Source organism: uncultured Selenomonas sp. (assembly GCA_905372355.1).
Taxonomy (GTDB): domain Bacteria; phylum Bacillota; class Negativicutes; order Selenomonadales; family Selenomonadaceae; genus Selenomonas.
This window is the reverse complement of the sequence record CAJPOT010000008.1, coordinates 1-56,979: the sequence shown is the minus strand read 5'-3', so window position 1 is coordinate 56,979 and position 56,979 is coordinate 1. Positions and strand designations below refer to the sequence as shown.

Annotated in this window: 55 protein-coding genes, 1 CRISPR repeat array and 1 other annotated feature (1 of these 57 only partly in view); of the genes, 41 read left to right on the top strand and 14 right to left on the bottom strand. The window is 58.9% G+C overall.

Features of this window, described 5'->3' with window-relative positions; translation table 11 throughout:
• The 15 genes from QZ177_RS06795 to QZ177_RS06725 all read left to right on the top strand — a co-directional run.
• Positions 1-1,242, top strand: the 3' portion of a protein-coding gene (locus QZ177_RS06795) for a glycoside hydrolase family 32 protein (protein ID WP_294176244.1). Its footprint begins 228 nt before the window's first position; only the last 1,242 of its 1,470 coding nucleotides appear in the window; its start codon lies off the left edge, out of view; its stop codon occupies positions 1,240-1,242.
• Entirely contained in the window at positions 1,227-2,243 is a 1,017-nt protein-coding gene (locus QZ177_RS06790) for a LacI family DNA-binding transcriptional regulator (RefSeq protein ID WP_294176243.1), read from the top strand. Before QZ177_RS06795 ends, QZ177_RS06790 begins: the two co-directional genes overlap by 16 nt.
• A gap of 515 nt (positions 2,244-2,758) precedes the next feature.
• Entirely contained in the window at positions 2,759-3,388 is a 630-nt protein-coding gene (locus tag QZ177_RS06785; RefSeq protein ID WP_294176242.1) for a pyridoxamine 5'-phosphate oxidase family protein, read from the top strand.
• A 16-nt stretch (positions 3,389-3,404) separates the two neighbouring features.
• Entirely contained in the window at positions 3,405-4,955 is a 1,551-nt protein-coding gene (locus QZ177_RS06780) for a glycine betaine ABC transporter substrate-binding protein (protein WP_294176241.1), read from the top strand.
• Positions 4,952-5,680, top strand: coding sequence for an ABC transporter ATP-binding protein (locus QZ177_RS06775; protein ID WP_294176240.1), 729 nt, complete (start codon positions 4,952-4,954; stop codon positions 5,678-5,680). The genes QZ177_RS06780 and QZ177_RS06775 overlap by 4 nt, the downstream gene beginning before the upstream one ends.
• Before the next feature lie 117 nt (positions 5,681-5,797).
• The gene (locus QZ177_RS06770; protein WP_294176239.1) at positions 5,798-6,679 is read left to right on the top strand and encodes a Sir2 silent information regulator family NAD-dependent deacetylase; all 882 of its coding nucleotides are present in this window, start codon (positions 5,798-5,800) and stop codon (positions 6,677-6,679) included.
• Positions 6,669-7,577 carry a protein-ADP-ribose hydrolase gene (locus tag QZ177_RS06765; protein WP_294176238.1) on the top strand — a complete coding sequence of 303 codons (909 nt, stop codon included), beginning with the start codon at positions 6,669-6,671 and terminating at the stop codon, positions 7,575-7,577. The genes QZ177_RS06770 and QZ177_RS06765 overlap by 11 nt, the downstream gene beginning before the upstream one ends.
• A 135-nt stretch (positions 7,578-7,712) precedes the next feature.
• Positions 7,713-8,513 (top strand): ADP-ribosylglycohydrolase family protein, encoded by an 801-nt coding sequence (locus QZ177_RS06760; RefSeq protein ID WP_294176236.1) that lies wholly within the window; start codon positions 7,713-7,715, stop codon positions 8,511-8,513.
• A gap of 74 nt (positions 8,514-8,587) precedes the next feature.
• On the top strand, positions 8,588-9,058 hold the full coding sequence (locus QZ177_RS06755; RefSeq protein ID WP_294176235.1) for a hypothetical protein: 471 nt from the start codon (positions 8,588-8,590) through the stop codon (positions 9,056-9,058).
• A 334-nt stretch (positions 9,059-9,392) separates the two neighbouring features.
• Positions 9,393-10,259, top strand: a complete 867-nt coding sequence (locus QZ177_RS06750) for an ABC transporter ATP-binding protein (protein ID WP_009646152.1) — start codon at positions 9,393-9,395, stop codon at positions 10,257-10,259.
• Positions 10,260-10,997: an ABC transporter permease gene (locus QZ177_RS06745; RefSeq protein WP_294176234.1), complete on the top strand. Its 738-nt coding sequence runs from the start codon at positions 10,260-10,262 to the stop codon at positions 10,995-10,997.
• Positions 10,998-11,051: 54 nt separating this feature from the next.
• Positions 11,052-11,924, top strand: a complete 873-nt coding sequence (locus QZ177_RS06740) for a metal ABC transporter ATP-binding protein (protein ID WP_006194009.1) — start codon at positions 11,052-11,054, stop codon at positions 11,922-11,924.
• Positions 11,924-12,763, top strand: coding sequence for a metal ABC transporter permease (locus QZ177_RS06735; RefSeq protein WP_294176228.1), 840 nt, complete (start codon positions 11,924-11,926; stop codon positions 12,761-12,763). The genes QZ177_RS06740 and QZ177_RS06735 overlap by 1 nt, the downstream gene beginning before the upstream one ends.
• Positions 12,764-12,826: 63 nt before the next feature.
• Complete coding sequence (locus tag QZ177_RS06730; RefSeq protein ID WP_009646167.1) at positions 12,827-13,279, top strand: DUF3290 domain-containing protein; 453 nt, start codon at positions 12,827-12,829, stop codon at positions 13,277-13,279.
• A gap of 12 nt (positions 13,280-13,291) precedes the next feature.
• Positions 13,292-13,930, top strand: coding sequence for a DUF421 domain-containing protein (locus QZ177_RS06725; RefSeq protein WP_009646156.1), 639 nt, complete (start codon positions 13,292-13,294; stop codon positions 13,928-13,930).
• Between the two features lie 336 nt (positions 13,931-14,266).
• Here QZ177_RS06725 and QZ177_RS06720 read toward each other — a convergent pair whose 3' ends face one another.
• From QZ177_RS06720 to relB, 13 genes are all read right to left on the bottom strand, one after another.
• The gene (locus QZ177_RS06720) at positions 14,267-14,845 is read right to left on the bottom strand and encodes a hypothetical protein (protein WP_037370113.1); all 579 of its coding nucleotides are present in this window, start codon (positions 14,843-14,845) and stop codon (positions 14,267-14,269) included.
• A gap of 11 nt (positions 14,846-14,856) precedes the next feature.
• Positions 14,857-15,504: a CheB methylesterase domain-containing protein gene (locus tag QZ177_RS06715; protein ID WP_009646147.1), complete on the bottom strand. Its 648-nt coding sequence runs from the start codon at positions 15,502-15,504 to the stop codon at positions 14,857-14,859.
• Positions 15,505-15,553: 49 nt separating this feature from the next.
• Complete coding sequence (locus tag QZ177_RS06710; RefSeq protein ID WP_294176223.1) at positions 15,554-15,745, bottom strand: DUF951 domain-containing protein; 192 nt, start codon at positions 15,743-15,745, stop codon at positions 15,554-15,556.
• Positions 15,746-15,762: 17 nt separating this feature from the next.
• Positions 15,763-17,145, bottom strand: a complete 1,383-nt coding sequence (locus QZ177_RS06705; RefSeq protein ID WP_294176221.1) for an MFS transporter — start codon at positions 17,143-17,145, stop codon at positions 15,763-15,765.
• 80 nt (positions 17,146-17,225) lie between these two features.
• Positions 17,226-18,332, bottom strand: a complete 1,107-nt coding sequence (gene ychF / locus QZ177_RS06700; RefSeq protein WP_009646158.1) for a redox-regulated ATPase YchF — start codon at positions 18,330-18,332, stop codon at positions 17,226-17,228.
• On the bottom strand, positions 18,329-20,059 hold the full coding sequence (locus tag QZ177_RS06695; protein ID WP_294176220.1) for a hypothetical protein: 1,731 nt from the start codon (positions 20,057-20,059) through the stop codon (positions 18,329-18,331). The genes ychF and QZ177_RS06695 overlap by 4 nt, the downstream gene beginning before the upstream one ends.
• A gap of 159 nt (positions 20,060-20,218) precedes the next feature.
• Positions 20,219-21,205, bottom strand: coding sequence for an asparaginase (locus tag QZ177_RS06690; protein ID WP_294176218.1), 987 nt, complete (start codon positions 21,203-21,205; stop codon positions 20,219-20,221).
• A gap of 25 nt (positions 21,206-21,230) precedes the next feature.
• Positions 21,231-21,791, bottom strand: a complete 561-nt coding sequence (locus QZ177_RS06685; protein WP_294176216.1) for a hypothetical protein — start codon at positions 21,789-21,791, stop codon at positions 21,231-21,233.
• Between the two features lie 69 nt (positions 21,792-21,860).
• Positions 21,861-22,265 (bottom strand): metalloregulator ArsR/SmtB family transcription factor, encoded by a 405-nt coding sequence (locus QZ177_RS06680; RefSeq protein ID WP_294176215.1) that lies wholly within the window; start codon positions 22,263-22,265, stop codon positions 21,861-21,863.
• Positions 22,266-22,277: 12 nt separating this feature from the next.
• Positions 22,278-24,218, bottom strand: a complete 1,941-nt coding sequence (locus QZ177_RS06675; RefSeq protein ID WP_294176214.1) for a fructose-specific PTS transporter subunit EIIC — start codon at positions 24,216-24,218, stop codon at positions 22,278-22,280.
• A gap of 29 nt (positions 24,219-24,247) precedes the next feature.
• Positions 24,248-25,156, bottom strand: a complete 909-nt coding sequence (gene pfkB / locus QZ177_RS06670) for a 1-phosphofructokinase (protein WP_294176213.1) — start codon at positions 25,154-25,156, stop codon at positions 24,248-24,250.
• A 151-nt stretch (positions 25,157-25,307) separates the two neighbouring features.
• The gene (locus QZ177_RS06665) at positions 25,308-25,571 is read right to left on the bottom strand and encodes a type II toxin-antitoxin system RelE/ParE family toxin (RefSeq protein ID WP_294176288.1); all 264 of its coding nucleotides are present in this window, start codon (positions 25,569-25,571) and stop codon (positions 25,308-25,310) included.
• On the bottom strand, positions 25,516-25,794 hold the full coding sequence (gene relB / locus QZ177_RS06660; protein WP_294176212.1) for a type II toxin-antitoxin system RelB family antitoxin: 279 nt from the start codon (positions 25,792-25,794) through the stop codon (positions 25,516-25,518). The genes QZ177_RS06665 and relB overlap by 56 nt, the downstream gene beginning before the upstream one ends.
• A 293-nt stretch (positions 25,795-26,087) precedes the next feature.
• On the opposite strand from relB, the gene QZ177_RS06655 reads away from it, so the two are divergent.
• From QZ177_RS06655 to QZ177_RS06535, 25 genes are all read left to right on the top strand, one after another.
• On the top strand, positions 26,088-26,639 hold the full coding sequence (locus QZ177_RS06655) for a hypothetical protein (RefSeq protein WP_294176211.1): 552 nt from the start codon (positions 26,088-26,090) through the stop codon (positions 26,637-26,639).
• A gap of 74 nt (positions 26,640-26,713) precedes the next feature.
• Entirely contained in the window at positions 26,714-27,598 is an 885-nt protein-coding gene (gene hslO / locus QZ177_RS06650; protein ID WP_294176209.1) for an Hsp33 family molecular chaperone HslO, read from the top strand.
• Between the two features lie 60 nt (positions 27,599-27,658).
• Positions 27,659-27,903, top strand: a binding site (T-box leader).
• A 123-nt stretch (positions 27,904-28,026) separates the two neighbouring features.
• Positions 28,027-30,687, top strand: a complete 2,661-nt coding sequence (locus QZ177_RS06645) for a valine--tRNA ligase (protein ID WP_294176207.1) — start codon at positions 28,027-28,029, stop codon at positions 30,685-30,687.
• Positions 30,688-30,700: 13 nt separating this feature from the next.
• Positions 30,701-31,996: a folylpolyglutamate synthase/dihydrofolate synthase family protein gene (locus QZ177_RS06640; RefSeq protein ID WP_294176205.1), complete on the top strand. Its 1,296-nt coding sequence runs from the start codon at positions 30,701-30,703 to the stop codon at positions 31,994-31,996.
• Positions 31,986-33,332 carry an O-antigen ligase family protein gene (locus QZ177_RS06635; protein WP_294176202.1) on the top strand — a complete coding sequence of 449 codons (1,347 nt, stop codon included), beginning with the start codon at positions 31,986-31,988 and terminating at the stop codon, positions 33,330-33,332. The genes QZ177_RS06640 and QZ177_RS06635 overlap by 11 nt, the downstream gene beginning before the upstream one ends.
• A 251-nt stretch (positions 33,333-33,583) precedes the next feature.
• The gene (locus tag QZ177_RS06630) at positions 33,584-35,083 is read left to right on the top strand and encodes an acetyl-CoA hydrolase/transferase family protein (RefSeq protein WP_009646151.1); all 1,500 of its coding nucleotides are present in this window, start codon (positions 33,584-33,586) and stop codon (positions 35,081-35,083) included.
• A gap of 144 nt (positions 35,084-35,227) precedes the next feature.
• The gene (locus QZ177_RS06625) at positions 35,228-36,877 is read left to right on the top strand and encodes a methylmalonyl-CoA mutase family protein (RefSeq protein WP_009646138.1); all 1,650 of its coding nucleotides are present in this window, start codon (positions 35,228-35,230) and stop codon (positions 36,875-36,877) included.
• Between the two features lie 88 nt (positions 36,878-36,965).
• Positions 36,966-37,358, top strand: a complete 393-nt coding sequence (locus tag QZ177_RS06620; RefSeq protein WP_009646128.1) for a cobalamin B12-binding domain-containing protein — start codon at positions 36,966-36,968, stop codon at positions 37,356-37,358.
• Positions 37,359-37,497: 139 nt separating this feature from the next.
• Positions 37,498-38,436, top strand: a complete 939-nt coding sequence (gene meaB, locus QZ177_RS06615; RefSeq protein ID WP_264918227.1) for a methylmalonyl Co-A mutase-associated GTPase MeaB — start codon at positions 37,498-37,500, stop codon at positions 38,434-38,436.
• A gap of 34 nt (positions 38,437-38,470) precedes the next feature.
• Positions 38,471-38,893 carry a methylmalonyl-CoA epimerase gene (gene mce, locus QZ177_RS06610; RefSeq protein ID WP_009646173.1) on the top strand — a complete coding sequence of 141 codons (423 nt, stop codon included), beginning with the start codon at positions 38,471-38,473 and terminating at the stop codon, positions 38,891-38,893.
• Between the two features lie 124 nt (positions 38,894-39,017).
• Entirely contained in the window at positions 39,018-40,547 is a 1,530-nt protein-coding gene (locus tag QZ177_RS06605) for a carboxyl transferase domain-containing protein (protein ID WP_294176194.1), read from the top strand.
• A gap of 15 nt (positions 40,548-40,562) precedes the next feature.
• Positions 40,563-40,706: a hypothetical protein gene (locus QZ177_RS06600; protein WP_006193510.1), complete on the top strand. Its 144-nt coding sequence runs from the start codon at positions 40,563-40,565 to the stop codon at positions 40,704-40,706.
• A 45-nt stretch (positions 40,707-40,751) separates the two neighbouring features.
• Positions 40,752-41,138: a biotin/lipoyl-containing protein gene (locus tag QZ177_RS06595; RefSeq protein ID WP_294176188.1), complete on the top strand. Its 387-nt coding sequence runs from the start codon at positions 40,752-40,754 to the stop codon at positions 41,136-41,138.
• Between the two features lie 375 nt (positions 41,139-41,513).
• The gene (locus QZ177_RS06590) at positions 41,514-42,356 is read left to right on the top strand and encodes an ankyrin repeat domain-containing protein (protein WP_294176186.1); all 843 of its coding nucleotides are present in this window, start codon (positions 41,514-41,516) and stop codon (positions 42,354-42,356) included.
• A gap of 195 nt (positions 42,357-42,551) precedes the next feature.
• A CRISPR array of direct repeats spans positions 42,552-44,345; the repeat unit is 35 nt; unit sequence ATTTCAAAACACGAACCCCGAAAGGGGACGGAAAC.
• A gap of 102 nt (positions 44,346-44,447) precedes the next feature.
• Positions 44,448-44,714 carry a type II toxin-antitoxin system RelB/DinJ family antitoxin gene (locus tag QZ177_RS06585; protein ID WP_294176184.1) on the top strand — a complete coding sequence of 89 codons (267 nt, stop codon included), beginning with the start codon at positions 44,448-44,450 and terminating at the stop codon, positions 44,712-44,714.
• A 47-nt stretch (positions 44,715-44,761) separates the two neighbouring features.
• On the top strand, positions 44,762-44,968 hold the full coding sequence (locus tag QZ177_RS06580) for a Txe/YoeB family addiction module toxin (protein ID WP_294176182.1): 207 nt from the start codon (positions 44,762-44,764) through the stop codon (positions 44,966-44,968).
• A 218-nt stretch (positions 44,969-45,186) separates the two neighbouring features.
• Positions 45,187-46,182, top strand: a complete 996-nt coding sequence (gene cas1 / locus QZ177_RS06575) for a CRISPR-associated endonuclease Cas1 (RefSeq protein ID WP_294176180.1) — start codon at positions 45,187-45,189, stop codon at positions 46,180-46,182.
• A gap of 9 nt (positions 46,183-46,191) precedes the next feature.
• The gene (gene cas2, locus QZ177_RS06570) at positions 46,192-46,524 is read left to right on the top strand and encodes a CRISPR-associated endonuclease Cas2 (RefSeq protein WP_294176179.1); all 333 of its coding nucleotides are present in this window, start codon (positions 46,192-46,194) and stop codon (positions 46,522-46,524) included.
• 143 nt (positions 46,525-46,667) lie between these two features.
• Positions 46,668-49,181 (top strand): type III-A CRISPR-associated protein Cas10/Csm1, encoded by a 2,514-nt coding sequence (gene cas10 / locus QZ177_RS06565; protein WP_294176178.1) that lies wholly within the window; start codon positions 46,668-46,670, stop codon positions 49,179-49,181.
• Entirely contained in the window at positions 49,174-49,599 is a 426-nt protein-coding gene (csm2, locus tag QZ177_RS06560; protein ID WP_294176177.1) for a type III-A CRISPR-associated protein Csm2, read from the top strand. The genes cas10 and csm2 overlap by 8 nt, the downstream gene beginning before the upstream one ends.
• 2 nt (positions 49,600-49,601) lie before the next feature.
• Positions 49,602-50,333 (top strand): type III-A CRISPR-associated RAMP protein Csm3, encoded by a 732-nt coding sequence (gene csm3, locus QZ177_RS06555; protein ID WP_294176175.1) that lies wholly within the window; start codon positions 49,602-49,604, stop codon positions 50,331-50,333.
• Positions 50,330-51,334, top strand: a complete 1,005-nt coding sequence (locus QZ177_RS06550) for a CRISPR-associated protein Csm4 (protein WP_294176173.1) — start codon at positions 50,330-50,332, stop codon at positions 51,332-51,334. The genes csm3 and QZ177_RS06550 overlap by 4 nt, the downstream gene beginning before the upstream one ends.
• Positions 51,331-52,533, top strand: coding sequence for a type III-A CRISPR-associated RAMP protein Csm5 (gene csm5 / locus QZ177_RS06545; RefSeq protein ID WP_294176170.1), 1,203 nt, complete (start codon positions 51,331-51,333; stop codon positions 52,531-52,533). Before QZ177_RS06550 ends, csm5 begins: the two co-directional genes overlap by 4 nt.
• Positions 52,530-53,285: a CRISPR-associated endoribonuclease Cas6 gene (cas6, locus tag QZ177_RS06540; RefSeq protein WP_294176168.1), complete on the top strand. Its 756-nt coding sequence runs from the start codon at positions 52,530-52,532 to the stop codon at positions 53,283-53,285. Before csm5 ends, cas6 begins: the two co-directional genes overlap by 4 nt.
• A 95-nt stretch (positions 53,286-53,380) precedes the next feature.
• Complete coding sequence (locus tag QZ177_RS06535) at positions 53,381-54,748, top strand: FAD-dependent oxidoreductase (RefSeq protein WP_294176166.1); 1,368 nt, start codon at positions 53,381-53,383, stop codon at positions 54,746-54,748.
• Between the two features lie 60 nt (positions 54,749-54,808).
• Here QZ177_RS06535 and larA read toward each other — a convergent pair whose 3' ends face one another.
• Positions 54,809-56,080 carry a nickel-dependent lactate racemase gene (gene larA / locus QZ177_RS06530; RefSeq protein WP_294176164.1) on the bottom strand — a complete coding sequence of 424 codons (1,272 nt, stop codon included), beginning with the start codon at positions 56,078-56,080 and terminating at the stop codon, positions 54,809-54,811.
• 187 nt (positions 56,081-56,267) lie between these two features.
• On the opposite strand from larA, the gene QZ177_RS06525 reads away from it, so the two are divergent.
• The gene (locus QZ177_RS06525; RefSeq protein WP_294176162.1) at positions 56,268-56,819 is read left to right on the top strand and encodes a phosphoribosyltransferase family protein; all 552 of its coding nucleotides are present in this window, start codon (positions 56,268-56,270) and stop codon (positions 56,817-56,819) included.
• Positions 56,820-56,979: the final 160 nt, after the last annotated feature.

Here is a 56,979-nt window from a genome sequence, read left to right as displayed (position 1 = left end):
GAAACCGAGGATTTCGTGCATTATCGCCTGCCCGAGCTTGCGCTCTGGCCGAGCGATGTGCATGACAAGGACGGCTGCTACTCGGGCGCGGGCTTCGTCGAGGACGATGCCCTGCGCCTCGTCTACACGTGCAACCGCAAGGAGGACGGCGCGCGCACGCCTGCGCAGAGACTCGCCACGTGGCAGCCGGAAAAGGGGATCGCGCAGAAGGATGAAATCATCATCGAGCACGAGCCGAAAGGCTATACGGCGCATTTTCGCGATCCGAGCCGCTTCGTAAAGGACGGGCGCGAGTTCCTCGTGCTCGGCGCTCAGACGACAGAAGAGAAGGGACGCGCCGTGCTCTACGAAAAAAAGGAGGGCGCGTGGCAGCTTGCGGGCGAGATTGAGACGGAGCTATCGGACTTCGGCTACATGTGGGAGTGCCCGACGCTCCTGCAGCTCGCGGAAGGCGACGTGCTGCTCTTCTCGCCGCAGGGGCTTGGCGCCGAGGACTATCGCTGGCAGAACCTCTACCAGTCGGGCTACGTCGCAGGGAAGCTCGACGTCGATTCACTGAAGCTGCAGCACGGCGCTTTTCATGAGCTTGATCGGGGATTTGACTTCTATGCGCCGCAGGCATTCGTGCACGAGGGGCGTGCGATTCTCTTCGGCTGGATGGGAATGCCCGAGCGCGAGGAAGAGTACCCGACGCGCGAAGAGGGCTGGCTCTTCTCGCTGACGATGCCGCGCGAACTGCGCCTCGCGGACGGCAGGCTCTTCTACGCGCCGCTCGAAGAGATGAAGGCTCTTCGCAACGGTGCGGCGCAGAAGTTCGGCGCATCCCAAGTGGAGGAGCTTGGACAGGAACTCGCGCCAAAGTCGGAAATCGAGCTTGAGGTTGCTTTTGGTGAGGCGCAGGAGGTTCACATCGATTTCGCTTATATGGAAACGGGCGAATACATGCGCTTTTCCTACGCGCGGCGCACCGCCGTCATGACGCTCGACCGCACGGGAATGCGGCTCGGCGGGCGCGGCGTGCGCCGCTTCCGGCTCGCTGTGCGCGATTCGCTGAAACTGCACATCTATCAGGACAAGACCGCCGTCGAAGTCTTCTTCCAAGACGGCGAGGAAGCTGCTTCCTTCTTCGTCTTTCCGACGAAGAAGGAAAAGCCGAAGCTCGTGATCTCGGCGGATAGGAAGCTCGAACGCATAGAGGGAAGTTTGTGGGAATTGGAGGGATTTACATGGAACGCAAGGTGACGATCCAGGATATCGCAGCGATTGCCGAGGTGTCGAAAAGCACGGTTTCGCGCTATTTGAACCATGGCTATGTGAGCGAGGAGAAGGCGGAGCGCATCCAGAAGGCGATCGCGGCGACGGGATTTTCCTCGAACGCCTTCGCGCGTCGGCTGAAGGCGAAGAAGAGCGGCGTGATCGGCATCGTCATGCCGCGCGTCGATTCGCCGACGGGCGGCAAGCTGCTCACGGGAATTGCGAAGGCATTCGACGAGGTCGGCTGCCGGACATTGTTCGAGTCCTCGTTTCTGGAAATGCCGCGTGAAATCAAGAATATCGAGCATCTCGCGCAATTCGGCGTCGACGGCATCCTCGTATCTTCTCTTGGCATCACGGACGAGCATATCGCGCTTGTCAAGGAACTGAAAGAGCAGGAGATTCCCGTGCTCTTCATCGGGCAGCAGCATGAGAAGGTGCACTATATCAAGGCCGACGATTTCGGTGCGGGTCGTCTGCTCGGTGACTACATCCGCCGCATGGGGCATGAGCGCGTCGTCTTCGTGGGCGTCACGGAGAAGGACAAGGCCGTCGGCGTCGCACGCAAGGACGGCTTCGTCGAGGTCTTCTCGCGCGGCAACCGCAACGCGAGCGTGAACTTCGTGGAGACGGACTTTGGCTTTGAAGACTCCTACAAGAAGAGCGAGGAGATCCTAGCCTATCGCCCCAGCGCCGTCATCTGCGCGACGGACGGACTGGCTGTCGGCATCATGCGTGCGCTGCATGAGAACGGCGTCGCCGTGCCCGGAGAAGTCTCCGTCGTGGGCTTCGGCGGGTACGAACTGGGCGCTGTGACGTATCCGCCGCTGACGACCGTCGCTTTCGACTACGAAGCGCTCGGCCGCCGCGCGTCGAAGATGCTGTTGAAGATACTTGCAGGAGAAGTCGTCGAATCTGTCAGCGATTTCCCCGCCCAACTCATCGAGCGCGGCAGCGTCAGCAAGGTGCTTTGGGGCAGCGAGGGATAAGCAAGGCGCATGGATGTTATTTGACGAATGACGCATTGTGTCGTATAATGAGCATAGAAAAGGTGCTACCGGTAAACGGTCAGCCCCAATGATAAGTTTGGTTTAAGAAACCCCGCCTACGATTGGTTGCCGGAGGCGGGGTTTCTTATGCCTTCAGAACGACGAGGATAAAAAGCGTTACCAAGAGCAACGCGATTAAATCGTTAATCGTCATGGGCAACGCCCCTGCTGACCTATCCAAGAAGCAAGCCTAAAGGGCGCAGCTGATTGGATAATAGGTCGTATGCGAAAACGTCCCGCAAATCAAGCTCGAAGAGCGCAGATGCGCGGCTGACGTTGACCGCCAGGGGCTAAGAATCGACCGCCTACCGTTTAAGTAGCACCATGTATAAGTATAACACATGATGATTGTGGACTCAATTTTTAAAGTTGAATAAAGATTGCTGAATGAAACCATCGAGAATCTCACCCAGTTTTATGCTACAATGAATGTATGAATGAAAGGAAGCGATAGCATGATGGGTGTTCAAGAGTATCTGGAAATCCTGCGCAATATCCGCGACTGCGCCTTTGCGACCGTTGATTGCACGGGAGCGCCCACCGTGCGCATCATCGACGTGATGTTGGTGGAAGAGGGGCGGCTTTACTTCTGCACGGCGCGCGGCAAGGATTTCTATGCCGAACTTATGGCGAATCCCGCCGTCGCTGTTACGGGACTCAACAAGGAGTGGCAGACGGTACGTCTTATGGGACGCGCCGAAAGGCTTGCGGACGGCGAGCAGAAGGCGATGATCGACCGTATCTTTCAGGAGAATCCCTCGATGGAGGGCGTCTATCCGGGCGAGGCGCGTTACATCCTCGAAGCCTTCGTCATCGCGGAGGGTAGACTCGAATTTTTTGACCTCGGCAAGAGTCCAATCTGTCGTGAGAGCAGTTCCTTCGGCCGTGCAGAGCGCGAAGAAAAGGGCTTTCGCATCACCGAGGACTGCATTGGCTGCGGCACCTGCGCGGCGGTCTGTCCGCAGCAGTGCATCGCGGAAGGCGAGCCGTACAAGATTGCGGCCGCACACTGCCTGCACTGCGGACTTTGTTTTGAAAGCTGTCCTGTGGAAGCGATCGAAAGGCTGGACAGCGAGGCGCACTGACTGAGGAGGAATCCCCATGTTTGCAGAGATGATACGACTTTTCCAGGAGCGCAGCGATTTTTTCCTGCAGCTTACGTTGGAGCACATCGCCATATCGCTGGTGGCGATCGTCCTCGCCATCGTGATTGGCGGCGCGATGGGCATTTTGATCGCCGAGGTTGACCGCATGGCGCAGCCGACGCTTCTCGTCGTCAATTTTCTCTACACGATCCCGTCGATCGCGATGTTCGGCTTTCTTCTGCCTTTTTCAGGCATCGGCAATACGACGGCGATCATCGCCTTGACGCTCTACGCGCTCTTGCCGATGGTGAAGAATACGCATACGGGCTTGAAGAATGTCGATCCGCTCCTCATCGAAGCGGCGGTCGGCATGGGGTCGACGCGCTTCCAGGTGCTCAGGCGCATCGCCCTGCCGCTCGCCATGCCCGTCATTCTCGCAGGCATCCGCAACATGACGACGATGACGATCGCGCTCGCGGGCATCGCGTCCTTCATCGGTGCGGGCGGCCTCGGCATCGCCATCTACCGCGGCATCACGACGAATAATGCAGCGCTCGCCTTCGACGGCTCGCTCCTCATCGCCTGTCTGGCGCTCCTGGCTGATACCGTTCTCGCTCGCCTCGAAAAGCGTGTCGTTCTCCGCCGAAGCGATACGAGGGGGCGGAGGAGACGTTCGTGGCGGCGTCTTACGGCGATTTCTCTCGCGCTCGTCGCAGCAGGCGGCGCTTATGCGTTCTTTCAGAGCACGAAGGTGGCTGTCATCCGCATTGCGACGAAGCCGATGACGGAGCAGTTGATCCTCGGCGAGATGCTCAAACTCGTCATTGAGCAGGACGGGCGGCTCAAGGTCGCCCTGACGCCGGGCGTCGGCGGCGGCACGTCGAACATCATGCCGGCGATGGAGCATGGCGATTTCGACATCTATCCCGAGTATACGGGAACGGGCTGGCTGCAGGTTTTGAAACGCACGGACGCCTACGACGAATCGCGCTTCGCCGAATTGCAGGAAGAGTATCGCAATCGGTATCACATGGAGTGGCTCGGCATGACGGGCTTCAACGATACCTTCGGCATCGCCGTGCGGCGTGATCTCGCCGAGCGGTATCAGCTCAGGACGTATTCCGACCTCGCACGCGTCGCAGACAAGATGAATTTTGGCGCCGAGTACGATTTCTTCGAGCGCGAGGACGGCTTCCCTGCAATGTGCCGCGCTTACGGCATGAACTTCGCTTCGACCGTCGATATCGACATCGGTCTCAAGTATCAGGCGCTCGATGAAGGAAAGCTCGATTCGATGATCGTATTCACGACGGACGGGCGGCTTTCCAAGGTCAATGGAATCGTGCTTGAAGATGACAAGAAATTTTTTACGTCCTACGAATGCGGCATGGTCGTGCGCGAAGAGGCGCTCTCGGCACATCCCGAACTTCGCGCCTTGCTCGCGCATTTCGACGGACTGATTTCGGAAGCGGAGATGGCAGAGATGAACGACGCGGTCGAGTCGGGCGGCGAGGAGCCGCGTGCGGTTGCGCGTCGCTTCTTGGAAGAAAAGGGGGTGCTCCGATGAGTGCGGTCATCACGTTTCGCAATGTAAGCAAATCGTATGGAGGGGCGGAGGCCGTCCGTGACTTGAGCCTTTCCATCGAGGCGGGCGAATTCATCACGGTGCTCGGGGCATCGGGCGGCGGCAAGACGACGTTCCTCAAGATGATCAACGGACTCGTCGAGCCGACTTCGGGCGAGATCACGGTGCTCGGCGAAAGCCTCAAGACGGCGGATCTCGTGCAGCTGCGCCGCAAGATCGGCTATGCGATTCAGGGCAGCGTGCTCTTCCCGCATCTGACGGTCGAGGAAAACATCGCCTATGTGCCGAACCTTTGGAACAAGAGCGACAAGGAGCGCACGAAGAAGGCCGTGGCGAAGTGGATGGCGATCGTCGGCCTTGCCAGAGAGCTTGGCGAACGCTATCCCGCTGGGCTTTCTGGCGGGCAGCAGCAGCGCGTCGGCATCGCGCGCGCCTTGGCGGCGTCGCCCGAGCTTCTCTTGATGGACGAGCCTTTCGGCGCGATCGACGCTCTCTTGCGCCGCCAGCTGCAGGACGAGATCCGCGCCATTCACGCACGCGGCGGTCTCACGATCGTCTTCGTCACGCACGATGTCGAAGAAGCCCTGCGCCTCGGCACGCGCGTCCTCATATTGAAGGATGGCTGCATCGAGCAGTTCGCCGCGCCCGAGGAGATCGAGGAGAGTCCTGCGACGGACTTTGTGCGGCAGCTTGTGGAAAAAGTGTAGGGCGGTATAGGCAGGAAGCGCTGCCTGTGGTACGGCGGCGCTTTTGCGCCATGAGGATCTTATGACATCGCAATGAGGCGAGAAATGGTATCGGAACATCGAAATGAGGGAAAGTAAATGGCATCGAATCCTCCGATGGTTCAGCAGATCGAGCGCCTGCGGCAGGCGCTTTTTGAGGCGGAGGCGGTCGTCGTCGGTGCGGGCGCAGGGCTTTCAGCGGCTGCCGGTTATCTGTACGACGGCGCACGCTTTCAAAAGCATTTTGCCGACTTTATCGAGCGCTATCACTTCCGCAATATGTACGAGGGCGGCTTCTATCCGTTCCCGACGCTTGAAGAAAAGTGGGCGTATTGGAGCCGCCATATCTGGATCAACCGCTACGAGGAGCGACAGAATGCGCTCTATCAGCGTCTCCTTTCGTTGCTTTACAGCAAGGACTTTTTCGTCATCACGACGAATGTCGATCACTTTTTTCAAGACAACGGCTTTCCGAAGGAACGGCTCTTTTATACGCAGGGCGACTACGGCCTTTGGCAGTGTTCCGTGCCCTGTCACGATGCGACGTATGACAACTATGATACGGTGCGCCGCATGGTCGCTGAGCAGGAGGCGATGCGCGTGCCGCGAGAGCTTGTGCCGCATTGCCCTCGCTGCGGCGAGCCGATGGGGATGAATCTGCGTGCTGACAGCACCTTCGTCGAGGATGCGGGCTGGCATGAGGCGGCGAAACGGTATCAAGAATTTTTGCGTGCGCATCAGACGGGACGCGTGCTCTATTGGGAATTCGGCGTCGGTGCGAATACGCCGGGTATCATCAAGTATCCGTTCTGGGCGCTGACGAAGGAGAATCCCGCAGCCGTCTATTGCGTGATGAATCAGGGGGAAGCCGTCGCGCCGCAGGAAATCGCCGTGCAGAGCATCCTCGTCGACGGCGATATCGACATTTCGTTAAAGGTGCTGCAGGAGGCGATAGAAAGGAGTGCGGGGCATGGCGATTGAAGCGCAGGAAAGAGCGGAAGGCCGCAGAGAGAAGGTCGCGTTCCTCATCGAGCATCTTCTGACGGAGATGCCTGCCTATCGCGAAGAAGCCGCGCGTATTCCTCGCGATAGGCAGGCGCAGCGCGACTTCCTGCGTGCTTTGATGAACGTGCGTCCGCCGATTCCCTTGCAGGCGGATTTCTTGCGCGTGCAGGACGCTCTGCTCACCGAAGAGCGTGAGGTGCGAGGCGTCGTCGACGGTGCGGCTCTGCCGACGGTGGCGGAGGAGCGGTGCACGGCTATGGCACGCGGCGCGGCGAGCGGTGCACGCCTGAACACTGCGGATGAAAACTTCGTGCTCTGGCAGGGCGACATCACGCGCCTTGCCGTCGACGCCATCGTCAATGCGGCGAACTCCGCCCTGCGCGGCTGCTTCGTGCCGCTGCACCGCTGCATCGACAATGCGATCCACTCGGCGGCGGGACTCGCCCTTCGCGCCGCCTGCGATGAAATCATGCGGGAACAGGGGCATCCGGAGCCTGCCGGACGCGCGAAGATCACGCCGGGTTTCAATCTGCCTGCTCGCCATGTGCTTCATACGGTCGGCCCGATCATCGCGCCCGTGGGAAGTCATGTCCATGAGCCGGGTATATTCGCGGGCGTCACGCACGAGGCGCAGCAATGTCTCGCCTCCTGCTACCGCGCGTGCCTCGACCTCGCGGCGGGGCATGGGCTGACCTCCGTCGCCTTCTGCTGCATATCGACGGGCGAGTTTCACTACCCGCCGCAGGAAGCCGCCGAGACAGCTGTTGCGACCTGTCGCGCGTGGCTTCAGGCGCATGATGCGCCGATGCGCATCGTGTTCAATGTGTTCAAGGACGAGGATTTGGCGATTTATTGCAGGATCTTTCAGCTTTGATTTTTGATGCTTTTTGAGAAATTCTGCGCGTTGGTCAAATTGCACGCACGAACGCCCGTGGTCTGTGCAGAAATATTGGACATAAGACGATGAAAGTCGTTGGGATAAACGGGGAAGCGGAAAGGAGCGATTCGCATGTATGGAGCAATCTTAGGCGATATGATCGGTGCACCGTATGAATTCGACCGCGGCGGCAAGACGAAGGATTTTCCTCTGTTCAGTCAAGGCTCGCGCTTTACGGATGATACGGTGATGACGATCGCCGTGGCCGACGCCTTGTTGGAAGTGGGAGAAGAGGCGGACGAAGCGGCGGTTTGTGCGGCGATCGTTCGCTCGATGCAGCGCTGGGGCAGGAGGTATCCTCGCGCCGGCTACGGCGGACTCTTCCGCCGCTGGCTGGCAAGTGATGAGCCTGAGCCGTACGGCAGTTTCGGCAACGGCTCGGCGATGCGCGTCGCCGCTGCGGGCTGGCTCTATGATACACTCACGAGAACGCGCGAGGTCGCAAGGCAGACGGCGGTCGTTACGCACAACCATGCGGAGGGAATCAAGGGCGCGGAGGCGACGGCGAGCGCCATCTTCCTTTCGCGTGAGGGCAAGCCGAAGGAGGAGATCAAGGAATATATCGTGCGGGAGTTCAGCTACGATTTGTCACGCACGCTCGATGAGATTCGTCCGCATTACTCGATGGACGCTACATGCCAAGGATCTGTGCCCGAGGCGATTATTTCGTTCCTCGAAAGCACGGATTTCGAGGATGCCGTGCGAAATGCCGTGTCCCTCGGCGGTGATACGGACACGGTCGCCTGCATCGCGGGCAGCATTGCCGAAGCTTTCTACGGCGTGCCCGAAGCGCTGAAAGCGGAATGCCGCCGCCGTCTGTCGCAGGAGATGCTCGCGGTGCTCGATGCGTTTGACGAGGCGCGGCAGAGGTGAGCGCGTTGGATGGGGATGAAGAAGGTAGGGTTTCAGCAGACTGAAATCGATTTTTGAAAGGGAGAGTGAACCTCATGCGTAAGTTTTTTTCTGCAATCGCTGTGCTCGCATTGTTTTCGACGATGAGCGCGGCGTCCGCTTCCGTGCCCGATGAGGAAGTGTCGCTCGGCGGCATCCCTTATGGGGCGTCGGTGGATTATGTGCGCGGTATATACGGTGCACCGTCGAAGGTGTCGACGACGAGTCAGCATCCTCTTTGGCGGGGCTGGGTCGACACATATCATTATGGAACGAGCGTGGATGTCATTTTTTGCAATGACGCAATGGTGCACGCGGACTGCAAGGGAAATAACGGCTGGGCCACACCTGCGGGCATCGCGGTCGGCATGACGAAGGAAACGGTGCTGCGCATCTATGGCGAGCCGGACAGTCAAGGGAAAGGGAGCTTCTTTTATCAGAGCGAATCCAATGGCAATCTTGGCATCAAGTTTCTGTTCAATGGGGCAGGAAAGATCACGAGCATCCATGTAGGCGCTTTCGATTGAAAAAGTGCTGGAAGCACAATTGAAAAAGCCCTCGATGATTTTCGTCGAGGGCTTTTCTGTGCGAACTTTTCTGTTGGATGTTTCGTCGGTGTGTTTTCGTGCGGTACGAAAAAATATTTCTCGTGCTATCGTTCGCACGAAAATGGAACGATAGAAATTTTCGTATCATTTGCGTGCGGCAGGAAAAATTTTTCCGTGCGATACGATTTTTGGCAGCGGACGCGGCACGAAGTACGGCAGACGGTGATTTTTCTCCTCGCATGGTTGACGCGACGTGCTTCCTGTAGTAATCTACCAACGAAGAGAAAAAGTTGCAGGCTGAGGAGGTGCTGTCTTGGTTCGCGTGGAAAATCTTGTCAAGGAGTTTCGTCATACCGATGCTGCGGGAAAGGCAGCGGTGAAGCGTGCGGTAGACGGGCTTTCTTTTGCTGTCGCACGCGGGGAGATCTTCGGGCTTTTAGGGCCGAACGGCGCGGGCAAGACGACGACGATCCGCATGTTGACGATGCTCACGCAGCCGACTTCGGGTGCAATTTTCTACGAGGGCAGGCCGCTTGCTGGAAATGAAGCGGCGGTCAAGGAGCTGATCGGCGTCGTGCCGCAGCAGGTGAACTTCGACCAGGATTTGACGGCGGGCGAGAATCTTGAGCTGCACGCGCGCCTGCATCATATCGGGGCGGCAGAGCGCCGCGCACGCATAGAAGAGCTGCTCGCCTTCGTCGAGCTTGAGGGCGTGCGGCGCGATCCCGTGCGGCGTTTGTCGGGCGGCATGAAGCGCAGACTTCTCATCGCGCGCGCCCTCGTGCACCGCCCGCGCATCCTCTTCCTCGACGAGCCGACGGTCGCGCTCGACCCGCAGGTACGGCGGCGCATTTGGGAGCTGATCCGGCAAATGGCGCACGAAGGTGTGACGGTGCTGTTGACGACGCACTACATCGAGGAGGCGGAGAGCCTCTGCGCGCGCGTCGCCATCATGAATCGCGGCAAGCTCGCGGCGCTCGATGCGCCTGCCGCCCTGCGCGAACGGCTCGGCGATTTCGTCGTCGAGTGGGACGGCGAGGCGGGGCGTGAGTACCGCTACTTCGCAGGGCGCAAAGACGCCGCCGCGTTTGCCGCCGCGCTCGACGGCGCGGCGAGCATCCGCCGCTCGAATCTGGAGGACGCCTTCATCGAGCTGACGGGGCGAAAGGAGGGGCTGTGATTGCTCTATGATATATGGACGGTCTTCTGGCGCGATTGGATTGTCTTGAAGCGCCGCTTGGCGAAGTTCATCCTGAGCCGCATGGTCGCACCGCTCCTCTACCTCGTCGCCTTCGGCTGGGGTCTGGGCAGGAGCATATCGGTGTCTTCCGGCACCTATCTCGACTTCCTCGTGCCGGGCATCCTCGCGCTCAATTCCATGAACATCAGTTTCAACAGCGTGATTCCCGTGCATGCCGAGCGCATTTACCACAAGAGCCTTGAAGAGTACCTCGTCGCGCCAATCCGTCCGGCAGCCTTCGTCATCGGCAAGGTGCTTGCGGCCGTATTGCGCGGACTCATTTCCTCTGCCATCATCGTCGTGCTCGCCTGCCTTTTCGGCGCGAAGCTCGCTCTTTCCCCGCTCTTTCTTCTCGTGCTCGTGCTGAACTGCGTGATCTTCGCGGAGATTGGCTTCATCGCGGCGATGAAGATTGAGACGTACGAAGAGATGGGACAGGTCAATACATACATCCTGCTGCCGATGTCATTCCTCTGCGGCACGTTCTTTTCGACGAAGGCTTTGCCCGAGGTCGTGCGCGTCCTCATCGAGCTTCTGCCGCTCACGCATACGAGCGTGCTCCTGCGTGCACTCGCGGGCGGCGAGGCGGCATCTGCGCTTTCTTTCGGTGCGCTCGTTTTCTACGCGCTCCTTTGCTTCTGGATTGCGAACCGGTCTTTCTCCCAGTTGACGCGCTAGGCGCTTTCGCGTTCCCGCATTTTTATCTATGCTTCCTTAGAAAGGGGCGTCTCCTTGTTCAAGAATATCTTGCATCACCGTGCGCGTTCCGCGGACGACTGCGGTCATCTCTGCTGCACGAAGATCGAAGACTTCGCCGTATCCTTCGGGCGCGTGGAAATCTTTTCGGGCGTGAACCTTCACGTCCACTGCGGACAGCTCACGGCGCTCATCGGGCCGAACGGCGCGGGAAAATCGACGCTCCTTCGTGCCATCCTCGGCGAAGTGCCGCACAAGGGGAGGCTCTCCTATGCGGACGCGGCGGGAAGGCGCACGGGGCAGCCCGTCATCGGCTATGTGCCGCAGTACCTGCGCTTCGACGTCAGTTCGCCGACGAGCGTCATGGACATCTTCATGGCGTGCCTCTCGCGCCGCCCCGTTTGGCTCTTTCCCGCGAAGTCCTTGCGGCCGCGCGTCTTGAAGAGCCTCGCGCGCGTCCATGCCGAGCACCTCATCGACCGGCGGCTCGGCGCACTGTCGGGCGGCGAACTGCAGCGTGTGCTTCTTGCGCTCGCGCTCGATCCCGTGCCCGACCTGCTGCTCCTCGATGAGCCTGTCTCGGGCGTCGACCAGAACGGCTTGGAGCTTTTTTACAATATCGTTGCCGAGCTTCGCGCCCAAGAGGACATGGCGATCATTCTGATCTCGCACGATCTGAACCTCGTTGCAAAGTATGCTGACCAGGTCGTGCTGCTCGACCATAAAGTTGTCACGAGCGGCACGCCCGCCGAGGTCTTCGGCGACGCACGCACGAAGAAGATCTTCGGCATGCTCGCGGGCGCAGCGCCGCAGAAAATGGAGACGGCGCCCGATGCGCTGCAGGATGAAGCTCTGATAAATGAGTCACTGCAGGCCGAGTCGGAGAAGGAAAGCGGGGCGATGCACTGATGGAACTCCTCTATGCGCTTCTCAGCGCTCTGCCCTTCGACTGGCTGCAGCACGGCTTCATGAAGAATGCCTTTCTCGCCGTGCTGCTCGTGACGCCGCTCTTCGGGCTTCTGAGCACGATGGTCGTGTCGAACCGCATGGCGTTCTTCTCGGACTCTCTGGGACACGGCGCTTTCACGGGGCTTGCCGTCGGCGTGCTCTTGGGTTGGCTCTCGCCGCTCCTCTCGCTCGTCGCCTTCTCCGTTGTCTTCGCGCTCCTCATCACCTACATCAAGAACCGCAGCAGCGCGTCGACGGACACGATCATCGGCGTCTTCTCGTCTACGGGCATCGCGCTCGGCCTCATGCTCATGAGCCGGGGCGGCGGCTTCAACAAATATTCCTCATACCTGATCGGCGATCTTCTTTCCATCTCGCCCGAGGAAATCGGCTCGCTCTTCTTCGTCTTTCTCGCCGTCGTCCTCGTCTGGGCTCTCGTGTTCAACTCGCTTCTCGTGCTCTCGATCAACGCGTCGTTCGCTAGAAGCCGAGGCGTCGCCGCCTTCCTCACGGAGGGGCTTTTTGCTTCCGTGCTCGCCGTCGTCGTCGCCGTCAGCATCCAGTGGGTCGGGCTTCTCATCATCAACTCGCTGCTCGTGCTGCCCGCAGCCGCCGCGAGAAATATCGCGCAGGACGTCAAGAGCTACCATCTGCTCTCCGTTGCCATCGCGCTCCTTTCGGGCGTTGCGGGACTCTTGCTCGCCTACTACTGCAACATGGCGGCGGGCGCGAGCATCGTCGTCGTCGCCGCCGCCGTCTTTTTCCTCACATTGCTGTTGAAACCGTACTTTGTGCGCTGAGGCTGCGCTCTCGCGGCAGTTCTTTTTTTGCGGCGGCTCACCGCACTATGGGAGGTGCTTTTCTTGCAGTTCTATACCTATGCTTACATCGTGCAGCACAGTCAGATCAACGACGCTGTACGGTACGGCGTGTCTTTTCTCATGCTTTTCGCGCTGCTCGTTGCCATCATCAAGTATTTTCGCAACCGTCTCGTCACGCGCTATCGCGACCTCATCGTCATCCTCTTCCTCGCCGTCGCCTTCCTGGGCGGTGCACAGTGGAATAGCTTCAGCCAGACGAAGAGTGATCGCGAGCAGACTTCGCGCATGGCGGGATTTTTGCACAATCTCGGCGAGGAGATGGAGGTGCCGCCCGAGGAGATTCGCACGAGTTCCACCCATCTCAAGCAGGGACTTCTCGTCGAAGCGGAGGGCAAGTATTACGAGATCACGTTCAACGGCGATTACACGTCCTTCAAGTACGAGGAGACGCATCTGATGACGCGTGACGTGAAGCTTGTTGACAAGGATTCTTAGGAGGGACGCGCAATGCTCACATATTCGCTGGTCTTGGCAAAACTTGCGCTCGGGCTTCTGTGCCTCGTGCTGCAGATGAATCTCCTCGGCAAGGGAAATCTCGCGCCTAGCTCCGCGACCGATCAGGTGCAGAACTACGTTCTCGGCGGCATCATCGGCGGCGTCATATACAACGAGAATATTTCTTTCATGGACTTCATCCTCGTGCTCATCGCTTGGACAATGCTCGTCCTGCTCCTGAAATACATGAAGTCGAACAGCAGCGCCGTCAAATCCTTCGTCGACGGACATCCCGTGCGCATCATCGAGCGCGGCAAGCTCGACGTCGAAGAGTGCATGAGGCGGGGACTCCTCGCGCACGACATCCATCTGAAACTGCGCACGGCGGGCGTCTATTTCGTCAAGGACGTCAAGCGTGCCGTTCTTGAGCCGAACGGTCAGCTCACGGTCATCCAGTACGGCGAGCAGAACGCACGCTATCCCGTCGTCGTCGACGGACAGGCAGATGAGGAAGCCTTGGAACTTGCCGACAAGGATCGGATCTGGCTCGACGCGGCGCTTCGAGAGCAGGGATATGAACTCAAGGATGTCTACATCGGCGAGTACAAGGAGGGCGCACTCACGGTCTATCCGTACGAGGCGCGGGCGTGAAAAGGCACGAAGGAGGAATGTGACGGATATTCAGGGGGGAAATAAGGTGGGAAGAGCGTATTATTCCAGTGAAATCCAAGGTTTTCTTGCATGTGAAGCAGATCAGATTTTGCCTATCGGGTTCTTCTGACGAGAGCGAGACAGGGACTGGTCATTTTCATACCGCAAGGTGACTTAAGTGATGCTACGCGTAGACCAGAATATTATGATGGAACATATAATTATCTGCGCAGGATCGGGATTTGTGAGATATAAGGGATTTGTAGAGAAGAAAACGAGCGACTGTATGAAACGGGGAGATGTCTCATACAGTCGCTCGTTTTTTTCGGAAGGAGGCTATGGCTTAAAGATATGACCACAGCGCATGCAGATGAAGAGTTTTTCCCACTCCGCAAGACGGCGCGTATATTCTTCCATGGCCTGATCATATTCTTCTTTCCGTGCGCGATTTTTCTTGTTTGTAGTTCTGCGGTCGTTCCAGAGTTTCCAAATGACGAGTGCCGCAGCGATATAGGTCAAGGTATTTTCCAGACCCGAGAGCTTTGAAAATTTGTAGGCCACTAGGCTTATGACAAGCGACAGGATTGGTAGCAGGCAACCAAAAGAAACGCAGCCAACCGTCATAGTGTCATGTTCAAGTTGCTTGAGCTTTGGCTCGGGCGGCGGAGCGATCTCACGGGCAAGATCCGTGACCGTGTAAGTTGGGCGCGTGACATCGCCGTAGACGGCATGCCGGCCGGTCTCTTCTGTTTTTTTCGAGCCGTCTGAATAGGTGGTTGTCGTCGTTTCTACGTCGTAGCCGACGATTTCCTTATGCGTTGCCGTTCCCGTGGCGTGGCCTCTCTTGTACATGAGAGGAACGGATACTGTGTTTTCACTGCCGCAGTTGGGGCAGGCGAGGTTGCTGATTTCCATAAAAGTCCTTTCTATCGCCCGCGCACGGCCTGCGTGATCGCGCCGGCCATCATCGCGAGCGGCAGTTGGCGTTCGACTGCTCCCAACTCGAAGGCCGCGCGCGGCATGCCGTAGACGACGCATGAGGTTTCGTCCTGACCGAACGTCATGGCGCCCGCGCGGCGCATGGCGAAGAGTCCCTTCGCGCCGTCCGCGCCCATGCCCGTGAGGATGACGCCGAGCGCTGCGTCGCCGACGAGTTCTGCGACGGTGAAGAAGAGGACGTCGGCGGACGGGCGCACCCAGTTCACGGGGTCGCCCTTCGTGCATGTGACGATGAGCCTGCCCGAGCGCCTTTCGAGCTTCATGTGCTGGCCGCCGGGCGCGATGTAGGCGGTCGAGTCCTTGATGGCTTCGCCGTCCTCGGCTTCTTTGACTGTGAGCTTCGATATGGCGTTGAGTCTGTGCGCAAAGTGGTTGCTGAAGATGGGCGGGATGTGCTGCACGATGACGATGGGAGGGAGCGGCGGCGCGAGGTTCTTGAGGATGGCCGCGATCGCTTCCGTACCGCCCGTCGAGGCGCCGATGGCGATCAGCTGCTTTTCCTTCGTCGATGCCGGAGGCATGGCGACAGGAAAAAGGCTCGTCTTGCCACTCTTATCGCTCTTGCCGCTTTCCATGTCGCTTCTCCTCCTTTCATTCATGCTTTTATCACCCGAAGGAATGGCTTTAAGTGTCCAGCTTTTCCTTGACCTCGCGCACGAGGCGCAGAAATTTCTCGCGCCCGATCTGTACGAAGCGCCCGCAGCCTTCGCATTTGAGGCCGAAGTCCGTGCCTGTGCGCAGGATGCGCCAGAGGTCGCTGCCGCACGGGTGGCGCTTCTTCATGCGCACGATGTCGCCCGGTTCATAGCGCTGCATGGCTGCACTCCTTTCCGTCATTCATATCCGCTCGCGTCCTCTTCGGCTGTTTTTCTCCTGCCGCGCATGAGCGAGGCGATGACGCCGGCAACGCATGAGACGGTCAGACAGGAGAAGATGAGGCGGATCGCCGCTGAAAGTTCCTCCGTCCAGTCGGCGGCTGCGGGAAGTGTCGCTTGTGCGAGCAGCAGGGTCACGACCGCCATGGAGACAGCCTGTCCCGAGAGGCGCATGACCGAGACCATGGAAGAGGCGACGCCGTAGAGCTTCTTGGAGACGGCACCCATGATGGCATTGTTGTTTGCCGGCGAGAAGAAGCCGAAACCGATGCCGATGATGACGCAGGCAGCTGCGATGAGGGGAAGCGGCGTCCCGGCATCGAAGAGCGAGCAGAAGAAGATGCCCGCGGTCGTCAGTGCCATGCCGAAGCTCGCGACGAGGCGCGGCTCGTGTTTGTCGGAGAGCGCTCCCGCGATGGGCGAGAGGATCGCCATCATCAAGGGCTGCAGGAGCAGGACGACGCCCGCCGTCGAAGCGTCGAGGCCGCGCACGAGCTGCAGGTAGAGCGAGAGCAAGAAGCCGATCGCATACGTCGCGCTGTAGTTCAAAAACGCGGCGAGGTTGCTCATGGCAAAGACCGTGTTCGCAAAGAGCGAGAGATGAAGGAGCGGCGTGCTCGCCCGCCGCTCTTGCCAAAGAAAGAGCGCGAGAAAGACGAGTCCCGCGAGCAGTACGAAACGCATCCAGGTGAAGGCGGCGAGAGAGGAAAGCCCGTAGAGCGTCAGCGTGCTCGCTGCCGTGTAGAAGATTGCGCCGGGCAGATCGAAGCCGCCTTCTCGCTCGCCGTACCAATCTTCTTTGATCGTGCGCACGAGCAGGCTGCTCACGAGGATGACGATGGCTGTGAGGACGAAGAGAAGCCGCCAGTCCAGGTGCTGCGTGACGAGACCACCGATCACAGGCCCCAAGGACAGTCCGACGTAGGTGGCGGCGGCGGAGTAGCCGATGGCGCGCCCGCGCTGCTTCGCGGGATGTGCCGCCACGAGGAGCGCCATGCCGCTCGAAAAGACGAGTCCTAGGGACAGTCCCTGCAGGGCGCGCATGGCGATGAGGAAGGAGACCGAGGGGGAAAACGCCGCGACGAAGGAGACGGCGGCCATCGCCGCCGTGCCGATCGCGTAGATGCGACATCGGCCGAGGATGTCCGCCATGCGGCCAAAAGGCAGGAGCAGGGCGACGGCGCCCAAGAGGAAGGCGGTCGCGAGCCACGAGAGATCCGTCGCGGGGCACGAGAACTCCACGGCGATCGTCGGGATGGCGATGTTGATGCAGCTGCCGAGAAACGGCCCCATGAAGGATGTGAGCAGGACTGCCGCAAAGATCCGCTTCTGTGCTGTCATGGCCGCCGCCTCCTATTGCGATAGAAATAGATCGGGGAAGCGGCGCACGCGCCCCGTCCCCAGTATCACGCGCTGCAAACTCACACGTTGAAGCGGAAGTACGTCACGTCGCCGTCCTGCATCACATAGTCCTTGCCTTCAAGGCGCACTTGCCCCTTTTCGCGGGCGGCCGCCGTGCTGCCCGCAGCGACAAGGTCGTCGTAGTTGACGATCTCCGCGCGGATGAAGCCGCGCTCGATGTCGGAGTGGATCTTGCCCGCCGCCTTGGGCGCTGTCGTGCCGCGCACGATCGTCCAGGCGCGGCACTCGTCCGGTCCTGCCGTCAGGAACGTCAAGAGTCCCAGAAGCTCGAACGCCGCCTTGATCAGACGGTCGAGTCCGCTTTCCGTAAGGCCGAGTTCTTCGAGGAAGGCCTTCGCATCTTCTGCGTCGAGTTCGGCGATTTCCGACTCTACGCGCGCTGAGACGACGACGACTTCCGATCCTTCCTTTGCCGCGTAGTCGCGCACGGCGGCGACGTGCGCATTTCCCGCGCCGTCCTTTGCCGCCTCGTCCTCGGCGACGTTGGCGACGTAGAGCATGGGCTTCAAGGTCAGGAAGTTCATCTCGCGGATGAGCGATAGCTCGTCCTCCGTGAGATCGAGGCTTCTGGCCGACTTGCCCTCTTCGAGGCAAGCCTTGATGCGGCGCAGCACCTCGTCCTCCGCTTTCGCCTCCTTGCTGCCGCTCTTGGCGAGCTTGGCGAGCTTCATGATGCGCTTTTCGAGGACTTCGAGATCGGCGAGGCACAATTCCGTGAGGATCGTCTCGATGTCGCGCACGGGGTCGATCGTCGCCGCGACGTGCGTGATGTTCGTATCCTCGAAGCAGCGCACGACGTGGGCGATGGCATCGACCTGCCGGATGTGCTCGAGGAACTTGTTGCCGAGTCCTTCGCCCTTCGACGCGCCAGCGACGAGGCCGGCGATGTCGACGAAGCGCACGGAGGCGGGCGTCGTCTTCTTCGACTGGTACATCTCGTGCAGCACCGCAAGGCGAGCGTCGGGCACGTCGACGACGCCGACGTTCGGCTCGATCGTGCAGAAGGGATAGTTCGCCGCTTCTGCGCCCGCCTTCGTGATCGCGTTGAAAAGGGTGCTCTTGCCGACATTCGGCAGACCTACGATACCTACGTCCAGATTGCTCAATGTGATTTCTCCTTGTTCCTGTCTTTCAAAAAAATGACTTTTTGGCGTGAGGCCTTCTTGCGCTCTTCCTTCTTGGCACGTGCTGCCTGCTGTCGCTCCTTGATCTCGTTCGTCGTGAAGCCGCGGTTCGCGACGGAGCGCGTGCTGTCGTGCAGTCGGTTCAGCAGGCGGCGCAGGGTGACGTCCTGTTCCTTCGTCAGAGCGTCGAAATAGCCGTCGTCCTTGAGCATGTCGCGCACGAAGGAAACGGGAGCGCCCGCGAGCAGTGTCCAATGGATGTGCCGCATGATTTCCACGGTTTCCTCCTCATCGTAGGAGAGCGTTTCGTGGAAGAAGAGACCCAGCGCCTGCTCGTCGGTCGGATCGGAAAGCGCAAGCCCCTGTGCGAAGAGAGGGATTTCCTCTGTGGCGGGGATGTAGAAGTCGCCGTCGCCCTGCGATTCCAGGATGACGCGGATCTCCTCTTCGTCCAGCCCTTCGGAGATGAAGACGTCGCCTCGCTGCCAGTAGCCGGCGAGGAACTCGGGAGGAATCTTTTCCATTTCCTTTTTGAGTTCCGCAGGCTTCAGGTCGCCGATGCCGCCTTGGTTGTAGATGCGGCACAGGATGTCGAGCGGCGTCACGCTGTAGAGGACGTTCGCCGTGAGAATCGTGTTGATGAGCCATGTGCGCCTTCTGCGCCTGTTGTAAAGCTCCTCTCCCATGTCCACGGCGAAGGGGATGAACCCTGCGGCGACGTCGCGTGAGATAACGAGTTCAAATTCGGGCGTTTCGGCGATGTATCCCGCGGTCGAAAGGGTCTCGAAGTTGTGCTCCGATTCTTCCTCGAAGTCGTCAAGGTTGGCGAGCAGCTGCTGCAGGGAAAAGACCTCTTCGTCGCTCAGGCAGAGGAAGTACTCTTCCATGACGTGAGGATCGAGCATCTTCTTCGTCAGATGACGGATGATGTCCTGCTTGCGCATGCCGTGGCGCACCTCGATGCCTTTTTGCTCGGCAATCGAGAGCAGCTCTTCCTTGGCGAAGCCTGCGAACATGTCGCGAAGCGTCGGCGGCACGCGCTCTTCGTCCTTCGTATCCTGCAGGCGCTGGTGGAAGACCGTGGAAAAGAAGGCCTTCTGCGCTTCCGGTGTGGCGTTCGCTCCTTCGATGGAGCGAATTTTGTACTTGTAGGCGGAAAAGCCGTATCTCCCCGCTTCCATATCCTCGTACAGCTTTGCCAGCGGACGATCTTCGTAGCGCCGTCGGTCGAGGCGGCACCAAAGGGCGAGCTTCTCGTTCACGGCGTCCATATCGTAGCGGACGTCATCAGCTGCATCTTTCCCGCCGCCGAGCACCGCTGCCGCCGTGCGTGCGCCGCTCCATTCGAGCACCTGTGGCGCCCTGCCGCTCCACGGCTCGACAATCTTTTCCAGAGACACGTCGTGGCGCATCTCGCGCCGGTTCGCGTAGAGGTAAAGAAAGGCGCCCGCACGTTCCAGATGGCGGCAGATTTGCACCACGGCAGCTTCTTTCAGCCGCTCGCCATGCGCCTGCTCTTCCGACAGTTCGGTGACGACCATCTTCTTGTGCGGCAGCAGGAAGGAGAACACCGTCTCCTTCTCCCAACCCATCGCCAGGTTGAAGACGAGCGCGAGCTGTGAAAACGTCAGCTCCTCGGGCACGAGAACGCGCCGCCAAACCTCCGGCGACTGCCCGCGCAAAGCGATTTTCAACTCATAGGCCTTCATGTAACTCTCCCTTCGGACGGCACACGACCCCAAATTATACTTCTTCTATTATACTCCATCGCGGGCAGTTATTCCAGTGGGACGCACAAGACTTCTTCACGCGTCTTTTGGGAAAAGGGCTTTCACGCGCTGTTGTCTGTGCATGAAAGCCCTTTTGTGTCAATATTCGCGGAACATGCGCTGGATTTCGTCGCGGTCATTTGTCTTTAAGAGCGCGAGAGCGAGCAGGATGCGCGCCTTGGCGGGCGGCAGCGTGTCGGCGTCGATGAAGCCCGCGTCAGCGTAGGCGCTCTCGGCGAAGAGAACTGCACCCGCGCCCGTGCGGCTCGCGCGCACGACGCCGATGCCTTTTCCTGCGGCATCGGCGAGTGTCGCGAGCAGCGCTTCGTGTATGCTGCCGTTGCCTGTGCCCGCGTGGACGATGCCCGCCGCACCGCTGTCGATGGCGGCGCGGGCGAGACGGGCGTCCGCGCCCGCATGGCCGTAGAGGATCGGTACATAGGGAAGAGCCGTCACGCCCGCAAGGTCGAATTCGCTCTCGCGTGTATGGCGCGTGAGCACGCGTCGGCGAAAATGCGGTATCCCTTCTTCCATGCGGCCGAGCGCGCCGACATCGGGCGAGGCGAACGCCTGCACGGCCGTCGTATGCACCTTTTGGACGTCGCGTGCGCTGTGGATTTCGCCGTTCAGCACGACGAGCGCACCCTGTCCGTGCGCTTCGGGGCTGGCGGCAAGGCGCACGGCGTCGAGGAGGTTCAAGGGGCCGTCGGCAGATAGCGCCGTTGCGGGACGCATTGCGCCCGTCAGGACGACGGGCTTTTCGCTCTTTACGACAAGATGCAGGAAGTACGCCGTCTCTTCGAGCGTATCCGTGCCGTGCGTGACGACGATGCCCGCCGCGCCCGCAGCGAGCGCCGCTTTGATGCGGGCGGCAAGATGCAGCCAGACCGCCTCCGTCATATCCTTGCTGTCGATGGCGGCGACCTCCTCGCTCTCGATGGCGCAGACGTCTGCAATTTCGGGCACGGCGGCGAGAAGTTCGTCCGCGCCGAGTGCGCCCGCGCGATAGCCTGTGAGCGCATCGGAACGCGCCGCCGCGCCTGCGATCGTGCCGCCCGTCGTCAGTATGCAGATTTTCGGCTTCATGCGAATTCTCCTTTCCTCGTGCGCGTCAATGCAGCGGAGCGCCCTTGAGCGCGAGCGGAATCTCCCAGACGACGGCGGCCTTCTCGCGCATCTTGGCGGGACTCATGCGCTGCCAGATGCTTTGCACGAGCACGGCGAAGTCCTGCGGCGCGAGAGGCGCTCCCAAGGCGGAAAGCGTGTGGCGGCGCAAAAAATCGGCGAACGGGGCGGGCATCTGCGCCTCGCGCTGTGCGAGCAGCAGGGAAAGCCGCGCGTCGACGAGGCAGAGGTGCAGCGATGCTCTCGCGAGCGACTCCTCTGACGGCAGATGCCCCTTGGAAAGACCGCCGAAGGAAAGCGGCGCGTCCCCCCAGCCGTCCTTGAAGATGCCGGGAATCCGATAGAGAAGGAAGAGGACGCCTTCCTTCTCGTAGAGGGCAAGCTCCATCTCTCCCGTGCGAAAGGCCTCGATGGCGATGATGTCGCTCTTGGCGAGCTGCAAAATGAACATCGCGCCGTTCGCATCGACTTGAAAAAGTCCGCCCTCGCCTTGCTGGCGGATGGGCAGGGGAAATTTCTCGCCGATTTGAAAATCTGTATATGACATGGAATCCTCCTTTACTTTTTATGGAAAACAGGCGCAAGGCAAGCACGCTTGCCTTGCGCCTGTTTTTTCTTATCGCGGGCATGAGATGCGTCCGACTCGTTCAACTGTGTGGTGCAGTTCCTCGACGAGCGGCGTCTCGGCCGCGCGGTAGTACATCTCCTTGCCTTCGCGCCGCGAGGTGATGAGGCCGCTCGCCTTCAAGAGCCGCAGGTGGTGCGAGATCGCCGGACTCGACATCTGCATGTAAGCGGCGATGTTGATCACACATTCCTCGTAATGGCACAGGAACCAGAAGATATGCAGCCGCGTCGCGTCACCGAGCTGCTTCATGGCCGCCGATACCGTGGCGAGCGTATCCGCATCGGGCATGTGCGGCAGGGCGGCCCCTTGATGGCCGTGATCGTGCGGCAGGCGCACGGGAGTCTCCTGCATGGTTTCCAGTCCCTTCAAGTGAATTTCAGCGTGCACCGTCATTCTTCAGCGCCGTCATTCCTCGACCTTCTTTTTGACGATGCCGAGGCAGAGCGCACTGAGGACGGCGCCGGCGAAGATCGCGACGAGATAGAGCAGCGGGTTGCCAATCGTCGGCACGACGAAGATGCCGCCGTGCGGGGCGCGCAGCGTGCAGTCGAAGAACATCGACAGGCCGCCCGCCGTCGCCGAGCCGATGACGCAAGACGGAATCACGCGCAGGGGATCGGCTGCTGCAAACGGGATCGCGCCCTCCGTGATGAATGAAAGCCCCATGATGTAATTGACGACGCCCGATTTCCTCTGCTGTTCCGTGAAGCGGTTCTTGAAGAATGTCGTCGCAAGAGCGATGGCGATCGGCGGCACCATGCCACCCGCCATGACCGCTGCCATGATGCCGTATTCGCCCGATACGAGCATGCCCGTGCCGACGACGTACGCCGCCTTGTTCACGGGACCGCCCATGTCAACCGCCATCATGCCGCCCATGAGGACACCGATGAAGATGCGGCTCGACGTGTCCATGCCCTTCAAGGTCTCGATCATCCAGTTGTTGATGCCCGCGACGGGCGGGTTGATCACGAAGATCATGATGACACCCACGAGGAAGACGCCGAGAAGCGGATAGAGAAGCACGGGCTTGATGCCTTCCAAAGAGTGCGGCAGATCGGCGAAGACCTTCTTGAGCGCATTGACGACGTAGCCCGCGACGAAGCCTGCGATGAGCGCCCCCAAGAAGCCCGCGCCGCTCGAAGAGGCGAGCGCGCCGCCCACGAAGCCGACGGCGAGTCCCGGCCTGTCCGCGATGCTCATGGCGATGAAGCCTGCGAGCACGGGCAGCATGAAGCCGAAGGAGATGCCACCGATGTCCATGAAGGTCTTGGCGTACCAGAGATTTGAGCCGAAGTTGCCGGGGTTGGCGGGGTCGAAGGTGTCAAGGAGGAAGGCGAGGGCGATCAAGATGCCGCCGCCGATGACGAACGGCAGCATGTGCGAGACGCCGTTCATCAGATGCTTGTAGATTTGGCGCGTGATGCTCTCGTCATCTGCCGCGCTTTCCTCCGCTGCAGCCGCGCCGCCCGCATGGTGGTAGATCGGCGCTGTGCCGGAGAGCGCCTCGTCCAAGAGCGCGTCCGCCTTGTTGATGCCGTTCGCGACCTTCGTCTGAATGACGGGCTTGCCGTCAAAACGCGCCATCTCCACGTTCTTGTCCGCCGCGACGATGATGCATGCGGCGTCGGCGATTTCCGCCGCCGTCAGGATATTCTTTGCGCCGCCTGAGCCGTTCGTTTCCACCTTGATGGGGATGCCGCGCTTCTTCGCGTGCTGCTCTAGGCTTTCCGCTGCCATGAAGGTGTGGGCGATGCCCGTCGGGCACGCCGTGACGGCGAGGATCTTCTTGGTGATTGCCGCAGGAGCCGCAGTGCTTTCGACTGGTGCGGCTGCCTGTGCGCCGGCTTCTGCTGCGGCGGGCGCAGGCTCTGCCGCAGCCTCGAATTTGCCATCTTCCTTCGCGTCGATGAGCGAGAGGAACTCTTCCTTCGACTTCGCCGCGACCAAAGCTTCCTTGAAGTCGGGATCCATGATCATCGTCGCGAGTTTGCTCAGGACTTCGAGATGCACATCGGCTGCTGTGTCTGGCGCGGCGATTTCAAAGAAGAGGCGCGAGGGATTGCCGTCCATCGCCTCGAAATCCATACCCGCCGGCACCGTCATCGCTGCAAGCCCCGGCGCCTTGACGCCCGCGCTCTTGGCGTGCGGCGTCGCGATGCCGTCGCCGAGTCCCGTCGTGCCCGACGCTTCTCGTGCGAGCACGTCCTTTTCGTACTGCGCCTTGTCCGAGAGATTGCCGCCCTTTTCCATCAGTCCCGTCAAGATGGCGATGGCGTCACGCTTGTCCTTCGGTTGTGCGCCGAGCATGATGCTCTCGCTCTTCAATAAGTCCGTAATACGCATATCGACCGCTCCTTTCTTTCAGCCGGCGTTCAGCCGATGGCCTTCAATAGCGCCTCGACTTCGGGGCGCCGTGCGAGGTTTTCGGAAAATGCCGACGCAGAGCCTGTCGCGACGCCCATGAAGAAGGCGTCACGCCACGAGCCGCCCGACTCCTCGTAGCCGGCGAGGAAGCCCGCGACCATCGAATCGCCCGCGCCGACAGAGTTCACGAGCGTTCCCTTGGGCGCGGGACTCTTGAAGGATTCTCCGCTTTCCGTCAGGAAGAGCGCGCCTTCGCCCGCCATCGAGATCAGCACGTTCTTCGCGCCCATCTCCTGCAGCTTCTTCGCGTGCGCGATCAGCTCCGCTTCTGTCTTGAGCTCCGTATCGAACATCTCGCCGAGTTCGTGGTTGTTCGGCTTGATGAGCCACGGCCCGTACTTCAAGACATTGAGGAGCAGCCCCTTCGTCGCGTCGACGATGATGCGGATGGAGCGTCCTCCGAGTCGTTCCATGATGCGTTCATAGATGTCGTCGGGCAAAGTGTTCGGTATGCTGCCCGCCAGGACGAGCGTATCGCCCGCCTGGAGCTGTTCAAGCTTTTGGAAAAGCTCCTCCTGCGCCGCCTCTGTAATTTGCGGCCCTTGTCCGTTGATTTCCGTCTCTTCCTTCGCCTTGATCTTCACGTTGATGCGCGAAAATCCTTCTGCGAGGTGTACGAAGTCCGCCTCGCAGCCGAAGCTCTCGAACTGCTTTTTGACAGCCTCGCCCGTAAATCCCGCCACGAATCCCAGCGCACGGCTCGCGTGGCCGAGGTTCTTCAAGACCATCGACACGTTCAGTCCCTTGCCGCCGGGCAGGATATGCTCGTACGTCACGCGGTTGATCTCGCCTTTTTCGAGCGAGTCGAGCCGCAGGATGTAGTCGAGCGACGGGTTGAATGTCACGGTGTAAATCATATTCTTCACCTCAATCCAATATGACACCGATTATCACGATTTCAGTATACCTTAGGGACGGATGAAAAGGCAAGAAGAATCGAAGTCTTTTGCGTCTCGGACATTCGCGGCAAAGGCGTGTGCGGCAGATCTTTCTGCGCTCGTTTGCACGTCAATGTACCTCGCGCCTGTGCCCGAGGGCGAGGGAGAGGATGACGAGCCGCTCGTCCTCAATGGCGCAGATCAGACGGTAGTCGCCGATGCGGTAGCGCCATTCGCCCTTGTGGTTACCCGTGAGTGCCTTGCCGTGCGCACGAGGATTTTCCGAGTTCGTGAGATTTTTGACAATCCAGCCGCGAATGATGCGGCGCGTATAGCTGTCAAGCTTCTTGAAATCCCGATCGAAGGCGGCGGTCGTCTGCACCGTATACGTCATCTTCAAGATCCAGCTCCTTCCACAAATCTTCAATCGGTCTTGCCTGCTTGCCGCTACGCAGATACTCCTCATACGCCTCGTCGGCAAGCGCGATGTCGTACTCGTCCTCGATCTTTTCGAAGAGCGCCCGCTTGAATGCTTCGGCGAGCGAGAGCGCGTGCAGCTTCGCGTAGCTTTCAGCGAGCGCCCGCTCCGTGTCCGTCAGTCGGATTGAAAAGCTCATTTCCATCACTCCTTTCGTTAATTACAATGTACTACATCAGTATGAGACTGTCAATTCCCTTCCTTATAAATAATCCGTGCAGGCGCAGACAGATGGCGCGATTTCCCTTGAATCCCCGCTCCGTTGTGCTATAATGGAGATTACTATGAAAGTCCAAGAAGTCAAGCCCGAAGGGCGCAGACGGATTGGTAAACTTTCATTAAGGGCGGCGCACAATGTCCACGAAGTGGATGTTTGTGCGTGTAGTTTGCACATTGAAATAGTGGCTTGGATAGTCTTTGGGGAGGCGTCTTTTGACCTTGTGGCATGACTTTTTGCGCGGCCTTGCGCTTGCCGGCGTATTTTTTGTGACGAGCGCAGGCGTCTGTCTGGCGAACCATGCGGTGCGCGTTTCGGATCTCGATGCGGCGGCCTTTGTCGCGCGTTACAACGATACGGCTCAGCGCGAGGATTCCGTCGTGCGCCTTGCCGCGCCGTTTCTGTCGAACGACGTGAAGCTCAAGAATTATCGCGTTTATGAGGCCGAACTCCTCGGCATTGAGGAGAAAGGGAGGCTTTTTTTGAACGTCAACGAGGCGGGGGCGCTTTCGAGCATCGTCATGAAGAGCGAGAAGGCCCCTGTGCCGCGCTCTTTGGCTCTGCGGCGCGTACTGGCGCTCGCCTTGGAATCGCTGGGGCTGACGGAGGCGGAGCGTGCGGACTTCTTCAGCTCGGAAGAGAAGTCGCCGGACAAGGGCGGTGTGCTGCGCCATGCGTGGTGCAAGGCGGCGGGGCGCAAGATTGTCGCCTTCTACGACGCCGTCCATGCGCCCGACATCCTTGTGCTCTACGCATGGGATGAATGATGAATATAAGAGATAAGGCGGGTGGATACGCTGTGTGTCCACCCGCCTTGCTTGAAGAAGGAGGAATTTTCCCGATGAAAGATACTTTGGTCAAGGCGATGGCGGGCGACTTCCGCATTTATGCGGCGCGCACGACGCATCTCGTCGGCGAAGCCGTGCGCCGCCACGACTGCCTGCCCGTCGCGGCGGCGGCTCTCGGCCGCACGATGACGGGGGCGCTGCTCCTCGCGGCGAACCTCAAGAACGAGGAGGCGCTGACCGTGAAGTTCGCGGGCGCAGGACCCTTGGGCGCCATCGTGGCGGATGCCGTGCCCGAGGGCTTCGTGCGCGGCTATGTCGAGCATCCACATGTAAATCTGCCGCTGAACGCGAAGGGAAAGCTCGACGTCGGCGCGGGCGTCGGCACGGGACTCTTGACGGTCACGCGCTTCACGGGACTCAAGGATCCTGTCGCCGGCTCGTCCGAGATCGTCACGGGCGAGATCGCCGAAGACTTGACGCGATACCTGTATGATTCGGAGCAGACGCCGTCTTCCGTCGCGCTCGGCGTGCTCGTTGCGCCCGATCTTTCGGTGTTGGCGGCGGGCGGCTTCTTTGTGCAGCCATTGCCAGGTGCGTCGGAGGAATCGCTTTCCCAGTTGGAGGAGAATCTTGCCGCGCTTCCCGCCGTTTCCGACATGGTGCATCAGGACATGACGGCGCACGAGATCGCCGGGCGCGTCATGCAGGGCTTGGGCGAAATGCAAGTCCTCGCCGAGACCGAGCTCGCCTTTCGCTGCTCATGCTCGAAGGAGCGCGTTGAGTCCGTGCTTCTGAGCCTAGGTACAGCGGATCTCGCGTCCCTCGTCGCCGACGGCAAGGCGGAGGTCTGCTGTCACTTCTGCGGCGAGAAGTACGCGTTCATGCGCGAGGACTTGGAGGCGCTGCTCGCCGAGAAGGAGCGGGCGGCGAAGGGGTGAACGGCAAGGGAGCGTCGCCGCATCTTGCCAAAATGCCATTCTTATGGTATCCTTTTGTCGGTAAAGGCGATGAGGAAGAGGAGTACGCTGCAAGCGCCGCTTCAGAGAGGGGATGGCTGGTGAGAATCCCTGCGGCGGGCGGCGGAAGGTCACTTCGGAGCTTTCGGGCTGAAGCCGCATGGCGCATTTTGCTGTTCGGTGTGTAGGCGCGGGCGCGGCGGCGGCGTTATGCCTTAGAGCTGCAGGGTGTTTCGCCTTGCGGGAAGTTAGGTGGTACCACGGAAGCAGGCTCTTCCGTCCTTTCGGACGGGAGAGCTTTATTTTTTGTTTGCGGGAGGTTTATGCGGGCTGCGGGGATTTGTCTTGCGGCTGTCCGTGCTTCCTGCAGGGGACTTTTGCGTCAATGCGACATGTATGGAGGTTTTTTCATGGCAAAGGATAATATCCCGAAGGTTTATGAGCCGCAGTCGTTTGAGAAGAGATGGTACGAGTTCTGGGAGGAGAACGATTTCTTTCATGCCGAACCCGAGGAGGGAAAGAAGCCGTTTTCCATCGTGATTCCGCCGCCCAATGTGACGGGGCAGCTGCACATGGGGCACGCGCTCGACAATACCTTGCAGGACATCCTGATCCGCTGGCGGCGCATGCAGGGCTATAATACTCTTTGGATGCCGGGCTGCGACCATGCGGGCATCGCGACGCAGGCGAAGGTGGAGGCGGCGCTTCGCGCAGAGGGTACGAACCGCTACGAACTCGGGCGCGAGAAGTTCACGGAGCGCGTCTGGCAGTGGAAGGAGGAGTACGGCAGCCGCATCATGTATCAGCTCCGAACGCTCGGCTCTTCGTGCGACTGGGCGCGCGAGCGCTTCACGATGGACGATGGCTGCTCGCGTGCCGTGCGCGAAGTTTTCGTGAGCCTTTACGAGAAGGGGCTGATCTATCAGGGGACGCGCATTACGAATTGGTGCCCGTCGTGCAATACGGCACTCTCGGACATCGAAGTCGAGCACGAGACGGAAGCGGGTCATCTCTGGCATCTGCGCTATGCTTTCGAGGACGGCGAGGGCTATGTTGAGATCGCGACGACGCGCCCGGAGACGATGTTCGGCGATACGGGAATCGCCGTGCACCCCGATGATGCACGCTACAAGGATCTCGTCGGCAGGAACGTCATCCTGCCCATCGTCAATCGCCCGATTCCCATCTTTGCCGACGAGTACGTCGATCCCGCCTTCGGTACGGGCGCGGTCAAGGTCACGCCTGCGCACGATCCGAACGACTTCGAGATGGGGCTGCGCCACGATCTGCCGCAGGTGCGCGTCATAGAAAATGACGGCACGATGTCGGAAGGTCTCGGCAAGTACGCGGGACTCGATCGCTACGAGTGCCGCAAGATGCTCGTCAAAGATCTCGAAGAGGCGGGCGTTCTCGTCTCCACAGAGGAGCATGAGCACGCCGTCGGCCACTGCTCGCGCTGCCATACGACGGTCGAGCCGCTCGTCTCCAAGCAGTGGTTCGTGAAGATGGAGAGCCTCGCAAAGCCGGCGATCGAGGCGGTGCAGGACGGCCGCATCAAGTTCGTGCCCGAGCGCTTTACGAAGATCTATGTGAACTGGCTCGAAAACATCCGCGACTGGTGCATCTCGCGCCAGCTTTGGTGGGGGCATCGCATCCCTGCGTGGTATTGCGAAGACTGCAAGGAGACGGTCGTCTCGCGCGAGGACGTCGAGACCTGCCCGAAGTGTGGCGGCCATCATCTGCACCAAGATGAGGACGTGCTCGATACATGGTTCAGCTCGGGACTCTGGCCGTTCGAGACGATGGGCTGGCCTGATGCCACGCCGGAACTCAAGCAGTTCTACCCGACGAGCGTTCTCGTGACGGGCTATGACATCATCTTCTTCTGGGTCGCACGCATGGTCATGATGGGCTTGGAGTTCGGCAAGGACATCCCTTTCCGCCACGTATTCATCCATGGTCTCGTGCGCGACAGCGAGGGACGCAAGATGTCGAAGTCGCTCGGCAACGGCATCGATCCCGTCGAGGTCATCGACAAGTACGGCGCGGACACCCTGCGCTTCATGCTCATTACGGGCAACACGCCGGGCAACGACATGCGCTTCTACTGGGAGCGCGTCGAAGCGGCGCGAAATTTCGCGAACAAGCTGTGGAATGCCTCGCGCTTCATGCTCATGAATTTGGAGGACTTCGATGCGAGCTTCACTCCGACGGCGGAGGACTATACGCTCGCCGACCGCTGGATCTTGTCGCGCTGCCAGAAGACGGCGGCGGGCGTGACGGAGAATCTGGAGAAGTTCGAGCTGGGCGAAGCGGGGCGCATGATCTACGAGTTTATCTGGAGCGAGTTCTGCGACTGGTACATCGAGTTGGCGAAAGCGCGGCTCTATGACAAAGATGCGGCGGGCGAGCGCTCGAAGAAGACGGCACAGTATGTCCTCTCGTACGTCTTGGAGCGCACGCTTCGCCTGCTGCACCCCTTCATGCCGTTCCTCACGGAGGAGATTTGGCAGCGCGTGCCGCATGAGGGCAGGAGCGTCATGATCGCGCCGTGGCCCGAGGCGGACAAGGCTCTCGTCGACGAGGCGGCGGAGCGCGAGATGGCGAGCATCATGGAAGTGATCGTGCGCATCCGTAACATGCGCGCCGAGGTTGAGGCCGCGCCAGGCAAGAGGAGCGAGGTCATTTTGCACTTCGCGGACAAGGCGCTCGCGCCCGTATTCGCCGCGCACGCCGCGTACTTCGCCGCGCTCTCGTGGGCGGAGCCTCTGACCGTCTTGGAAGACGGCGCGGCGAAGCCCGAGAATGCCATGGCGGCGATCGTCTCGGGTGTCGAGGTCTACCTGCCTCTGAGGGGGCTCATCGACGTCGAGAAGGAAAAGGCGCGTCTGGAAAAAGAATTGGCAAACCTCGTCGGCGAGGAGAAGCGCCTCGGCGGCAAGCTCGCGAACGAGGGATTCGTCAAGAAGGCGCCGCCCGCCGTCGTCGAGAAGGAGCGCGAAAAGCTCGAAGCGGCGCGGGAGAAGAAGAAGGCGGTCGAAGAGCGTCTCGCCTACCTGGCGAAGCTCTGAGGAAGGTGGGGAAATGGACTACAAGGAAAGTCTTTCTTACCTCGAAAGTCTCAACGTCTTCGGCTCGAAGCTCGGCCTTTCGCGCATCGAGCGGCTCACGGAGCTGCTCGGCCACCCCGAAAGGCGATACAGAACCGTCCATGTCACAGGCACGAATGGCAAGGGCTCAGTCAGCGCCATGACGGCGGCGATTTTGACGGAATCGGGCTTTAGGACGGGACTCTACACCTCGCCGCATCTCACTTCCTACACGGAGCGCTTCGTCATCGACGGCGAGCAGGCGAGCGAGGAGGACTTCGCGGCGGCGATCTCGGCTGCAAAAGAGGCGGCGGAGGCGATGCTCGCCGAGGGGCTGGAGCAGCCGACCGAGTTCGAGGTGCTGACGGCGGCGGCGTTCTATTATTTCGCCGAAAAGGACGTCGATTATGCCGTCATCGAGGTCGGTCTGGGCGGGCTTCTCGACTCGACGAACGTCATCATGCCCGAGGTCGCCGTCATCACGAACGTCGCCATGGAGCACGCTGACCGCTGCGGCGGCACGCTCGAAGGCGTCGCGCATCACAAGGCGGGTATCATCAAGCGGGGGGTGCCCGTCGTCACGGCGGCTGAGGGCATGACGCTCGATGTCGTGCGCCGAAAGGCCGCGGCGGAGGAAAGCGAAATCTTCGCCTATGGCGAAGATTTCCGCGCGGCCGCAGGTGCTGAGGGAATCGACTTCTCGTCGAAGGACGGCGGCGCAGCGCACTACGCGCTCGCGCTTGGCGGCGCATACCAGCGGCAGAACGCCGCGCTCGCCATTCGGACGGCGATGCTCCTCGCCGAGAAGCATCGCGCCGTCACGCACGAGACAATCGCCCGCGCCTTGAAGTCCGTCGCCTGGCCGGGGCGCTTCGAGCGCTTTGCGCTCGAAGGCGTGCGCATCGTCGTCGACGGCGCACACAACCCGGCGGGGGCGGCGGCTCTCAAGGAGAGTCTTGACGCGGCATTCGCGGGCGAGAAGCGCGTGCTGCTCCTCGGCATCTTGGAGGACAAGGACTACCGCGCGATGCTTCGGACGTTCGTGCGTGCGGACGATCGCGTCGTCATCACGCCGCCGGATTCGGCGCGCGCGGGCGACCCCGAGAACCTTGCCCGCGTCGCGCGGGAAATCACGCAGGAGGTCGAAGTCGTCCCGGCGGCGGACGCGGCGCTCTCGCGTGCGCTCGACTGGGCGGCCGGACGGCGCATCCTCTGCGCGGCAGGCTCCTTATATCTCATAGGGAACTTGCGGCGTCTGCTTTTGGAGAGGGGGGCGCACCATGACGGCTAAGGACAGCCTGTCGGATTATCTTGCGGGCGGCATCTACTATGCCATCTTGCTCGAAGCCTTCCTCATTGCGCTCTCGCCGCCCCTGGCGACGGCGGCTCTGCTCCTCGGCGTCATCTTCTGGCTCGCGCGCCTCGTCGTCGACAAGGAGTGCCGTCGCTTCCGCCGCCTGCCCTACGACGTGCCTGCCGCGCTCTTCGCGCTTTTGGGCGCGGTTTCCATCTTTGTCTCGCCCGACCGTGGCTTCAGCTTCTACAACTATTATAACCTCGTCGGCGTCTACCTTCTGACGTATCTTCTGATCGGGCAGAACGTCCAGGCGTCGCAGGACATCCGCAAGATCGTCTACGCGCTCGGTCTCTCGTGCGTGCTCGTCGTGCTCTACGGCTTCTACCAGTTCGCCTTCGGCATCGACACGAGCACGATGAAGTGGGTCGACGGTGATGCCTTCCCCGAGCTCAAGAAGCGCGTCTTCTCAACGTGGGAGAACCCCAACATTCTCGCGGGCTATCTCGACGTCGCCATGTGCTTCGCCTTCGCCTTTTTCGTGAAGATGCGCGATCAACGACGGCGCATCGCGCTCGGTGCGGCGCTCGTGCTCCTGGCAGCGTGCCTCGCGATGACGTATGCACGCATGGCGTTCCTCGTCGTCGCCCTGATCTTCATCCTCTACGGTATGTTCCGCGACGGGCGCGTGCTGCTTGCGGTCGGCGTCGTCGCGGGCGCGCTCTTCCTCCTCGACCCCGCGCTTCTCGACCGCGTGACGTCGGTCTTCACGCGCGTCGACACCTCGTCGGAAATGCGCCTTGCGCTGTGGGAAAGCACGCTCGCTATGATCGGCGACCATCCGTTCTTCGGCATCGGCTGGGGTGCCTACTGGATGGTCTACCCCGAATACGACTTCTACCTGCAGGGCGCGGACGTGCTCATCGTCCACGCGCACAACATGTATCTGAACTACGCGGCGGAGATCGGCGTCGTCGGTGCCGTAGCCTTCCTGTGGTTCTTCTTCGGCACGATGGGGCTGGCCTTCTTCTCGAAGGTGCATGACAGTGAGGGCTTCCGCCAAGGGCTGATGCTGGGGGTCAGCCTCGCCTTCTTCTCCATCGCGCTGAACGGCCTCACGGACGACGTGCTCTTCAACATCCCGTCGTCGATGCTCCTGTGGCTTCTTGCGGCGCTCGCCGCCGTCACAGAGTTTGCGGGCAATGAGGAGGACGAGGCCATCGTCATGGACGAACTGGCGGCGAGGAAGCGGCAGAAGCTTCGAGAGCTTCGCCAGAGGGCGAAAGAGGGCGGCGAATCGCCTAAAAATAGCGGCGAAGAGTCCGAAAATTGACTTGACGCTAAAGCGTCGAAGTGGTATTCTTTAGCTTAGGATATAATTGTCGCATAGTAGTACGATAAGCCTCAGTTATCCCATTTTCGCGCGATAGCGAGAAGCTATCATGCGGAAACGGAAGAGGAGGGTGAGTTCGGCTGCGGCGGCAGTTCATCACTGGAAGCCCGGCTCTTCCTGCTTTCCCGGGAGAAGCGGCGGTTTCCTTAGATTACACGGGCCGGACGGCCTTGTGAGGGAGGATGTATTGAATGATTGACATCTCGGATCGCGTACGCAACAAAGACCTGCAGGCGAAGATCGTGAGCGCGGAGGAAGTGGCGGCCTTCATTAAGCCGGGCATGAGCATCGGCATGAGCGGCTTCACCGCTTCCGCTTATCCGAAGGCAATTCCGCTTGCCCTGGCCGAGCGCATGAAGAAGGAGCCCTTCACCGTTGACATCTGGACGGGCGCTTCGACCGGCCCGGAGCTTGACGACACGCTTGCCGCCGTCCACGGCATCAAGAGGCGCTTGCCGTACCAGACGGACGCCATTCTTAGGGGCGAGATCAACAATGGCTCCGTCGACTATCTCGACCTCCATCTGAGTGAGTCCGCACAGCTCGCACGCGTCGGCTACCTCGGCAAGCTCGACATCGCCATCGTCGAAGCCGTCGCCATCACAGAAGAGGGCAACATCATTCCGTCGACTTCGCTCGGCAACGCTGCCTCTTATGTGCAGCAGGCCGATGTCGTCATCGTCGAGGTCAACACGACGCAGCCGCTGGAGCTTGAGGGCATGCATGACGTCTACGTGCCGCTCGACCCGCCGAATCGTCTGCCGATTCCCATCGTGAAGGCGGATGACCGCGTTGGCACGCCGTTCATCCCGTGCACGCCGGACAAGATCAAGTACATCGTGCCGTGCGACATCAAGGATCACACGCGTGACCTCGCGCCGATCGACGAGAATTCGAAGAAGATGTCGCAGTTCACGCTCGAATTCCTCAACGCGGAGATCAAGGCGGGCCGCATGCCGAAGAACCTCTTGCCGCTGCAGTCGGGCGTCGGCAACGTCGCGAACGCCGTCATGGCGGGCTTCGTTGACTCCGACCTCGAAGACCTCACGGTCTACACCGAGGTCATCCAGGACGGCATGCTCGACCTCATCGACGCAAACAAGCTGAACTTCGCCTCGGGCACGGCATTTTCACCCTCGCCGGCGGGCATGGAGCGCTTCTACAAGGACGTCGCGAAGTACAAGAAGTACCTGCTGCTGCGTCCGCAGGAAATCTCCAACAGCCCGGAAGTTGTCCATCGCCTCGGCGTCATCGCCATGAACACGGCTCTTGAAGTCGACATCTACGGCAACGTGAACTCCACACACGTTACAGGCACGAAGATGATGAACGGCATCGGCGGCTCGGGCGACTTCGCGAGAAACGCCTTCCTGACGATCTTCTACACGCCTTCCATTGCGAAGAACGGCGCGATCTCGTCCGTCGTTCCGATGTGCTCGCATATCGATCACACGGAGCACGACGTTGACGTCATCATCACGGAGCAGGGCATCGCGGATCTGCGCGGCCTTGCACCGAGGGCGCGCGCCTTGGAGATCATCAACAACTGCGTGCATCCCGACTACAAGCCGGTGCTGCTTGACTACTACAACAGAGCCGTAGAGGCCACCAAGCATGCACATACGCCGCACATCATCAAGGAAGCGCTTTCCTTCCATGAGAAGTTCATCGAAACGAAATCCATGAAATAAGGCGCAGAAAACATTTTTTTGAACGGATCGGAAATCAATGGGGAAAAGGAAGCGGCTATAGACCGCTCGGACTTCCGCGGCAAAGACACGCAGGAGACGAGCGGATGCGCCCCTTTTTGCATTCCCTGACAGGAGGAAAACAATATGAGCAATGAGAAAATCCAGGCCGAGTTGGAAAAGTACGAGGCTGACCTGAAAAAGACCACCGCGAAATTCCCGCTTCGCCCGCACGTTCCCGAGCAGGGTCTCTACACGCCGCTCGACGTCGAGGGCGAGAACTACGTCGAGGATCTCGGCGTTCCGGGCCAGTTCCCCTACACGCGTGGCGTGCAGCCTACGATGTATCGCGGCCGCTTCTGGACTATGCGTATGTACGCCGGCTTCTCCACGGCCGAAGAGTCCAACAAGCGCTACCGCATGTTGATCGCGACAGGCGCGTCGGGCCTCTCGTGCGCTTTCGATCTGCCGACGCAGATCGGCTACGACTCCGACGATTCGATTTCCGAAGGCGAGGTCGGCAAGGTCGGCGTGGCGATCGATTCGCTCGCTGACATGGAGACCCTCTTCGACCAGATTGATCTCGGCAAGGTCTCGACGTCCATGACGATCAACGCCCCGGCTTCCGTGCTTCTTGCGATGTACATCGCTGTTGCTGAGAAGCAGGGTGTGCCCGCAGACAAACTCACGGGCACGATTCAGAACGATATCCTCAAGGAGTATGCGGCTCGCGGCACCTACATCTTCCCGCCGCGTCCGTCCATGCGCCTCATCACCAACATCTTCGCTTACTGCTCGAAGAACGTACCGAAGTGGAACACCATTTCCATCTCGGGCTACCATATCCGCGAAGCCGGTTCCACGGCTGCTCAGGAAATCGCGTTCACGATTTCCGACGGCATCGCCTACGTCAATGCCGCCATCGAGGCGGGACTCAACGTCGACGATTTCGCGGGCCGTCTCTCCTTCTTCTGGAACGCGCACAACAACGTGCTCGAAGAAGTCGCGAAGTATCGTGCATCTCGTCGCATCTGGGCGAAGATCATGCGCGACCGCTTCGGCGCGAAGAAGGACAAGTCCATGAAACTCCGCTTCCATACCCAGACTGCAGGCTCCATGCTCACGGCGCAGCAGCCGGACAACAACATCGTCCGCGTCGCACTGCAGACGGCGGCAGCCGTCATGGGCGGCACGCAGTCCCTCCATACGAACTCCCGCGACGAAGCGCTCGCGCTTCCGACGGAAGAGTCCGTCTCCATCGCTCTGCACACGCAGCACATCGTTGCGCATGAGAGCGGCCTCGCTGACGTCATCGATCCGCTGGCAGGCTCCTACTATGTAGAGGCCATGACGAACCGGATCGAGAAGGAAGCGATGGAGTACATCAAGAAGATCGACGAGATGGGCGGCGCTGTCGCTGCCATCGAGAAGGGCTACATCCAGAAGGAAATCCAGGACAGTGCTTACGCCTGGCAGATGGATGTCGAGTCCGGCGCTCGCATCATCGTCGGCGTCAACAAGTATCAGAAGGAAAACGAGGAGCCGCCGAAGGACCTCCTGAAGGTCGACGCCTCCGTCGGCGAGAAGCAGAAGAAGAAGCTCGCCGAGGTCAAGGCGAAGCGCGACAACGCAGCTGTGAAGTCCGCGCTCGAAGCCCTCAAGAAGGCGTGCGAGGATGAGAAGGAAAACCTCATGCCGCACATCCTCACGGCTGTCAAGACGTATGCGACGCTCGGTGAAATCTGCGGCGTCATGCGCAGCGTCTTCGGCGAATACGAGGCTCATACGTCCCTGTAATTCGCAGGGCTTTTGGGGAAAGCCGTCCGTTTTTCGGGCGGCCGCACCCTGCATTCCTTTCTCTACTTGAACTTGGAGGTAATTTCAAATGGCAAAAATCAGGGTATTGGTAGCAAAACCGGGCTTGGACGGCCATGATCGCGGCGCGAAAGTCGTCGCGCGTGCTCTTCGTGATGCAGGATTCGAGGTCATTTACACAGGTCTTCGCCAGACTCCGGAGCAGATTACGGAAGCAGCTCTGCAGGAAGACGTCGATGTCATCGCGATGAGCATCCTCTCGGGCGCTCATCCGCATCTTTTCCCCAAGGTTGTCGAGCTTGTGCGCAGCAAGGGAATGAAGGACACGCTGATCATTGGCGGCGGCGTCATTCCTGAGACGGACATCCCCGCACTCAAAGAAGCGGGCATTGCCGCCGTCTTCACGCCGGGCACGCCGACGGGCGACATCGTCGATTTCATCAACGAGCATGTGAAGAAGTAAGAGTTCGATATGGGGCTGGCAGCAGCTCGTCTGCCGCCAGCCTTGCTTTTATCCGTATCATGCGCGAAATTTCGGGAAACAACGGGCAATTCTGTGTTTTTCGAGATTTTCCGGAACAATGGCATAGGTGGTGCATTCCATGGACATAGCCAAGGAACTCCTGCAAGGAAATCGCCTCGCGCTTTCGAGAGCCATCACGGCGATCGAGAACGAGGCGGAAAATGCCATCGACATCATGAAGGCGCTCTACCCGCATACGGGTCACGCCTATGTGCTCGGCATCACGGGGCCTCCGGGCGCCGGCAAGAGCACGCTGACGGACAAGCTCGCGAACGAATACCGCAAGCAGGGCAAGACCGTCGGCGTCATCGCCATCGACCCGACCAGCCCGTTTTCGGGCGGCGCCATCCTGGGCGACCGCATCCGCATGGCGAGTCTGGCGATGGACGAAGGCGTATTCATCCGCAGCATGGGGACACGCGGCAGCTTGGGCGGCCTTTCGCACAAGACGGCGGACGCCGTCAAGGCGATGGACGCTTTTGGCAAGGACATTATCTTTGTCGAGACCGTCGGCGTCGGGCAATCCGAGGTCGACATCGTTCGGGCAGCCGATACGACGATGGTCGTATTGATTCCCGGCATGGGCGATGACATCCAGGCCATCAAGGCGGGCGTCTTGGAGATCGGCGACGTGTTCGCCATCAACAAGGCAGATCTCGACGGCGCGGACAAGCTCGTGCGCGAGATCAACATGATGCTCGATTTGGACGGCGTGATGAAAGACTGGCGTCCGCCCATCGACAAGGTCATAGCAAACCAACAGATCGGCGTCAAGGAACTTGTCGCATCCGTCGACAAGCACCGCGCCTACATTGAGGAGAAGGGGATTCTCGCCGAGCGGCGCACGAAACGCACGAAGGACGAGATGATCGATATCCTCGAAAGCAATATTGGCTCGTACGTCAAGAGCAAGGTCGTCGATTCGGGCAAGCTCGACGCGTTCGTTGCCGACATCAAGGCAGGCAGGACAGATCCCTACACCGTCACGCAAGACATCATGAAAAACATGCTCAAGTGACGGCAGATCTTTCTATATCTAGGAGGTAATCCACATGTTCAAAGTTATGGGTGTAGACCACATCGGTATTGCTGTCAACGATCTCGACGAGGTTGGCAAGTTCTGGACGGAGCAGCTGGGCATCCCGTGCACGGGCAAGGAAGTTGTTGCCGAGCAGAAGGTCGAGACGAGCTTCAACCCGACGCCGAACGGCTCGGAGATCGAGCTTCTCGCGGCGACGGAGCCGACGAGCCCGATCGCGAAGTTTATCGAGAAGAACGGCGGCAGAGGCGGCATCCAGCACATCGCTCTTCGCGTAGACAACATCGAGAACGCGATCGCCGACCTCATGGCGAAGGGCGTGAAGATGATCGACGAGAAGCCGCGCTACGGTGCGGGCGGCGCGAAGATCGCCTTCATTCATCCGAAAGCCACGCACGGCGTCCTCCTCGAAATCTGTGAGCACGAAGACCGCTGAACCCTTGCCGCATAGCCTGCGCCTGTGCGCTTGGGATGAGCGGGAATGAAAGAGTCGGGCTTGACCGCCTGGACTTTCATAAGGTACTATATACGAGAAAGATTCGACATAGAGGAGGAAGAGTATGGCTACAGTTCAGGAAAAAATCGCCCTCATGCACGCCAAGAAGGAACATATCCGACTGGGCGGCGGACAGAAGCGCATCGACAAGCAGCATGAAAAGGGTAAGATGACGGCTCGCGAGCGCATCGAGAAGCTCTTTGACGAGAACACCTTCGTCGAGCTTGACATGTTCATGAAGCATCGCTGCACGAACTTCGGACAGGACAAGAAGGAACTGCCGGGCGAAGGCGTCGTCACGGGCTACGGCACGGTCGACGGCCGCCTTGTTTACGCTTTCGCGCAGGACTTTACGGTCGAGGGCGGCTCCTTGGGCGAGAAGCACGCGCACAAGATCTGGAAGGTCATGGATCTCTCGATGAAGATGGGTGCTCCGTGCATCGGCATCAACGACTCGGGCGGCGCACGCATCCAGGAAGCCGTTGACGCGCTTTCGGGCTATGCGGGCATCTTCTACCGCAACACGGCGGCTTCGGGCGTCGTGCCGCAGATCTCCGTTATCATGGGACCGTGCGCGGGCGGCGCTGTCTACAGCCCGGCCATCACGGATTTCATCTACATGGTCAAGAACACGAGCCAGATGTTCATCACGGGTCCTGCCGTCATCAAGTCCGTCACGGCGGAAGAAGTCACGGCGGAAGCCTTGGGCGGCGCCATGACGCACAACTCGGTCTCGGGCGTTGCGCATTTCGCGGCGGAGGACGAGGACGACTGCATCCAGCAGATCCGCTACCTGCTCTCCTTCCTGCCGAGCAACAACATGGACGACGCGCCGATCGTTGAGACAGGCGATGACCCGTCTCGCATGGACGAGTCCTTGAACACGGTCATTCCCGACAACCCGAACGCGCCGTACAACATGAAGGACGTCATCCGCAGCATCGTCGACAACGGCGAGTTCTACGAAGTGCATCAGTATTTCGCGACGAACATCATCACCTGTTTCGCACGCTTCGATGGTCGCTCCGTTGGCATCATCGCGAACCAGCCGAACGTCATGGCAGGCTGCCTCGATGTCAATGCTTCCGACAAGGCGGCGCGCTTCATCCGCTTCTGCGATGCGTTCAACATCCCGCTCGTCAACCTCGTCGATGTTCCGGGCTTCCTGCCGGGCGTCGGCCAGGAGCACACGGGCATCATCCGCCACGGTGCGAAGATGCTCTATGCCTACAGCGAGGCGACGGTGCCCAAGGTCACGGTCATCACGCGCAAGGCGTACGGCGGTTCCTACATCGCTATGTGCTGCCGTGAACTCGGTGCAGACCAGGTCATGGCATGGCCTTCGGCTGAAATCGCCGTCATGGGCCCTGCGGGCGCTGCGAACATCATCTTCCGCAAGGATCCCGACAAGGATCAGAAGACGGCGGAGTACGTCGAGGAATTCGCTACGCCGTACAAGGCGGCGGAGCGCGGCTACGCCGACATGGTCATCGAGCCGAAGGAGACGCGCCCCTATGTCATCACGGCATTGAACGCTCTCGCCTCGAAGCGCGAAGTCGGGCCGGCGAAGAAGCACGGAAATATTCCGTTGTAATCGGGAGGTTCACTTATGCAAAACGCAAAAGACGTCAAACCTGAGGTCGCTGCGGTCATCGCTGCAGCCGTCCAGATGATGGTTGGCAATAAAGTCGTTGCCGTCAAGATCAAGCGCAACGACGCATGGGCAATGGCGGGTCGCCAGAGCATCCATTAAGAAAGACGTAAGCGAAAACAAATTGAAGACTTGGAGGAATTTACAATGAAAAAGTTCAACATCAAGGTCAATGGCACGAGCTACGAAGTCGAGGTCGAGGAAGAGAAGGTCGCAGGCGCGACTCCGGCTCCTAAGGCTGCCGCTCCCGCCGCTCCGAAGGCCGCTGCTCCGGCTGCTCCTGCCGCTCCTGCCAAGGCAGCTGTTTCCGCTGGCGCCGGCGAAGCTTCCGTCAACGCCCCGATGCCGGGCAAGATCGTCAACGTCCTCGTTTCCGAGGGCCAGAAGGTCAACTCGGGCGATGTCCTCTTGATTCTCGAAGCCATGAAGATGCAGAACGAAATCGCTGCAACGCAGGCCGGCACGGTCAAGGCGATCAACGTCGCCGCTGGTCAGAGCGTCAAGGCTGGCGATCCGCTGGTCATCGTCGGCTAAGCTGTACGAATGGAACGAGGTTGAACCTCCGCCCTCTATTGGTGGGGGGGCTTCTTAGTCGTCGTCGGTTGAGCTTGTACGAATGGAACTGCCGCACGCATCTGCGTGCGGCAGTTTTGCTTTGCTAAGCGGGCGAGACTCTGTGGTGGTGCTCTTTACAGGAGAGAATAATCTTGCTATACTTGAGCAAGAAAAGGCATCTTGCTTTTGAGGTGAAAAAAGCGTCCTCACGCGCCGCATGCTTCGGCAATGGGCAAAAGAGATGTCGGGTGTGACGCTCCGACCGAAGGCGGCGCCTTTTTGGCATCTTTGGAATTGGAATAGAACCAGCGATGCGCGGCGACCAAGCCGCCGCGAAATGAAGGAGCGAATGCTGTGAAGAAATTTGTCGCCACGACTGTGGCTGCGGCCTTCCTGTTCACAGGTGTCCCTGCTGTCATCCACCCAGCAAAAGCGGAAGCGAGCGAATGGGGCAAAATTATCGGCGATGTCCTCGGCTCAATCCTCAAAGGCGGGAAACAGGAAGGACAAGAAAAAAAGCCGGAGGAGAAGACTCGGCATGGGGAGATCAACAATCGCGTCATCGAGCGAGAGCCGACGACGGATGAGAGGATGCTCTTCGTGGCGATTGAAAAGGGCGATGCTGATACCGTAGGGCGTATGCTCGACAAGGGTCTTGACATCAACGCCTACTACAATTTCAAGACCGCTACGCCTTTGTCCTGCGCGATATACAACGGCAGGCATGAGATCATGCAGCTCCTTCTTGAACGCGGCGCAGATGTGCGCGGGTATGTTACCAGTACGCGCGAGTATCGCGTTCACTCTTATTTCGTGCAAGCAGCAGCAAACGGTAATCTTCCGTTGATGGAATATCTGCACAACTGGGGTGCGCCGATCAATTCCATTCAGGACGTCTATGCTATGGATCGGCGCAATGCGCTCTTGTCCATGCCATTGGGGAGAGATGGTATTGCAATCTGCCGCTACCTTGTCGAACAAGGGATAGATGTCAACTATCGTTCAAACGATGGCACGACGCCGTTGATGTATGTATCTCATACCTACACATCTTCCGAGGCAAGGCACGAGCTTCTACAGATTCTTCTCGATGCAGGAGCGGATCCTTATCGGAAAGACAAGTCGGGGCATACGGCGATTGACTACTGCCTGCTGAACAACGATTTGGAAAACGCCCAACTCTTGCAGCGGTATTGATACTGGGAAAAGGCAGTAGAACCATTGCCCTTTTTCCTGCTTCATGCTATACTGTAGAGGAAATCCCCGCCGCATCAGCAATGACAAGGATTGAAGCGCATTTTTTCAAGAGGTCGCAGCAGGAAAGGAACAAAAAACGATCCGCGCCGCAAACAGCATCTTGAAGCCGCGTAAAATCAGGGCTTGCAAGCCGAGATTTCAAAACACGAACCCCGAAAGGGGACGGAAACTCGCCTTGTTGGCGAGACGAACATACAACTTATCAAATTTCAAAACACGAACCCCGAAAGGGGACGGAAACCGTAGGTTCGAGCAACGTATTAAGTTTTCAAGGTACAAATTTCAAAACACGAACCCCGAAAGGGGACGGAAACACAGGCAGTAATCATGTTATCACCCGCCTTTTATGCGACAATTTCAAAACACGAACCCCGAAAGGGGACGGAAACGTTCTCCCTTCCTATTCGTTCAAGAACACTTCCAGCTCATTTCAAAACACGAACCCCGAAAGGGGACGGAAACGATAAATTCCTCCATTTCATATAAAAACACATTCTCGGCATTTCAAAACACGAACCCCGAAAGGGGACGGAAACTGCTTGAAACGCTTCGAAGCCGCGGTGTCCATGTCGAGCAATTTCAAAACACGAACCCCGAAAGGGGACGGAAACTCGGTAGCAGGGTTATGATTGCAAAGCAACCGCAGCGAATTTCAAAACACGAACCCCGAAAGGGGACGGAAACTTATGGAATCGCATCGTGGAAAGAACCTTGACCTTGTTTATTTCAAAACACGAACCCCGAAAGGGGACGGAAACGCTTAACCGGCCGAGCGAACGATACAGGGAGCAATACATTTCAAAACACGAACCCCGAAAGGGGACGGAAACACAACAAAATTGCTATCATAGTCGGGGAAAAGCTCATTATTTCAAAACACGAACCCCGAAAGGGGACGGAAACTGGTGCGATACCTGCATCTATCGAATTTGTCGCTCATGTATTTCAAAACACGAACCCCGAAAGGGGACGGAAACAGTCGCTTGCACCGTCGATTCATTCGTCAGGGTAGGTCATTTCAAAACACGAACCCCGAAAGGGGACGGAAACGATATGGGCTTCGATGGGCAGATAAGGGAGGTTATATAATATTTCAAAACACGAACCCCGAAAGGGGACGGAAACTCAATCACGAAGGAACGAATAGCGTCGCCGTCGGGAGCTTATTTCAAAACACGAACCCCGAAAGGGGACGGAAACAGGCTGTTGGCTTCCTCCAACGCCTCGCGTGCCTCGTCCATTTCAAAACACGAACCCCGAAAGGGGACGGAAACCCATACCTGCATAGTCTTTATATTCCATTACGTCTAATTTCAAAACACGAACCCCGAAAGGGGACGGAAACAAGGCGTATATTCGCCTTTCGGGCGCGGGTATCGAATTTCAAAACACGAACCCCGAAAGGGGACGGAAACGCTTTGTCTAGCCGAAACGGTCGGCGTGCCGTGCAAGGTATTTCAAAACACGAACCCCGAAAGGGGACGGAAACGTCTCTTTAACACGTTGTTGGTCAACACTTTTTATTTCAAAACACGAACCCCGAAAGGGGACGGAAACTCGCGTCGTCCCCATGCGCTCGGCGCACTCGTTCAAAAGATTTCAAAACACGAACCCCGAAAGGGGACGGAAACGGCGTCATGAGTTTTCGCGCCATGTTGGAGGTCGACGTCGAATTTCAAAACACGAACCCCGAAAGGGGACGGAAACTCATGCAGGCTAGCATGTATAAAAAAGCCGCCAAAAAATTTCAAAACACGAACCCCGAAAGGGGACGGAAACCGGTGAGAAGAAATCGCGGATTCTTCCTAGGTGTGCGGAAATTTCAGAACACGAACCCCGAAAGGGGACGGAAACTGAGAGCAATTTCAGCGATATTTAAGCTGCAATTCGAGGCATTTCAGAACACGAACCCCGAAAGGGGACGGAAATAGGCTATGATTTCTTATTGATGAAATCACAGCCTGTTGTTTATGTGTTGTCTTTACAGTGTATTTTGCTTATACTAAACTGACAGCAAAGGGGTTGATCTATATGGCGCAAACATTGGTCAATATTCGTATGGACACTGAATTAAAGCGGAATATGGAAGCTGTCTGCCGCGATCTTGGAATGAATATGACAACCGCATTCACGATCTTTGCTAAAAAGATGAGTCGAGAAAGGCGAATTCCGTTTGAGGTTTCCGTCGATCCGTTCTATTCCTCTGCGAATATCGCTCATCTTGAGAGCATTGTTACTGACGTTAAAAACGGAACTGCGAAATTTCAGGAACATGCGTTGATTGAGGCAGATGCATGAAGGTTCTGTGGGAAGAGCGCGCTTGGGCAGACTATCTCTATTGACAGATGCAGGATCGAAAGACCCTGAAGAGAATCAATGAACTTGTCAAAGATATGCAAAGGGATGCGTTTCATGGTATTGGCAAGCCAGAACCTCTGCGCGGCTTTTTGTCAGGCTATTGGAGTCGTCGCATTGATGACACGAATCGTATTGTTTATGATGTAGTTGAAGACGTCTTGCGTGTAATTGCTTGCCGAGGTCATTATTCGTAATAGTTTTTGCTGCCGCATTTCAGAACACGAACCCCGAAAGGGGGACGAAAACGCGCGTCTGTTGTGGCAAGTTTTGCCGCCAATCCCTAATTTCAGAACACGAACCCCGAAAGGGGACGGAAACTCGTCTTCCGCCGACCAGTCATATATGGGGTAAAAACTATATAATTTCAGAACATGAACCCCGAAAGGGGACGGTAGTTCTTGGAGGTGTGAGCATGAGTTTTGTCTATATCACGGAAGAGGGAGCTTATGTTCAGAAGCGCGGTGGGAATTTCGTTATCGGTCGCAACCGTGAGTGCATCATGGAGATTCCCGAGGAGGTATTGGAAGGGTTGACTCTGATTGACCGCGTACAAGTTTCCTCACAGGCAATGGTGGAGCTTCTTCGCTTGGGCATCCCTGTCACATGGCTGTCGCGCACAGGGGCATTCTTCGGTCGTCTTGAATCGACACGTCATGTGCATGTCTTTCGGCAGGAGCAGCAGATCTTGCTCAAGGGTTCATCCTTTTATCTCGCGCTGGGACGCAAGGCGATTGCAGCGAAGGTGCATAACCAACTGACGCTTTTGCGTCGCTACAATCGTCGGGCGGAACTCGGCGAGGTTCGTCGAGACATCGAGGAGATTCTCGCCTTGCGCAAGCATATTTTTCAGTGCGAGACGAGCGAGCAGCTTATGGGCTACGAGGGTGTCATCGCGAAGGTGTATTTCCGCGCTTTGGGGCGGCTCGTGCCCGAGGAGTTTTCTTTCTCGCGCCGCAGCAGACGGCCGCCTTTGGATGCGTTCAATGCGATGCTGAGTCTTGGCTATACGCTTTTGATGTATGACATCTATACGGCTTTGAGCAACGAGGGGCTGCATCCGTACTTTGGCTTTCTTCATGCGTTGAAGAACCGTCACCCTGCTTTGGCGTCCGATCTCATGGAGGAGTGGCGCGCTGTGCTCGTCGATTCTATGGTGCTCGCTCTCGTGCAGCACCATGAGATCAAGCCCGAGCATTTTGCGCCGGCGGATGACGGCGAGGGCATATTCTTGACGCGCGAGGGGCGCGGTATCTTCCTGCGCGCCTATGAGAAGAAGCTTCGGACGGTCAATCAGTACAAGCCGGGCAAGCATTCGTACCGCCACAGCCTTGCGCAGCAGGTAGGGCAGTACGCACAGGCGTTGATGGCACAGAATGCGGAGATCTATGAGCCGATTCTTTTGCGATGAGGTGGTGGCATGGCAGACATGGAGCTGGATCTGGAATACGAGGAGATGGAGTTTGTCGCTGCTGACGAGCGCCGTTACATCGTGCTTGTAATCTACGACATCGTGGACAACAAGCGCCGCAACCGCATGGTCAAGTGTGTCGAACGCTATGGGATTCGTGTGCAGAAGTCTGCTTTTGAGGCATTTTTGAGCAAGAAAAAGTACGAGCGGCTCGTCGAGGAAACGAGCCGCTTGATTGATTTGGAGACGGATTCTTTGCGCATCTATTTGTTGGCCGATCATACGTCGGTTCGTTCGTGGGGCGTGGGGGATCGACATATCGAAGATGTCATTATCTTTTAAAGGAATTGCTGAATTTATCAGTGATTCCTAAAAATTGCAGAAAAATCTATGATTGCATGGCAAGGCAAGCAGGAAATTTTCTTTAGAAGCAGAATTTTTCTAATATAGTCTTTATGATTTCGGCAAAGAGAGGAGATGAGGCTATGGATGATTTGTGTGAGCGCGTGGAGCGGGCGGCGCTGCTTCATGATATAGGGAAGCTCGTTTTGCGTGCGAATCCGGCGCAGGAAACGCATTCGGAGGCGGGGGCGAAGTTTCTCGCGCGCTTCTTGCGCGATGAAGATGCGGATATCCTGCGTGCGGTGCGCCATCATCATGCGGATGATTTGCGCGCTCTTCGTGCGGCTGCGGACGACATCAGCTACATCGTATATGAGGCGGACAATCTGGCGGCGGCAAGCGATCGCCGCACGTTGGAGGAGGGCGGCGGCGGTTTTTTAGCGACGGCAAATTTGGAGAGCGTGTTCAATCTTTTTGGCAGTTCGTCGTCACAAGGAGGAAGGCGCGCGTTTTATTTGCGCGGTCTCACCGAGGCGGGCGGGATGCAGTTTCCGCGTGAGCAGGCAGACATGCGGGCGTCGGTCGCCGAGTATCAGGAGCTTTATCAGCATTTGGAGGCGAATTTCCTGCGCCGTTCGCCAAGCGATATGCAGCTCAATGAGCTTCTGCGCGTGTTGGAAGCGATCTTGAGCTATGTGCCATCGAGCACGGCGCGTGCCGAGGCGGCGGATATTTCCCTCTATGACCATGTGCGCCTGACGGCGGCGTATGCTGCTTCGATGGTGCAGTATTTTAAGGCGCATGGCATCACGGACTACAAGGAGCATACGACGGGTGAAGGCGGGCGCGCGATGCGCAAAGAGCCGATGTATTTGCTCGTGTCAGCAGATATTTCGGGCATCCAGTCGTTCATCTATGCGATTCCCTCGAAGGGGGCTTTGAAGAGTCTGCGCGGACGTTCGTTTTATCTGGAGATTTTGCTGGAAAATGTTGCCGATGAGATTCTGACCGCCTGTTCGATGAGCCGCAGCGCTCTGCTCTATACGGGCGGCGGACATTTCTATCTCTTGCTGCCGAATACGGAGAAGGTGCGGGGGGTGCTCGCGAAGTATCATGAGGCGATCAATGATTGGATGATGCAGCACTTCGGCGACGGTCTTTATCTGGCGATGGCATGGACGGCGTGCGCAGGTGAGGAGTTTCGTGCGGGGAGCATGGAATCTTCGGAGGGTATGGAGGGAGGAACGCATGGCACGCAGGCTGTCTTTCAGCGTTTGAGCGATATGCTGGAGGCGGAGAAGCAGGCGCGCTATTCTCCAGCGCAGCTTGCTGGTCTTTTTTCTCCTGCGAGTTCGTGCAATCGTCTGCTCGATGCGGCGCGTGAGTGCAGCATTTGCCATACGTCTTCGACGGAGCTTGTGGCTTATCGCGGTGAAGAAGGAGCGGACGCCTGCCCGATGTGTGCGAATCTCTATCTTTTCGGGCAGCGGATCTTGGAGGAGGACGTTTTTTGCGTTTCGGTGGCAAAGCATGAGGAAGCGTTGCCTTTGCCGGGGTTGGGGCGCGAATTGTATCTTTCGGCAGAGTCTTTGGCGGGCGTCGAAAATTTGCCGTATGATGCAGAGCGTCTTTATGTCAAAAACAAGGTGTATACGGGCGAGAGTCTGGCGACGCATCTGTGGCTCGGCGATTATACGGCACGCAAGGATGGCAGGGTCATGGAGTTCACGGAGCTTGCGGAACTTGCGGGCGGCACGGCAGATGGCTCGGGCATCCGCCGCTTGGGCGTGCTGCGTGCCGACGTGGACAATCTCGGCGCGGCGTTTCGCGCGGGTTTTCCGGCGAAGTATGCGACGTTGACACGCACGGCGGTCTTGTCGCGCCAGCTGTCGCTTTTCTTCAAGCACTATATCAACGCGCTGTGCCGTGGCGAGGTCAATGGAGTCAATGAGAGCGGGGCGGAGGAGTTTTCGCTTTTTGGCAGGGAGAAGAAGAAGGAGCGCGACATCCACATCGTCTATTCGGGCGGCGATGATATCTTCCTGCTCGGTGCATGGGACGAGGTTGTGGAGCTTGCTGTCGATCTGCGGCGGGCGTTTCAGCGATTTACGAGCGAACGGCTGCATTTTTCGGCGGGCATCGGCTTTTTCAAGGACAAGTGCCCGGTTGCCGCGATGGCGCGCAAGGCGGGTGAGCTGGAATCGCTGGCGAAGAGCCGCCCCGAGAAGGACGCGGTGGCTCTCTTCGGTACGATTTCGGAGGAGCGCGGCGCGGGCGCGGCAAAGGAAAGTACGCAGGTCTATGGCTGGGATGATTTCATCGACGGCGTTTGCGGCACGAAGATGGCGTTCTTGCGGCAGAATTTTTCTTTTGGCGATGCGAGAGAGGGCGGTCTCGTGCGATTGGGCAAGAGCGCGGCGTACCGCCTCTTGGATCTCTTGGAGGCGGACAGAAAGTCGGTGCAGCTCGCACGTTTCGCCTATGTGCTTGCGCGGCTCGATCCCGGAGCGGGAGCTGAGTCGCAGGAGGCATATAGGAGGATTCGCAGGCAGCTCTACGAGTGGTATAAGAATACGAAGGACAGGCAGGAGCTTTCTACGGCTTTGCAGTTCGTCATTTACAGCATAAGGGAAAAGGGAGCGAGGACAGATGGCTGAAACGAGAAGGGTGCAGGAGGCGGTCCGCGACATCGCAGGAGAAGCGGAGGCTGTCGTCAAGTCTTTGAATCGCAGGTCGGACAGGCAGGGCCGCGAGCAGATCCAACTGACGAAGAGTCAAATTCGCAAGTTTTTGGCGGCGGTCAACGCGCTGACGAACAAGGTCGCCGTCTACCGCACGCAAAGTGGGCAGGCGGAAATCTTGGACAGCGCGCTTGCTTCCGAGGTCAGGTATTTGAAGGTCAAGCTTGCTTATCAGGCGGCGAGGTATCGTGCGACGGTGGGGGATTTCGCGGAAAAGGCGCACTTGAAGGAGCGTATCGAGGCGATCGGCACGGATATGAAGAAGTACGAGGAGTTCGCGCATTTCATGGAGGCGCTCGTCGCATACCATAAGTTCTACGGAGGGAGAGACTGAGCATGGGGCAGCAGGAAACGAATCAGAAGGCGTTGAAGGGCAAGCTGGATCTGCGGGCGCTGCTTCGCGTCGAGACGGGGCTTCATATCGGGGCTTCATCGGACTTCGCGCCGATCGGGGCGGTGGACAGTCCCTTTTTGCGCGATCCTCTGACGAAGCAGCCGATTTTGCCGGGCAGTTCCTTGAAAGGAAAGGTGCGCACGCTGTTGGCACGGAGTTTTGCCGACGGGTATTTTCTCAATAAGATTGAGGACGATGCGGAGGAGATCTGCCGCCTGTTCGGCTCGGCGGCGAAGGGCAGTGCGGGCGGCAGGCCAGCGCGGCTGCAGTTTTATGACATTCGCATGACGGAGGATTCCTTCGCACGATTCAATGCGATGGAGCTTGATACGTATATCGGTGAGATCAAGTGGGAGAACGCCATCGATCGCCTGACGGCGGGGGCGAATCCGCGCCAGATCGAGCGTGTGCCTGCGGGGGCGGAGTTCGATTTTCGTCTCGTATACAACATCGAGAGTGAAGAAGAGTTGATGGAGGACATGGAGCTTCTGGCGCAGGGTTTGCAGCTTTTGCAGATGGACTATCTGGGCGGGCACGGTTCGCGAGGTTACGGGCGCGTATCGCTGCGTGATTTTTCGGCGTCGTGTTTTTCCTTGGGGGAGAGGCCTGCGCTCGACGATGAAAAGCTGCGTCGCATCGAAGCGCTGCTCGCGAAGGGTGGACGATCGGCGTGAGCTATGCAATTTATCCTTTGGCTTTCGACACGCCCGTGCATTTCGGGCAGGCGGGACATGGCGGCAGGTTGGAGCAGGCGGGCATGGAGTACACGTCGGACGTCTTTTTCAGCGCGCTTTGCAGCGAACTCGCCGCAGCGGGAGAATGGACGGGCTTGAAAAGACTCGCCGCGCTCGTCAAGGCGAGGAAGCTGCTTTTTTCCGATCTTTTGCCGTGGCATAGGGACGGGGAGGATGAGATGCAGTTCTTTTTGCCGCGTCCCTTACTGCGGGCGCTGAATGGGCTGCCGCAGAAGCCGGAGGGCTATGGCGAGGCTTGCCGCATGACGAGCGAGTGCAAGAAAAAGAAGCGGCTGAAGTACGTCCGCGCGAGCCGCATGAAGGAATATGTCGAGGCGGCGAAGTGCGGTGCGCCTTTCGCCGAGGCGGCGGAGTTCGGCGCGGCGTCTTTGCGCCAGCGCGTGAATTGCCGTGGCGAGGAGCCGCTGCCGTATTATGTGGGGCAGTTTGATTTTTATGCAGATGCGGGACTGTATCTTCTCGTCTATGCAGAGGATGAAGCGGATGCGGACTGGATGCAGGAGCTTTTGCTTTGGCTCGGCTGCGCAGGAATCGGCGGCAAGCGCAGCAGCGGCTATGGAAAGTTTCACTTGGCGGAGGACGCCATCTTTCTCGATGAGGCGGGCGTATATGCGGACGATGCAGCGCTCTTTGCCATGTTGGAGGCGAAGGGGGCGCCGTGGCAGATGACGCTTTCTTCTGTATTGCCGGATGATGCTTCGCTCGCTGTCGTTCGGACGGGGCAGTATCGCCTGCGACGAAGCGGCGGCTTCATCACAGCACCGCGCGGCGAGGCGAAGAAGAAGGCGAGCGTTTATCTTCTCGATGCCGGCTCGTGCTTTTCGGAGCGAATCGAAGGCACGATCGCCGACCTCGGCGAGTGCGACGGTCATGCCGTATGGCGCTATGGCTTGGGACTCTACGCGGGGGTGACGGTATGAAGATGAGCGATCTTTTCCACAAGGAGTATGAATTGGAGTGCATCGCTCCTTTGCATATCGGCTCGGGCGAAAAGCTCATGGCGTTTGAGTATCTGTACGACCGCAAGCGGCACGAGGTGCACTTTCTTGACGAGTCGAAGTGGATCGCGTTTCTGGAGAAGCATTCTTTGACGGACAGTTTCGCCGTCTATGTCGAGCGCAGGGATTTCCAACGGAAAAGCCTTTGGGAATGGCTTCTTGGCACGGGGACGAGCGAGGCGGAGCTGCGCTCCTTGGCATCGCGCAAGGCACGTGCCGCGACCTTGACCGCAGAGCGTGATCGCAGGAACACGCTCAACGATATTTCCTGCCAGATTGCCTTGCCGGACGGTGCGCCGTACATTCCGGGCAGCGCGATCAAGGGTGCGCTGCGCACGGGTCTGCTCCATGGCATCATTGGGAAGGAGCCGCAGCGTTTTCGCGGGTTCTGGCAGGAAATCGCAGGGGCGCGAGGCGCACTGCATGAAAAACAAAGGTTGTGGAATCGGACGATGGCGCGTCTTGAGCAGACAGCGCTTCATACGCTGGAGCTGCCGAATACGCGTGCGGGCGATGCCGTCACGAGCGCTTTGCGCGGGCTTCGCGTCAGTGATGCTGTCTGCGTCGCAGGGGAGAGCGAAACGATCGTGCTGCAGAAGGTCGATTTGACGACGAAGACGCGGCAGGGCGAGGCGGGGGAAAACAAGATTTCGCTTTTCCGCGAGTGCCTGCCCGCAGGACGCAGGCTGCGCTTTTCTATTACGGTGGATCGTTCCATGCTGCGGACGCTGGGGATTTCTTCGTTGGAGGAAATCGTCGATATGATGCGCAATTTCACGCGCGAAGGTTTGCGGCTGCAAGAGAGGACGTTTGACAGGGAGTATCGCCCGCTTTTCGAGGAAGCGCAGGAGGCGGACTGCCTTTTGGGCGGCGGCACGGGTTTTCTCAGCAAGACGCTCGCCCATGCGCTTGCGCCGAGCGAGGAGGAGGCACGGCGTTTTATTGCAGGGTATCTCGATGAGAAGTTTACGGAATGGGATCGTGCCGCGAGAAGGAAAAGGCCGGCGCACGATCACCGACTGCTCGATGCAAGGCTCTCGCCGCGCACGCTGAAGATGGCGCGTGAGGATCGCGATGTATGGATCTTGGGGCTTTGCCGTATGCAGGAGGTGCAGCAATGATGCGTCTTTTCGAGATGGCACTCTTTCTGCCCGAGGAAGAGCGTGCAGTCAGCTCTTTCGGCTCGTTGCTGCACGGCGCTTTGATGGAGCGCCTGCCGAAGGAGTTGGTAGAGAGGCTGCACGAACAGGATATGCGCCCGTACAGTCAGAGCGTTTCGTGGGACAAGGCGGGTGGCTTCGCCCGTTGGCGCATCGGCGTCGTGGAGGAAGAGGTCGGCGAGGCGATCGGGGAGGCCTTGCGACAAGGAGATGGCATATTCCTGCGGCAGAAGGAGTATGAGGTTCGTCTGGGAGAGCGGAGGTTGTTGGCGGAAAGCTCTTTTGAGGAGATTGCCGATACGTTCTTCTTGCAGGAGGCGGCGCCCAAGGGGGCGGAGCTTTCTTTTTGCACGCCGACTTCGTTCAAGCGCGAGGGGCGCTATGTGATGCTGCCGGATTTCTTCTTGATTTGCCAGAGCCTTTTGATGCGATGGAATCGCTTCGCCAAGGAAATTTATCTCTATGATGAGGATTTGACGGAGCGGATGGCGCTGGCCTGTCAGCTTTCTAAATACGCGCTTCGTTCCGTTCCTTTTTCTATCGAAGGGCATACGATTCGTGGCTTTTGCGGCACGATGCGCGTGCGGTTTTTTGGCACGGACGGCATGCGGCGGATTCTGGGAATGTTGTTTTCCTTCGCGCCTTTCGTCGGTATTGGCATCAAGACGGCACTCGGCATGGGGGCGGTAGAGACGAAGGTGTGGGAGAGGTGAAGGGCGCGGCTCTTCTTCGCTTGTCATGAGGCGCATGGCGCTGTTTTTCTGCGCATTTATGCGTACTTTTTATATATGAATAAGGAGGATTTTTCATGCAGGAAATGAGAGAATATCAGAATTTGATCCTTGGCTTCGGCAAAGCGGGCAAGACTTTGGCGGGGCTTTTGGCAAAGCGCGGCGAGTCTGTAGCGCTTGTCGAGCGTTCGAAGGAGCGCTACGGCGGCACTTGCATCAATGTCGCCTGCATCCCGTCGAAGTCGCTTGAGTACAGTGCGCGGCTTTCTGCTGCGGCGGGCGGCGATTTTGCGGCGAGGGCGGCGCGCTATCGGGCAGCAATCGCTGAAAAGAGGCGTCTGACGGCGATGCTCCGCCAGAAGAATTACGAGAAGGTCACGGCGGCGGGAGCGGAGGTCATCGACGGTGAGGCTTCCTTCCTCGATGCGCATACGGTGCGCATTGTGACGGAGACGGGAGAAAAAATCGTGCGCGCCGGGCGCATCTTCATCAATACGGGCGCGGCGCCCTTCGTGCCGCCGATTCCGGGGCTTAAGGAGAGTGCGCATGTCTATACGAGCGAGGGAATGATGGAGCTTGACAAGCTGCCTGAAAAGCTTGTCGTCATTGGCGGCGGCTATATCGGTTTGGAGTTTGCATCCTACTATGCAAATTTCGGCTCCGACGTCACGGTCGTGCAGGATACGGCGGAATTCATTCCGCGTGAGGACAAGGAAATCGTTGCCTGCGTGGAGAAAGTGCTTGAAGAGCGCGGCATATCCATCGTGAAGAGCGCGAAGGTGCTCGGCGTCAAGGATGAGGACGGCGTTGCTGTGCTCACGGTCGAGGCGGCGGGCAGCGAGCGTCGGCTCACGGCGGACGCCGTTCTCGTTGCGACGGGCAGGCGGCCTGAGATTGCCGCTTTGCAGTTGGAAAAGGCAGGCGTAAAGCTTTCGGAGCGCGGTGCGGTCGCGGTCGATGAGAAACTGCGGACGACGGCAGAGCATATATGGGCGATGGGCGACGTCGCGGGCAGTTTGCAGTTCACGTACATCTCGCTCGATGATTTCCGCATCGTCAAGGATACGCTGTTCGGCAAGGGCGAACGCACGACGAAGAACCGCGGCGCCGTGCCTTATTCGGTGTTTCTTGACCCGCCGCTTTCTCGCGTGGGCATGACGGAGGAGGAAGCGCGAGCCGCAGGCTTCGAGGTCGCCGTGCGAAAGCTCGCCGTTGCCGCTATCCCGAAGGCGCAGGTGCTGCGAAAGCCCGCGGGGTTGTTGAAGGCGGTCATCGATGCAAAGACGGACAAGATCTTAGGGGCGCATCTCTTTTGCTCGGAGTCGCAGGAAATGATCAATATCATAAAGCTCGCCATGGATGCGGGCATCACGGCGGGTACGCTGGCGGATGCTGTTTACACGCACCCGACGATGACGGAGGCGTTCAACGATCTTTTCGCTTGAATGAAAAAGAGGCAACAAAAAAGGCTGCGCAAGCAGCCTTTTTTGTTGCCAAGCGTCTTTTCAGCGCACGATGACGGAAACGCCGTCGGGGATGACGGTGACTTTTGCGTCCTTGCCTTTGATCTCGAAGGCGCGCTTCAAGGCCTCGTCGAAGGTCAGCGCGTGCTCCATGTGCATGTCGCGAATCATCTGCGGATCGCAGAGATCCGTGACCATGATGACGGTGAAGCGGTCGAGGATGCGCGCGAGGATCTGCATCTCCCACTGGTCGGGCAGCGTATTTTCCTGCGGCGTCGCTTCGATCTGGTCGAGCAGTTCGCGCGGCGTCTTTGCGGCCTTCAAGGTCTTGTAGAAGGACTCGCCGCCGTGACCGTCGTTGCAGGCCGCGACCATGATGATGACACCGCCCTCGTTGCAGTTCGCCTCGGCCGCCGTCATGCCCTTGACCGCCTGATAGATGTTCTGGTCGAGCGGATAGCCGCCGTTCGTCGATACGACGATATCGGACGGGTTGCGCTTGATTTCGGCGAGCGTGCGCACGTAGTCGCAGCCCGTGACGTGCGCTTCCTGGCTGTCGCCGGCAAAGGCGGCGATGACTTCCTTCTCCGCATTGATGACGACGTTCAGAATGAAGGCGAGCTTCGCTTCTTTTGCCGCGTGGAGCATGTCGCGGTGGATGGGGTTGCCGTCGAGGATGCCCGTGCGCGCCTTGTCGCTCTTGATGAACTTGCTGCAGTGGTTCGCCATGACCGTCTTGGCGGAAGCGATGCCGGGCAGGATCGCCTTGCGGCCGCCCGAGAAGCCTGCGAAGAAGTGCGACTCGATGAAACCTTCGGCGATGAGCAGATCGGTGTCGATGGCCGCGCGGTTGATGAGCAGCTTGCCGCCCGACGGCAGGAAGCCGAGATCCGCCATCGCCGCGTCATCCTGCGAATCGTGGATGATGATCTTTTCGTTCTTGACGATGTCCTCGCCGAAGCGATCGACGAGTTCTTCATGCGTCGTCGCGCGGTGGAAGCCCGTCGCTATGAGGATCGAGATGTCGATCTCGGGGTTCGCCTCGCGGATGCGGCGCAGGAGAATCGGCATCGTCACGCGGCTCGGCACGGGGCGCGTGTGGTCGCTCGTGATGATGACCATGCGCTTCTTGCCACGGACGAGTTCTTCGAGCTTTGGACTGCCGATCACGTTGTCGAGTGCGCGCTCGACGATTTCCGCCTGTGTGCCCGGCTGTTCCTTGCCCTCGGGGTGCGATTCGAGTACGCCGAGGAAGTTTTCGTCCGGCACATCGATCGTCATCTTGCCCTTGCTGTAAGGAATTTTCAACTGCATTATTCCACGCTCCTTTTGTATTGTTTATGTCTTAGCAGGTCTTATTATATCATAGAGGGAATCGCTTGGGCAATGAAAGGAATTGCGCTTGCGAGAAAATTCCATTATAATGAAGGCGATACAGAGGAGTGCAGGATATGTGCGCCCCCTGCGCTAGGATACGAGAAGGATGGAGGGCTTTTGAACGATGGCACAGAGATTTCATACTTTGGAAGTGGCGGGCGTCCGCAGGGAACTGCCGATCTTGAATGTGACGGATGAGCTGGCGATCGCGGGCTTCATCATGCTCGGCGACGTCGAGCTTACGGATGCTTGTGCAAAGGCTTTGGCTGAGAAAGTACCGAAGGAGACGGAAGTCCTTTTGACGGCAGAGACGAAGGGCATACCGCTCGCGGCGGAACTCGCGCGCTGTCTCGGTATGAAGCGCTACGTCGTCGCGCGCAAGTCGGTCAAGGCGTACATGGAGGACGCCATTTGGGTCGAGGATCGCTCCATTACGACGAAGGGCGTGCAGAAGCTCTGCCTCGACGGCGTGGACAAGGCGCGCATTGCAGGGAAGAATGTGTTGCTTCTCGACGATGTGGTGTCGACGGGCGGCTCGATGAAGGCGCTGACGGAGCTTGCAGACAAAGCGGGCGGCAAGATCGTCGGTGAAGCGTGCGTGCTGGCGGAGGGCAAAGCGGCAGAGAGGAAAGATTTGATCTTCCTGGAAGCACTGCCGCTCTTTGATGCGCAGTGAATGGGAGAGTTGCGAAAAGCATCAGAAAAGGTATTGACAAACGAGGCGAGAGCCGCTAGAATATACTCTGTCAGTCAGCGCGTGCGTGTGCGGCGGGCAAATCAAGCGGAAGTAGCTCAGTGGTAGAGCACCACCTTGCCAAGGTGGGGGTCGCGAGTTC

What these genes read in the sequence shown, in the direction of transcription:
- hslO (WP_294176209.1), top strand. Translation starts at nt 26,714, where the DNA reads ATGAAAGATACTTTGGTCAAGGCGATGGCGGGCGACTTCCGCATTTAT.
- QZ177_RS06705 (WP_294176221.1), bottom strand. Translation starts at nt 17,145, where the DNA reads ATGACAGCACAGAAGCGGATCTTTGCGGCAGTCCTGCTCACATCCTTC.
- cas10 (WP_294176178.1), top strand. Translation starts at nt 46,668, where the DNA reads ATGGATGATTTGTGTGAGCGCGTGGAGCGGGCGGCGCTGCTTCATGAT.
- QZ177_RS06690 (WP_294176218.1), bottom strand. Translation starts at nt 21,205, where the DNA reads ATGAAGCCGAAAATCTGCATACTGACGACGGGCGGCACGATCGCAGGC.
- QZ177_RS06645 (WP_294176207.1), top strand. Translation starts at nt 28,027, where the DNA reads ATGGCAAAGGATAATATCCCGAAGGTTTATGAGCCGCAGTCGTTTGAG.
- csm5 (WP_294176170.1), top strand. Translation starts at nt 51,331, where the DNA reads ATGAAGATGAGCGATCTTTTCCACAAGGAGTATGAATTGGAGTGCATC.
- meaB (WP_264918227.1), top strand. Translation starts at nt 37,498, where the DNA reads ATGGACATAGCCAAGGAACTCCTGCAAGGAAATCGCCTCGCGCTTTCG.
- QZ177_RS06600 (WP_006193510.1), top strand. Translation starts at nt 40,563, where the DNA reads ATGCAAAACGCAAAAGACGTCAAACCTGAGGTCGCTGCGGTCATCGCT.
- cas2 (WP_294176179.1), top strand. Translation starts at nt 46,192, where the DNA reads ATGGCAGACATGGAGCTGGATCTGGAATACGAGGAGATGGAGTTTGTC.
- QZ177_RS06535 (WP_294176166.1), top strand. Translation starts at nt 53,381, where the DNA reads ATGCAGGAAATGAGAGAATATCAGAATTTGATCCTTGGCTTCGGCAAA.
- cas1 (WP_294176180.1), top strand. Translation starts at nt 45,187, where the DNA reads ATGAGTTTTGTCTATATCACGGAAGAGGGAGCTTATGTTCAGAAGCGC.
- QZ177_RS06775 (WP_294176240.1), top strand. Translation starts at nt 4,952, where the DNA reads ATGAGTGCGGTCATCACGTTTCGCAATGTAAGCAAATCGTATGGAGGG.
- relB (WP_294176212.1), bottom strand. Translation starts at nt 25,794, where the DNA reads ATGAGCTTTTCAATCCGACTGACGGACACGGAGCGGGCGCTCGCTGAA.
- QZ177_RS06625 (WP_009646138.1), top strand. Translation starts at nt 35,228, where the DNA reads ATGAGCAATGAGAAAATCCAGGCCGAGTTGGAAAAGTACGAGGCTGAC.
- QZ177_RS06620 (WP_009646128.1), top strand. Translation starts at nt 36,966, where the DNA reads ATGGCAAAAATCAGGGTATTGGTAGCAAAACCGGGCTTGGACGGCCAT.
- QZ177_RS06680 (WP_294176215.1), bottom strand. Translation starts at nt 22,265, where the DNA reads ATGACGGTGCACGCTGAAATTCACTTGAAGGGACTGGAAACCATGCAG.
- larA (WP_294176164.1), bottom strand. Translation starts at nt 56,080, where the DNA reads ATGCAGTTGAAAATTCCTTACAGCAAGGGCAAGATGACGATCGATGTG.
- QZ177_RS06630 (WP_009646151.1), top strand. Translation starts at nt 33,584, where the DNA reads ATGATTGACATCTCGGATCGCGTACGCAACAAAGACCTGCAGGCGAAG.
- QZ177_RS06585 (WP_294176184.1), top strand. Translation starts at nt 44,448, where the DNA reads ATGGCGCAAACATTGGTCAATATTCGTATGGACACTGAATTAAAGCGG.
- QZ177_RS06735 (WP_294176228.1), top strand. Translation starts at nt 11,924, where the DNA reads ATGGAACTCCTCTATGCGCTTCTCAGCGCTCTGCCCTTCGACTGGCTG.
- mce (WP_009646173.1), top strand. Translation starts at nt 38,471, where the DNA reads ATGTTCAAAGTTATGGGTGTAGACCACATCGGTATTGCTGTCAACGAT.
- QZ177_RS06760 (WP_294176236.1), top strand. Translation starts at nt 7,713, where the DNA reads ATGTATGGAGCAATCTTAGGCGATATGATCGGTGCACCGTATGAATTC.
- QZ177_RS06695 (WP_294176220.1), bottom strand. Translation starts at nt 20,059, where the DNA reads ATGAAGGCCTATGAGTTGAAAATCGCTTTGCGCGGGCAGTCGCCGGAG.
- csm2 (WP_294176177.1), top strand. Translation starts at nt 49,174, where the DNA reads ATGGCTGAAACGAGAAGGGTGCAGGAGGCGGTCCGCGACATCGCAGGA.
- QZ177_RS06580 (WP_294176182.1), top strand. Translation starts at nt 44,762, where the DNA reads ATGCAGGATCGAAAGACCCTGAAGAGAATCAATGAACTTGTCAAAGAT.
- pfkB (WP_294176213.1), bottom strand. Translation starts at nt 25,156, where the DNA reads ATGATTTACACCGTGACATTCAACCCGTCGCTCGACTACATCCTGCGG.
- QZ177_RS06780 (WP_294176241.1), top strand. Translation starts at nt 3,405, where the DNA reads ATGTTTGCAGAGATGATACGACTTTTCCAGGAGCGCAGCGATTTTTTC.
- QZ177_RS06790 (WP_294176243.1), top strand. Translation starts at nt 1,227, where the DNA reads ATGGAACGCAAGGTGACGATCCAGGATATCGCAGCGATTGCCGAGGTG.
- QZ177_RS06605 (WP_294176194.1), top strand. Translation starts at nt 39,018, where the DNA reads ATGGCTACAGTTCAGGAAAAAATCGCCCTCATGCACGCCAAGAAGGAA.
- QZ177_RS06675 (WP_294176214.1), bottom strand. Translation starts at nt 24,218, where the DNA reads ATGCGTATTACGGACTTATTGAAGAGCGAGAGCATCATGCTCGGCGCA.
- QZ177_RS06725 (WP_009646156.1), top strand. Translation starts at nt 13,292, where the DNA reads ATGCTCACATATTCGCTGGTCTTGGCAAAACTTGCGCTCGGGCTTCTG.
- QZ177_RS06785 (WP_294176242.1), top strand. Translation starts at nt 2,759, where the DNA reads ATGATGGGTGTTCAAGAGTATCTGGAAATCCTGCGCAATATCCGCGAC.
- QZ177_RS06525 (WP_294176162.1), top strand. Translation starts at nt 56,268, where the DNA reads ATGGCACAGAGATTTCATACTTTGGAAGTGGCGGGCGTCCGCAGGGAA.
- QZ177_RS06665 (WP_294176288.1), bottom strand. Translation starts at nt 25,571, where the DNA reads ATGACGTATACGGTGCAGACGACCGCCGCCTTCGATCGGGATTTCAAG.
- QZ177_RS06635 (WP_294176202.1), top strand. Translation starts at nt 31,986, where the DNA reads ATGACGGCTAAGGACAGCCTGTCGGATTATCTTGCGGGCGGCATCTAC.
- QZ177_RS06720 (WP_037370113.1), bottom strand. Translation starts at nt 14,845, where the DNA reads ATGGAAATCAGCAACCTCGCCTGCCCCAACTGCGGCAGTGAAAACACA.
- QZ177_RS06595 (WP_294176188.1), top strand. Translation starts at nt 40,752, where the DNA reads ATGAAAAAGTTCAACATCAAGGTCAATGGCACGAGCTACGAAGTCGAG.
- QZ177_RS06755 (WP_294176235.1), top strand. Translation starts at nt 8,588, where the DNA reads ATGCGTAAGTTTTTTTCTGCAATCGCTGTGCTCGCATTGTTTTCGACG.
- QZ177_RS06770 (WP_294176239.1), top strand. Translation starts at nt 5,798, where the DNA reads ATGGCATCGAATCCTCCGATGGTTCAGCAGATCGAGCGCCTGCGGCAG.
- csm3 (WP_294176175.1), top strand. Translation starts at nt 49,602, where the DNA reads ATGGGGCAGCAGGAAACGAATCAGAAGGCGTTGAAGGGCAAGCTGGAT.
- QZ177_RS06710 (WP_294176223.1), bottom strand. Translation starts at nt 15,745, where the DNA reads ATGCAGCGCTATGAACCGGGCGACATCGTGCGCATGAAGAAGCGCCAC.
- cas6 (WP_294176168.1), top strand. Translation starts at nt 52,530, where the DNA reads ATGATGCGTCTTTTCGAGATGGCACTCTTTCTGCCCGAGGAAGAGCGT.
- QZ177_RS06640 (WP_294176205.1), top strand. Translation starts at nt 30,701, where the DNA reads ATGGACTACAAGGAAAGTCTTTCTTACCTCGAAAGTCTCAACGTCTTC.
- QZ177_RS06685 (WP_294176216.1), bottom strand. Translation starts at nt 21,791, where the DNA reads ATGTCATATACAGATTTTCAAATCGGCGAGAAATTTCCCCTGCCCATC.
- QZ177_RS06715 (WP_009646147.1), bottom strand. Translation starts at nt 15,504, where the DNA reads ATGGAAAGCGGCAAGAGCGATAAGAGTGGCAAGACGAGCCTTTTTCCT.
- QZ177_RS06765 (WP_294176238.1), top strand. Translation starts at nt 6,669, where the DNA reads ATGGCGATTGAAGCGCAGGAAAGAGCGGAAGGCCGCAGAGAGAAGGTC.